Origin of the sequence: Flectobacillus sp. BAB-3569 (assembly GCF_002270355.1) — a bacterium.
Lineage (GTDB): Bacteria > Bacteroidota > Bacteroidia > Cytophagales > Spirosomataceae > Flectobacillus > Flectobacillus roseus.
Genome location: NZ_NJFZ01000003.1, coordinates 288,357 through 342,004, shown reverse-complemented (window position 1 = coordinate 342,004; position 53,648 = coordinate 288,357). Strand labels below are relative to the sequence as shown.

Below are 53,648 nucleotides of genomic sequence, written 5' to 3'. Positions count from 1 at the left end.
TTATTTACAAAGCCCCTGAGAAATTAGAACAAGATGGAGTCATTGACTCAGGTGTTTTACCCGATGAATATGACTTTATCTTAGCCACCTATTCACAAGTAGCTACAGGCAATAAGATTATCTGGAATGGGGGTAAAAAGAACGTTATCAAGGGTAAAAAGGCTAAATTCCTGTACGAACAGGCAAAAGGCAATATCTTGATTTTGGATGAATCTCACAATGCCTCAGGGGGAAGCTCGTCTACGGGTATCATCATGCGAGAGATTGTCCGTGAATCTAAAGGTACTATTTTCCTTTCTGCCACTTTTGCAAAACGGAGTGAAAACATGGCTCTGTATGGTTTGAAAACTGACCTTAGTGAAGCCAATATGTCCTCCGAGCAAATGGCTAATGCCGTAGAAATGGGTGGTGTCGCTTTGCAAGAAATCATCTCAGCCAACTTGGTAAGTGAAGGGCAGCTCATTCGACACGAAAGAGGTATGGCTAATACAGGCGCTATTGTGAACTGGATTGTGCTAGATAAATCCGCTACCAGTTTTGGCATGAAGGATTATTCTACCTTACATCGAAAGATATGTGACAACATCACCGACATCATGCAAATGATTGTTGCCTTTCAGCGAAACTATGTCAAGGGCACGGTAGAAAACATGAATCAAACCTTGCGTGATGAACAAGGTGAGGTAGCGCTGGCCACTGGTACCGCTGATTTAGGAGTGCGCAACGCTCCATACTTTTCTAAAGTCTTCCAAATTGTCTCACAAATGCTGTTGGCTATCAAAGCTGATGCTGTGGCAGATAGAGCCATTCAACGACTTAAAGAGGGCAAAAAGCCTGTCATAGCCTTTGCCAATACGATGGAGGCTTTTGTCAAGGAACTTGATATTGATTCGACTGGCAAGGTAAATACCGATTTCTCACAAGTATTAACTAGAGGTTTAGAAGGAGTCCTTAGAATCCAAATCAATGACGGTTGGGGCAAAAGACATTTTGAGAAAATCGAACTGGATACCTTAGGAAGTAATGCAGTTTTTGAATACAACTATATCTTGAGTAGAATCAAAACTATTCAAACGGGTGTGATGATTTCACCGATTGATTATGTCAAACAACGCATTGAGGCTGAGGGCTACAAAGTTGGAGAGGTGACTGGTCGCAATTTAGAGGTTATCTACGAAAGTTTACCCAAAGGTTTAGGGAGAATGAGTGCTGCTGTCACGACGGGTCGAGTTCAAACTAGGCGCAAAGAAAATGCGGCTGATACCTTCCAGAAGTTTCAGGACAATCAAATTGACTGCTTGATGATTAATCAAAGTGGTTCAACAGGAAAGTCCGCTCATGCCATTCCTACGAAGAAAGTACCAGCCAATGAGGTAAAGCAACGAGTCATGATTGTCTGGCAACCAGAGCTTGATATTAACACCGAGATTCAAAAACGTGGTCGTATCAACCGAACGGGTCAAATCTTGCCACCGATTTATGACTATCTCAGTTCTGATATTCCCGCAGAAAAGCGATTAGTAATGATGCTCAAATCAAAGCTAAAATCTTTGGATGCCAATACCACTTCGTCACAAAAGACCTCTAAAGACCTGATTCAATCTGAGGACTTTTTGAATAAGTATGGTGACATCGTCATGAAAACTCTGATTGAGGACGATAAGAATGAGGATTTAGAAAAGAGTTACTACACTCGCTTAGACCTTCAACGCTATTTCTATGATACTCAACATGGTGATGAAGATGCAGAACAGACGAATGCAAAGTCCGAAAAGTATATTGAAAATTTAGCCAAAAGCGTTTCTGGTCGAGTAGCCTTACTCAATACCAAGGAACAAGAAAAGTTCTATGCGGATATGGTCAAAAAGTATCAAGCCTTTGTAGAGCTTAAGATTGCCTTAGATGAATATGACCTTGAAGTCGAAACGATGGACTTAAAGGCAGCTAGTATCGAAGAGCCTAATATTGCAGTCCTTGGCAAAAGCTTTACAGATTCGCCATTTTCGGGACCTACCTACGTGGGCTTGTATGAAATTAACAACCTAAGAAAACCCTACACGGTCACAACGCTCCAAGAAGAGCTTAAAAAGCGTGAAAAGGTACAAAAGGATGGTATCAAAGAGGTTGTCTTGAATTTATTAGAGCAACAAACACAATCCAGAATCACCAGAGCACAAACGGACTATGAGAAAGACAAAGAAATGACGATTTCATGGTTTGAGGCGCTTAAAAATAAGACCGAGGAACAGCAGCAAAAGCTACAAACCAAGCTTCAAGAACTCATTGAAGAACGCGAGGAAGCCATTGCATATCATAGTTCAGGGAAAGAAGGGAACAAACGAGCCTATGCAGAACTACTTGACTTTTTCAAATTAGGAAGGCTTTTGTATGTTCCACAATCCGACAATAGTTATGTCACAGGGGTATGTTTGGGTGTAAAGCCATACGAAGATGGTCAAATACAATTAAACACCTTTGAGATTGACATAGCCGTCTCCAATGGCGTCAAAAAGCAAACCTTTGGCATCACAGGCAATGATTTTGGCAAGCTCTCAGGAATTATGAGCCAATCGAAGTTTTTGTCCAATGATAATGTGTTGGAACAATGGCAAAGAGCAATTACCTCACAATCCAAAGACCGTGTTTCAGCTTTGATTGTTACAGGAAATATCCTTCAAGCCTATACCAACGATAAGTTTGCCAAAGGTCGTTTGATTGATTTTACCATGCAAGATGGCAGCGTAAAGAAAGGCTTATTGCTCCCTAGTTCATATCTGAGGGAATCTAATTGGAAAAGCAATACTGCTAATGTCATTGCACCACTAACGGTAGCAGTACCCATCATTCGAAGTAAAGGTCAGGTATCGACTAGCATTGGAACAACTTTCTTTAGGCAAAGTGGCAAGTTTAGAATGATTACTGCTTTATCTAAAAGCAAGGGAGGCGATGTTTACACCGATGCAGAACTACTCAAATACGTAGATGGTGGCAACTTCAATTCGGTATCGAGTACGATGGTAGGTATTGTCGATGATTCAAACTTGGAGGCAGTCTGTAGAATTTTGACCGAGCGTTTTGGAGCGTCAGTTAACCTAAGTGCTACCGATTTTAAAATGATTCAAGATTCTGTGAATGCTCAGGTACAACAAAGTTCTAGCGAAGACTCAGACAAACAGAAGTCCATGCGCCTGATTAAAATCAAGCTTCAATTACTCAAACTCAAAGCACAAGCATTAAACTTAAACTAAACCTAATCAACCATGAAAATTACCGTTAGCAATTACGCTTCAAAGCGTTCAGAGCTTTTAGAAAACTCAAACAAGAAATTAGTCGAAATCGTAGAAGGACTTTCGACCGATACCGTAGAAGTATATGGTCTTGACCCTGAAATTGACGAGTCCATTGATGTGATTTTGGAACAAATCAATAAAGCGCTCGATGCTCAAGCCAAACCTAAGGAGGAACCCGAAAAGCCCAGTCCCAAAGAAGTAAAGAAAATATCAAAAGCAAAGTCCCTACTAGGTATCTCCAAAGACAATAAAGAGAAGGGAAAAGCCTTTGCCAAGTCAAAGCAAAAAAAAGTAGCTCCCAAACCTGCATCAACAAGTAGACCAGCCTCAATTAAAAAGCTCTTCAAAGGCACGCTAGATGAAGGCGATATCGTAAAGGATCAGGAGTTAGATAAAACACTCAAAGTTAAAAGCGTTAATGGGAACAAATTTGAAGGCGTACTTATAGTCGATGATACCAGAGAAGCCGTAGTGATAAAGCCCATACAAAAAGTAAAAGCCAAAGAGGTTCATCTTAAAAGTCCTTTTGAAGAAGGGCAATTGGTGAAAAGAGGTAAACTACTATTTCTCGTAACCAATGCAAAATCAAACACTGTTTCATTAGAGGAAATTGATGGAAAGATGCTCAAGAATCAATCCATTGAAGGCTTTAAAGCTGCCCCAATCGCTTTGCTGGACGAAAGAATTAGTAAAACCAAGGCCAGTATTCGTGAACTTGAAAAGAAGATAGAAACTGAATCAGAGGCTCTAAGAAAGCTTTATAAAATCAGCTCAACCACCTTGCAAGAAATCAGAGGGATGGGACGCTTAGGAACAGATGCAGAAACCAAGTTCAAGGAGGCTCAAGCACTCACGTATCAGAAAATGGTACTGACCTCCATTCACAAAAAGGATAGGCGAGCCTTGAAGCTTATCGCTAAAAAGTCCAATATCGAATGGGAGTCCTTAGGTAAAATGCCTAAACGCAAGAAGTTCTTAGGACTGTTTTAGGCTCAACTTGTGTGGTAGTAGGCACGAATACTCCTTACTACCACCATATTACCACCAAAGCCTTAAAAAGCCATAGTAACTTTGTAGCTGCAAACAAGGAAAAATCAACCTAGCAACAAAACCTATTTATCATGTCAAACATTATTGATTTAAACCCAAGTCAGGAAAGTACACCGCCGTCTAAGAGTGTGAAGTACAACCTCAAAAACGGTGACAAAGATGTCAAAGTCTGCCTTATGCCTGGTCTTCGCTTAGGCAATGTTTTGAATGGTCGCTACGTAACCGATGGGACGTTCAAAGCAGTCGATAACGATTCCGAAATCACGGCAACACCTGAAGAGGGTATTCTCTTAGACCACGTACAGGATTTTGATTACGTGTATCCGCCGACCATTGAAAGTATTCGTGTCAATGTAAAGTCTGAATTGAACCAGCTCGCTCAAATGAGCCAAAAATTAGAAGTAAACACTACTTCTCGAAAAGGTATAGCTACCTCACGTGTGATTGAAGCTAAACACGAAGGTGGTGATTACTTTATCTATCATGTCAACGAGCAGATCACTTTAGACAAGCATATCATCTTACCGCTTTTAGCTTCTATTTCGGTAGACATTGAAGTAAACTATGCTGAGTAAGAGTTAATCCTCTTTGTTTCGTTTCAGGTTCTCATATTATCTCTATTCAACATGAATTTCGCAAAACAGTATCAAAATGGTGATATTATCGCTAGTGTCAACTACAACGATGGTATCACCAGAAACATCAAAATCTTTCGGCATTTGGGTTTAACCTTTGCCTGTATTGAAGCCAGTAATGCGCCTGACAAGCTGATTCCAGTAGGAAAAGAGTACTTTGTTCATGCTACCATTGTCCCAAAATTGAGTATTCTCAATGGGTTTAACTCAGAACACACATCCTTGTTAGCTTCGGATGCAGACTTGGTGGCAGTGGGTCTTAAAACAGGTACAACACCCATGCAGTACACCCAACAAAACTTAGTGGATTTTCCAACGGAAGGTTATGTTGAGCCAGCACCAGTAACCATCGAAAATGAGTTAGTTATTAGATTGATGGCTTACTCGAAAAAGCTTCAGAACATTCTTGATGCTCGCAAAATCCCCTACGAGGGCTTTAATTAAACCCAATCAATTTCAATTTTCCTTTAAACTCCAAACCTCTTAACTCAAGAAAATGGCATCTATTATCAATATCCATGCACATGGTGCAATCAAACAAGGTGACGTAATTTTCGCATTCAAATTCGGCGAATCAGGTACGTGGACTTTAGCGCTTTGTGAAATCAACTCACAAAAAGTCCTTTTTGCCAAACATAGCAGCGGTGGCAACTTTGAACCAATGTACCTATCTAAGCTGGAAGGTTCGGGTTGGTTCAATGAAACTGGTATCGCAGAGTATGCCAAAGCCTTGAAACCTTTTGCCTTGCCAGAAACGCAAACCGTAGGAATGGCTTATGTGACAGCCGACAAGGAAATCGGTTTGTATGCAGATGGTAAAGGCGCCATTGCCAATACGCCGTTTGTCGCAAAAGACGCTACCGACGTCATCAAAGAAGTCTTGGGTGGTTCTACCGTAAGTGCATCTACCGAAGGTTCTCCAGAGGCCGCCACTCCATTTTATAAAAAGCCGCTTAACTATGTGTTGGCTGGTTTAGCCGCTTTGGCTGCCTACTTCGCTTGGAAGTCTTTTAGCAACGAGGACGAAGACTAATATAATCATCCTAGACAGCCTATGTTGATAGGCTGTCTGGTCTTAAATCAAACACAATGGCAATTGATATCAAAAATGTCCGTATAGGAATGTCCGTTAAGGCAACATCCCCTAAATACGGTTACGTCAAGTTGTATGATACTGCCGATTGGGATGAAGATAATCCAAGCAAGATTGACTTTGGTGGCGTAATTGGTAAGATGAACAATGGGCTTCAATTGGGAATTATCCAAGATGTCTATGAGGATACTAAACTAGCTTTAGTGCAGTTGTACAAACCTATTTTGTATATGCTGAAATATCGTACCAACGCCATTGTTCCTTTGTCTGACCTAACCACTATTTCAACACCAACCGTCGTTTCTGGAACGAAAAACTACTATTGCACAGGTGATAGTGTCAGAATCAGAACGGGAGCTTCCTTAACCTCAGCCATTAAATCAGCCGTTAATAAAGGTAATTTGATTGGTCAGTCCGATGGTAAAAGCGTCAATGGCTTTTTGAAGTTCAACTTGGCAATGGGTGGTGTGGGTTATGTAGCTGTCCAATATTGTTCGACCGTCAAACCAGTCGTCAATCAACCTGTGAAAAAGACTGTCACCAAAACAGATACCACCACTGGAAAAACCAAGGATGTTGTAGTGACCCAAGTAAACACAGGCGAAGGCTATACAGTCAAGGAAGTCATCATCAAAGGTGCAATCGGTGCAGTAGCAGGCTTTTTAGCGATTAAACTAATCGGAAAACTCTTTAAACTCAAAGGTGATTAATGAAAGCACTAAGCCTAGCATGGGGAACTTTCCTCAAGGTGGTCAACAAGCTCACCTCTTCGAGTGTATTTTGGTACGTGGTCTTTGGAGCAGCTGCATTTTATGCCTATAAGCGATTGACAACGCCCAAAGAGGAAACATTTTTGGAGCTGCCTCTCCCTAATTCTGGTTCAGGACTCCCCAAAGACTGGAATCCTAACCCATTGGTAGAAGAATTCCATGCCTACTTTGACTCATGGTTTGGCAATAGTGATGATTTGAGAGATGCCTATATCAAAGCTCTTTCATTGACTAATGACCAATTCCATCTCCTTGTTCAGACCTATAATGCCAAATACGGCAAAAAGGATGCGGCAACCCTTTGGACTAGAGTCACAAGCTGGAAGAAGATTCTCTTTTCATGGAATGGCGACCAGCAAGCTCGAATGGAACAGCGCATGATTGCCCTAAAACTTAACTACTAATGAACAACCAAAGTGGATTATTAGGCAATCTAGGTACAGCCAATATCAATGTACAATTTGATGTGCCTAGTTCCTTAAAACTTGGAGCTACTGCCCTAGGGGCTGGTACACTCCTGATTCTTATCTCAATCTTTTTGAAAAAGTGGATTAACAACTAATATATGCTACCCTTTGAATGGCTCACATACCGAAACCCTTACGGCTATATCTCCAAAGTTCGAGAAGTAGCTCAAAGACTTAAAATCAAGCCTGAATGGCTGATGATGGTCATTTGGGTGGAAAGTAAGCACAGCTCGCAAGCTGAAAATAAGCTCTCAGAAGCATTCGGCTTGATTCAATGCTTGCCAAGTACGCTAAGACGTTTGGGCTATTCATTAGGGCAAGTCAGGGGTAAGTTTGGAGAATGGCAATTAGAACACCTAGTGTATCCTTATCTAAAACCCTATATCGGGAAGATGAACTCAGCCTATGATGTGTATCTAGCTATTTTCCATCCCGCTGCCCTTGGTAAAGGTGATGGCTATGTTATTGCTTACGAGCGTGAAAAAGCCTACCAATACAATAAAGTACTAGATACGGTTTATGGTGATAGAGACGGCAAACTGGAAGTATTAGATGTAAAATTCTTCTTTAAAAAGTCTGTTCAGAATGCCGTAAAACTCCACAAGAAACTACCTGAATACAAAGACAAAATTCCGTTTGGTTATGAGCTTAGTTTATATTGAAAAAATACCCTCAAACCTTCGGACAGCCTTTGAGAATACGGTTAAGGCGATTTGTTCAGACCTAGGTATCAAAAATCCTGATTGGCTCATGATTGTCATGTGGGCAGAATCAAGGCTCAATCCACAGGCTCGAAACCCTAAAGGGACGGCTACGGGATTGATTCAGTTTTTGGAAAGTACTGCCAAAGACCTAGGGACAAGCACCGCAGCACTTTACAAGATGAACCACGTGCAGCAGCTACCTTATGTGAGAGAATACCTCAAACGAAGAATCAAGGAAAGAGGTGTGCCTAAAGACGCTTATCAGCTCTATTTTCTGGTACATTTTCCCATCGCATTCGGTAAAGCTGACAATACGGTGCTCTACCGAAGAGGTACAACAGCTTATGATAGCAACCCACTTGATTACAATGCAGATGGCGTGGTGACAGTGGCAGAAGTGAAACTATTCCTAAACAAAGCCTTGCCAGTCGGCTACGACAAAACAAATCTAACGACAGGGTCGATTAGTTCCCAAACTGGCAGGGCTTTGTTGTGGATCATAGGCATTTGCTTCTTTGTGGCAACAGGCTACTTTATTGTGCGTCCTGATTCATGGCAAGCAGTCAAAGCGCTCATCAAGGATTTTTTCAAACAAACCATCAAGGTTTTCAAATGAACTTAAACGTTTTTAGAAACATATACTATACCGATTCCGATATGCTCTTAGAAATACCAGTCATGGGCTTTATCATTCATGACTTTTCAGATTTGGCACAAGCAGGCTTCTTTCTTTTATCCGCCATTTATGTGTATTGGAAAATCAAGAATGAGAAGCTCAAGCATGAGAACATGAAATCTGGAAAGGTAGTAGAGGACAATGAGGACGATAACTAACAATCATTATGGCAAAGTATGAGGATGAAATATTAGCAGCACTACACCAAAACACCTTGGTGATGCAGCAAATGGTCGCTCAGCAGAATCCTACAAATGCTCAAAAGTCTGATGTGTCGGGCTTGAAAGCTTTTATCAAGGTGGCGGTAGATAATCCCAAAACTACGATTGCAGGTTTGGGTATTTTCGTTTGCGAAATTATCAAAGTGTTTATTCCTGAGATGCACGAAAAACTGGAAATGACCAAAGCAGGTCTTGAATCCTATCTAGGTTACAAAGCCGTGGATGCCAGTGCCAAGCCCAAACTACCACCTAAGGAAGAAGAGGTCGTTGCAGGATGAGAAAATTCATGATTGCTTTTAAGCACTATCAACACGAAAAGAACAACCTACAGAATCAGGTGATGAAGGCTCTTTTAAGAAGTGAATTTATTCATTGCGAGCTGGTTTTCTCAGATGGTAAGGTCGGTTCATCGAATCAGTTTACAGGTGTAAACATCTTTGAGGAAGACAAAACTCGAAACCCGTTTTATTGGGAGTTCTACGAAATTCCGTGGTACTACGAAGCCGAGACACGAAAATACGTAGCACGAAAGGTAGGTAAACCCTATAATTGGGGTGGGGTCTTGGGAAGTATGCTATATCCAATAGGGCTGAGTCAAGATGGTTTTTGTTGTGCTGACCTCTGCTATGTTGCACTTTGTAAATCAGGTGTGCCGCTACCCAATCATGACCCTGAGAGTGTTTCACCTAATGATTTGCGGTTAATGATTCAAAAACTCTATCCACGAATATACCCTTGAAACGATGTTTAACAAACTCTTAAAACTCGGAAGCTTCTTTGTTGGCTTATGTATCGCTGGTTTCTATGTGTCAGGTATGATGCTCAACTTTATCCAGCTTCGTAAGGAAAAAGAACTTCGAAAAATCAATAAATACGAATAACCGCTAAACCTATACGAAATGAAACAAGGTGATATCCTTTATGCCAAAAGCTTACGATTCACAGCCTTTGCAGGAAAGAAGGAAGAACGAAAATACAACCCTTGGGTAGACACCACGAGCAATCGAAACTTTCTGACCTACTTAATACCGGGCGTTGGGCAAGTCATCGGTCTGGTTGATTTTGCGACAGGCTATCAACAATATGACGACAGTCCCATTGGCAATGAATTAAAGTTCTTGGCAGAAAGTGACCCCGATACCGTTCCCATGCAATTATTCATTGGTGGCTCAACTCATCCACCACAACGCAAGCTCTTAGTGGAGTTTGAATTTGGGGATGTGGTGGGCGTGTTTGCTGGTAAGACCAAGTATTTAGGTGGCGTTGCCTACGTCCAAGTAGCCGTCGAGATTCGTGGTTACACAGGGTCTGGAGATGACTTCCCTGTTCCAGCTTTAGTCTGGGTACGACTGTCTGATGTATCCAATGACCAAGACGAACTAACCCAACTCGCTGAGCAAGGACAATCGGGCAATGTGGATACCAAAACCCTAAAAGAAAAGCTCTCTAAAGCGCCAACGAGTGTAACAGGAAGTGGATCTGGTTCAGATTCAAACAATGGAGGTTCCAAAACAGGCTTAATCCTTGGTATCATTGCTGGCGTGGTGTTGATTGGTGTCACGATTTGGGCAATTGTCACTCGTAAAAAAGAAGACTCATGAAAAAGACAGCAACGGACACTTCACAGGGTTTGGATACTTCCAAAACTCCTAGTTCAAACCAGACAAATACGGATAAAAACGGCAAAACCAAGGTCGGACAAGCTATATCCAATATTTGGGGTGGGATTAAAGGTATTTTTACAGGAAAAACACCAAATCCTGTTTCAGCCAATGGCACAACTTTGCAGGTAAAAGATAACCAAGGCAATGTCATAGCTCAGAAGGAAACCAATACCAATTGGGGCGGAGTGTTGGCAGGTGTAGGATTACTTTTTACCAGTATTTTCCAAATGCCATAAATCAAGATTCTAATCTCAACAACCAACAACCTGACCCCAATGTCCAGCAACAGCAATTGCAGCGAACGGGTCAAAACATTCTTTGGATAGTTGGTTTAGCGATTGTGGGCATAGGCACTACCATTTTTATCTATTTCAAAAAGAGGGATGATTAGACTTGGAGTAGTTTCGAAAGTAAAGGAAATAGACCCTGAGCAACTACGAAAAATCGTAGCAGCTATCAATAAGCAATTGTCGCTACATTTTGCGCCTTATTGGGCAATTGAAGCGCAAGCTACGGTTTTTAGTAGTTCTTCGATGATTCCTGTGGGCTATTTCCCTGTGACCATCGAATATGACATTGGCGAAGACCTTGGTGGTTTTCATGGCGTTGGCGACGATGGAATTCCATTTGGTAAGGTTAGATATTCTAGCAAAGTCAGTTATGTTCTTTCACATGAGATTCTGGAAATAGTTCATAATCCTTACCTCAAGAAGTTTCGAAAAACCACAGGGTTTAAGGAAAATGAAGATGACCCGCTCTATGTAGAGGAAGTCGCTGATGCCACTGACGGAAAAGGCTATCTGATTGATGGTATTGAGGTATCCAATTTCATTACTCCCGACTGGTTCAACAAGGTTCATGTCGAGAACATCAAATATGATTTTCTAGGCCTTTTGAAAAGACCTCGTGAATTGTACGAAGGTGGATACATTAGCTGGCTCAGCGTACAAGGAGAATACTGGCAAGCAGTCAAAACCAAAGGAAAGCTCCTGATACGAAAGCTCACAGGTTCAAGTGTGGCCAGTGAAACCAAGAATAACCCACTAGCTTGGATTATACCAAGTGCGGTAGTTTTATTGAGTATAGTTGCATACCTCTTTATTCGTAAAAAAACCTCTTAATAACCTATGAAAAAGACCCAAAAGAAGTCAGAGGAGAAGCCTAAAAGAAGCTTTTCTCCTGCACAAAAAGAAGCCCAAAAGAAAGTAAAACAAGTCAATCTGGAAGCTGTGAAAAGTATCTACGAAGCTGGCAAAGCAGGAAAGCCCATGCCCACATGGGGTAAATCGCTAAAAGTAGCTTCCAAGAAAGTCTACAACAAGTAACTACCTCTAAACCCAGAAAATAGCCTTGGTCGAATTTCGGTCAAGGCTTTCTTGAAGTTATGAAACAACAAAAATATCCTACTTGGGGCATTGCAGTGATTGTAGTAGCAGCATTATGGTTTTTCTGGGATAAGATAGGTTTGTTTTTCACTCAGAAAGCTCAAAAAGAGCTAGCTGCTTCAAATGCGAAAATAGACAAAGACACTGATTATTTACTTGATCTGCTGGCAAAGGAACGTCTTGCCATTCAAAACCTATCCGAAAAGATAAAGGATTTAGAAGAAAATACTACCAAAGAACCAAGTGGCGATGTCTCGAATCATTATAGTACCACGGTTTACAAGGGAGTGGATTTTCAAGAAGTCATTGCGGGCGAATATATCGTAAAAGGTCGCCTAATCACTGTTAAGAATGGTCTTGCCTATCACTTCAACCCAAGTCTGGAGGAAAACTACCTCAAAGCCACTGGTATAAGCCTCGACAATGCGCCAACTGGCGAAACACTTCATATTCAAGTCGAAGGAGTTGTTGAAATTGCCAATTGGGGACTAATGGTCAATACGAATTACTATGCTGGTCCCGCTGGACAACTGATTCCTAATGCTCCGAATGGCGCTCTCGAAGGTGGAGTAACCCAAAGTGTGGGTTTGTCGATCACCCATGAAAAGCTCAATATTGATTTCTCAGTTTCTATCATAAATCAAATAATCACCTAAACAAACATGGCTACAAAAAAGCAAGCTCTAATTAAAACCACTGACGGTAAGATGCAAGTCAGTGTGGCGACTGATACCAGCGACGGTACAGCCGCTAATGCAGGACGTTTCCTACTCTTAAATGATAATGGGATTGTCGATGAATCTGTGATTCCAGACTGGATGAAAGGATTCTTAGTAAAAGACAACTGTGTGGAAACAGGCGGTATTGCTGTTGGAAAAATCGTAGCGCTCACAGCTACTGGTTTTGTACTGGCAGACAATGGCTCTTTGGCAAAAGATGCCATTGGCATTGCCGTAACTGTCGGTGTTAACAACGCTCAAATGTCTGTGTTGACAGGTGGAAAGTTTACCATTGCAGGGGCAGCATTCACCAAAGGCTCTAATTACTTTTTGGGAACTGGTGGTGATGTGACAACCATTCCACCCGATAATGTTGCTAATAAGCTCTCTCAGAAAATCGGGAAGGCATTAGCACCCACTCAAATGGTATTAGAGATTTCAGAACCAATTATCACTAGCTCGTTAAATTAATGAAGAAAAAAGTCGTAATAAAGAACGCTAACGGCAGTCTTGCTGAATTGAATGTCAATCTTGTTCCAGAGGGAGGGTCAACTAATATGGCACTGCTAAAGGATGATGCTGGCTATTCATTCCGATTTCTTACGACTTCAGTTATCTCAGATGATTCCAATAAACGCTTTGTGACAGATACACAAATCAATTATTGGAATGCTAAAGTTGAACGTTCAGAACTCTCTGCCTATCTCCCCCTAACTGGTGGAAATATGGCGTATGGCGCACGAATTAGCTTTGACCCAAACTCATACATCGGGTATGGAAACGCAGACAATGCCACCACTACAGGCTATAATTTAGAAATTGCCAGTTGGTGGGGCATTGGCTTTAAAGCCACCGTAGATAATATTACTCGTATAGTTTTCGATACCCGTGCGGGGCGTATTCTCAGTAAAGCTCTTAAAGTTTCTGACTTTGCTGATGGTCTAAATTCTGTACCCGTTGTCTCTGATGCAAACGGAAACCTCGTTAAAACATCCTTTGGTGCTGATTGGGTCAATACTAACGCCAACAGACGATTTGTTACCGATAGTCAAGTTACAGCTTGGAATGCCAAGGTTGAGCGTTCGGAGTTAGGAGCTTATTTGCCTCTCGTTGGAGGGATAATCTCTGGAAAGCTTGATATTCTTGCTCAAGGTGGAACTCGTTTGGAGGAAGCCAAACTTTGTATTAATACCTCCAATGTTGCCAAGCCTCCAGCTCTCGCCTTTCATACACCCGGTGTATCAGCCGTACAACTGTATGAGAAGCAAGGACACCTATATGTCAGAAACGATAATAACACGGCCTATGATGACCAGCACTTCAAGGTATGGACACAAATGAACCACGGTATTGGTTCTGGATTGAATGCGGATTTACTTGATGGATATCATGCTAGTTTTTTTACCGATGTCAATAATTTGAATACTAATGCCAGCAGAAGATTTGTCTCTGATACACAAATAAGTTATTGGAATAGCAAAGTAGATAGAGCTGAATTAGGCGCCTATTTGCCTTTAACGGGGGGGTATTTAACAGGGAAACTTGAAATTCAAGGGCTTGGTGGTACGCATTGGTCTGATTCAAAGTTAGCCGTTGTCACAACAGACAATACCAAACACCCTTCAATCACCTTGCATTCACCGGGTAATTCTGCTGTTACGATTTATCAGAAAAACTTCGATTTATTCATTCGGTCAGATTATAGTGAAGCAGCTGCTACGACTCATAATCGTATTTGGACTCAGCTCAATCATGGCATAGGCTCAGGCATGAATGCTGATTTACTCGATGGTTTTCATGCAGCCTATTTTACGGACGTCAATAATTTGATTACGACCAGTGGCAAACGTTTTGTGTCAGATAGCCAGATTAGCCAATGGACTAATAAGGTAGAAAGAACAGAACTTGCTTCATATCTTCCATTGACAGGTGGGAATATGGCTTATGGTGCTAAAATTAGCTTTGGAACAAGCGAATACATTGGCTATGGTAATGCCGACAATGCTACAACTACAGGCTATAATTTAGAAATCGCTAGTTGGTGGGGTATAGGCTTTAAGGCTAGCATAGACAATATCGCTCGCATCGTATTCGACACTCGTGCTGGTCGTATCATCACCAAAACAGTTAGAATTACAGATTTTGCAGACGGTGTAAACGCTGTTCCAGTGGTGGCAGATGCCAGTGGCAACCTAGCGAAAACGGCCTTCAGTGCTGATTGGGTCAATACCAATGGGAATCGACGATTTGTCACAGATACACAAATTGCCACTTGGAATGACAAGGTTGAACGTTCTGAATTAGGCGCTTATTTGCCACTTTCAGGAGGTAGCCTAAGTGGACGACTAGAAATCAATGCAGGAGGTGGTACACATTGGTCAGAGTCAAAATTCAATATCATTACAGCTGATGCTACCAAAGCTCCTTCGATGAGCTTTCATCGAATTGGAACTTCAGTGGTGACTTTGTATGAAAAAGATGGAGGACTTCATGTAAGAAATGATTACTCTGAGACAGCCGCTAATGTTCACAAGAAAGTCTGGACAGAGATTAATCATGGAATTGGATCAGGAATGAATGCCGATTTACTCGACGGCTATCATGCTGCTTATTTCATAGATGTTAATAATCTCACCACGAATACCAATCGAAGATTTGTCACAGACAATCAAATAACCTATTGGAATGGTAAGGTTGATCGTATAGAACTAGGTGCCTATTTGCCCTTAACGGGTGGAAGAGTTACAGGACGTTTAGAAGTGTTTAGTGAAGGGGCTGATTTAACGAATGGTAATACCTCTATTGACCAAACCAAACTGGCAATAACAACTACAAATATCAATCGTCCACCTGCTATTGTTTTTCATACTCCTACCGTGTCTTCTGTGGTGTTGTATGAAAAAACTGGAAATTTATATATTCGTGACTTTGGCAGTACCAGTGATAATGTACTTTGGAGTCAGAAAAATCATGGCATTGGTTCAGGATTGAATGCGGATTTACTTGATGGATACCATGCCAGCTTTTTTACCGATGTCAATAATTTAAACACAAATGCCAACAGAAGACTTGTCTCTGACACCCAAGTAAATTACTGGAATGGAAAGGTTGACAGAACAGAGTTGTCCTCCTATCTGCCCTTGACAGGAGGAAATATGGCGTATGGCGCAAAAATTAGCTTTGACGCCAACTGTTATGTGGGGTACGGGAATGCTGACAATGCTACGACTACAGGCTATAATATAGAAATTGCGAGCTGGTGGGGTATTGGGTTCAAATCAACGAATGACAACACCACTCGTATCGTAATGGACACACGAGCTGGACGTATTTTGACTAAAGCGCTAAGAATCTCTGATTTTGCGGATGGTTTAAACTCAGTTCCAGTCGTGGCAGATGTCAATGGAAACTTAGTTAAAACCTCCTTTGGGGCTGATTGGGTCAATACCAATAGCAATCGACGATTTGTCACAGATACCCAAGTAAGCTATTGGAACGGAAAAGTAGATAGAGCTGAATTAGGTGCGTATTTGCCCTTAACGGGTGGATATTTGACAGGGAAGCTTGAAATCCAAGGACTTGGTGGTACACACTGGTCAGATTCTAAGTTAGTGGTGGTCACGACAGACAGTACAAAACACCCTTCACTAACTTTACATTCACCGGGTAATTCTGCTATTACGATTTATCAGAAAAACTTCGATTTATTCGTTCGGTCAGATTACAGTGAAGCTGGAGCTAATATTCATAATCGAATTTGGACTCAGCTCAATCATGGTAGTGGTTCAGGAATGAACGCTGACTTACTCGATGGTTTTCACGCAGCTTACTTTACAGATGTCAACAATTTGATTACGACGAGTAGCAAACGTTTTGTTTCTGATAGTCAAATTAGCCAATGGACAAATAAAGTAGAACGAACTGAGCTGGCCTCTTATCTTCCCTTAACAGGAGGTAATATGACTTATGGAGCAAAAATTAGCTTTGGGACAAGCGAATACATTGGCTATGGTACTGCGGATAATGCAACAACTACAGGCTATAACTTGGAGCTTGCAAGTTGGTGGGGCATTGGCTTAAAGTCTAGTTATGATAATACTGCTCGTATCGTATTCGATACCCGTGCGGGTCGTGTCATTACCAAAACCGTGAGAATTACGGACTTTGCAGATGGGCTAAATGCGGTTCCAGTCGTGGCGGATGCAAATGGAAACCTTGTCAAAACCTCTTTTAGTTCTGATTGGGTTAATACATACGCCAACAGAAGATTTGTTACTGATAGTCAAGTTACTGCTTGGAATGCCAAGGTTGAGCGTTCGGAGTTGGGCGCTTATTTGCCTTTAGTTGGAGGGATAATCTCTGGAAAGCTTGATATTCTTGCACAGGGTGGAACTCGTTTGGAGGAAGCTAAACTTTGTATTAATACCTCCAATGTTGCCAAGCCTCCAGCGCTTGCTTTTCATACGCCCGGTGTGTCAGCCGTACAACTATATGAGAAGCAAGGACATCTCTATGTCAGAAACGATAATAACACGGCTTATGATGACCAGCACTTCAAGGTATGGACACAAATGAATCACGGCAGTGGTTCTGGCATGAATGCGGATTTACTTGATGGATATCATGCCAGTTTTTTACCGATGTCAATAATTTGACTACTAATGCCAACAGAAGATTTGTCTCTGACACCCAAGTAAGTTATTGGAACGGCAAAGTGGATAGAGCTGAATTAGATTCTTATTTGCCGTTAACAGGTGGGAATATGGCGTATGGCGCAAAGATAAGTTTTGGTACAAGCGAATACATTGGCTATGGAACTGCGGACAATGCTACTACCACAGGATACAATTTGGAAATCGCTAGTTGGTGGGGTATTGGCTTTAAGGCTAGTATAGACAATACCGCTCGCATTGTATTCGATACCCGTGCTGGACGTATCCTAAGCAAAACAATCAGAATCACAGAATTTGCAGATGGTTTAAACTCTGTTCCTGTGGTGGCAGATGTGAATGGTAACTTGGTCAAGACTTCATTTGGAGCAGATTGGGTGAACCCAAATGCCAACAGAAGGTTTGTATCGGATAGTCAGATATCGTACTGGAACAGCAAAATATCAGGTATAAGCTTGGAGGAGAATGGATCTGTAAAATCTGGAAATAATGGTAATATTAACTTTTGTGATGGAGCTTTTATAGGAGCCTCTGTATCGGGCAATCAAGTACGCTTCAATGTAGATGTTGTTAATGATGACGCTCGATACAATAATACCACGATTTCGCCCATTTCAACCAGCTTTGTCAAAGGTAAAATCGACGGAAAGGCTGACTGGGGGCATTCACACCATTGGGATTCGATTTATGGTAAACCAAGTTTTTCAGTCCTTTTGCAAGAGAATGCCGCTGATAAGGGTATGTATAGCGTAATTAATTTCTCCTCTGGCGCTTACAATGTCATTCAGGTGGATGGGAACACTGTGCGATACCATGTGGATGTAGTCAACGACGATTCCAGATGGGCTAATTGGTGTACTAATCCAGCCTCCGTAGCCTTAGTGAAAAGTAAAATAGACGGAAAAGCAGACTGGGGTCATTCACACAGTTGGGAAAGCATCTATGGTAAACCTACCGAGTTTAACCCAAGTCCTCATAATCATAATTGGAATGATATTGCCGATAAACCCTTTGAATTCAATGGAAATGTAGTTTCTACGAACTATTGGTTCAATTCTAAACATGGATGTGTGATGGAAGGTATGAGCTATATTCATAACATTAGTTCCGAAGTTATCGGCTCTGATGCTATATCAACCAATAATCTTCGTCTTAACATGACACCTTCATATTCGAAGTCCAGTGCGCCAAGTGGTTACCTGACGCTTGAAGGTAACAGAGTCGTTTTTGTAAACTCATTTAATTAATTTATAACCTCTTAAAATCTATGTTTTTAGCAACACTTTCGCCTAATAAAAAAGGCGTTTCACAAATTGAAATTATTGCCGATAATATCTCGGAAACCAGACAAAATATCTCTATTTCATACAATGAAAAGATTGACTTGTCCAGAATTGCAGATGCCAAGAAGTACCCTGATGCCAATGGTATTTTCCAAACCAGCAAACAATATTCCTTCACAGAAGCTGAATTTAATGAATGGTACACGACTGAAAAGTTGGTAATGGAGATTCTTTTGACCGCTCTTGGACTTGAATATGAAAAGATTGAGAAGTATCAAAATGGGGAATTAGTAACCATAAAGACTAAAGTAACCGAATAGGTGTTTAGTCAACTCTATCTCCCCATCAAGCTCCCGCTCTGGAAGGTACGCCTTCTACAGGGCGGAGCTCTTTTGTTTGTATGCCTACTCATTGCAGTGGGATATTTTTATTATCAGAAAGACACCCAAGTAGCCAAAGCCGAAGGACAGAAAATAGAAATCAATGAGAGAATTGCCCATCGAGAGCAACAAAGGACCACACTCCAAAAGATTGCCTACGAAGCATTCAAAAACGGACTTTCTACCCAAGAACAAATCCAAGAAAAGCACCATGAAGACGAACGCAATATCAATGTGTATATCCTTGCTCTGCCTGATTCTACCATTGAAGCTCTATTCACAGACCAATACGGACAGCCTAAGCCAATCACGGTTTACAAATAAGTACTATCTGATAACGCCATTACAGCTACGAAATATCGTGGCCGACCGTATGCGATATGATTCTCTACTGGTTCGATACAATGCCCTCATTCGCAACAATCAAACAGTTATTGAACCAGCCATAGATGCTGCCACCCAATCATTCGAACTAGCTGACCAGAACGCTCGTGACTATTCGAAAATCATAAAGCTAGATACCAAAACCATCAAGAACCAAAAGTTTCAAATCATTTGGCTCAAAGTTAGAGCGCCACTGTTAGGTGCAGCTCTGTTCTATTTAGGAAACAAGTCTGTAACATGGGGATGGAAATTTTGATAGCAAAATTTAAAACCGGGAATTGCGATATCAGCGCTCGAGATGAAAAAATGATAGCAAAATTTCACCGGGTTTTTCAGGAGCAGAACCCCAACACTGAGTCGACATCATAAAATTGATAGCAAAATGGTATAGAGCTGCCAACTTCACACCAGAGAAATGGGTATATTTTGCTATCAAAATTTCTAAAGCACTAAACCTATAAATATGAATGACATAATTGGCACAGTCGGCAACCTTGTAGGAGGTCTGTTTGGTAGTCAGTCACAAGACAACACTACCGATTTATCCATACAGGGAACAAAATATGATGGGATTGCCTATCAAAAAGAAGTCGAACAAAACAAAAAGCTTACAACGTATCTCCTCATCGCTTTTGCCATAGGAATCACAGTTTTAAGCGTATCACTATTCAAAAGGAAATAATATGGCAAACATCGCAGATATTGGAAAGATCATAAATTCTGGCATATCATCGCTAGGCAATGCAGTAAAAAGTGTTTTCCAAGTCACCGAAACAGGTAAAACCAATAGAACTCAATTAGAAACAGATTCAGAAAAATATGGTAAAGATTCCGCTTACGCATCAAGTGTAACTGTCCAACAAGGGAAAACAATTCGAGTCTTACTTATCTCTATAAGTGCTATTTTTCTCGCCTTTCTAACATTCAAACTTGTTAGAACCAATCAATAATCTATGAAAAAGCTTATAATAATTGTCACCATAATAGCGGCAATAATAGTTGCTTATTTTCTAGGCAAAACGCCTAAGAATAGCTCTAGTTCAACAGCCAGCAACCAGCTAGATGATTCAGAAACCACCCAAAATTCAAGAGGTAGCATAACCAATAACAATACTGGTAACAGCTCCAACAATACAGGTTCTAGCAACACACAAAACAATGGTTCAGAAGCAAACCAAGATCTAGTAGATACAAGTAAGTTTTATGACTATTGGTCAGAGAGAGGGGAATACATTTACCTCAGAAAAGGAGGGAAAACAGCATTAGGAAACTATGCAGTGGGTTTCTTAAAGGATGGTAGAATAGTTTATACGCATTATCAAAATGAAGGGACTCCTGAGGAGATTATGAAGTATAGTTTATCACCAGAGTATTTGCTTGTTTATTGATTGAAACGGGAGTCTATGTGATGTAGGCTTCCGTTTTTTTTATTGTAATCCAACCTAGTATTCTATTCTTGATTGACTTTGGTTAATAAAATTCAAACATTCATTTATATTTTATAATGGTTTTATATACACCATGAAATTTAATTATATTGCGAAGAAAGACTAGTTAGCGGTAATATTAAAACCGAAGTGCTAACTTGAAACATTTATTAAGCAGAAAGCCCCCGACCATGCAAGACGAAAAAATAATAAGACAGGAAGCAAAACAGTTTTTTAACTGGCATATAGGTAGTGGACACCGTGAACCGATAAAACAATTTCATGAAATTAAAAACAGGCTTTACGACTTTTACTCTGACGAATTTAAAGCAGTTTTCTTAGACGAAATACAAATTTGTATCAATGATCAACTGTTAGACCATAGAAAAAAAGCTCATGGTGGACAACCAGATCCGAACTGTCAATATGAAATCGGTTCTGAAAAACTATTGTTTTACACCCGACAAGAATTAAGCACACTACCTATTGTTGCTCACCAGCTTTTCAAGACAAATCCAGCGCAAGTCAGAAATAAAGTTTTCGTAAGCTACAGTCATTTAGATAAAGAATTTTTAACGGATATTCAACGACACTTCAAACCATTTCTACGTCAAATTGATTTTTGGGATGATACTAAAATTCAACCTGGGCAAAAGTGGAAGGATGAAATTCGTAAGGCAATTAGTGAAACAAAGGTTGCTATACTTTTAGTAAGTACGGATTTTTTAGGATCAGACTTTATAGCATCGGACGAACTACCACCATTGCTAAAGGCAGCAGAAGAAAATGGTGCTGTAATTTTAATAGTAATTCTTAAACCATGTTTATTTGAGGCGTTTTCGGAGCTAAATCAATATCAAGCAATGAATCCACCTTCAAAACCATTGATAAAAATGGATTATACAGAAAAGGAAGACACTTTGGTTAATTTGGTTAGACAAACCAAAAGAATACTAAACGAAAATTAAACTTATTATAAGCGTCATTCTAATTTGATAACCCGAAATCACACTCAGAGATATAAAATGAATGAACTATTAGCCAATTCTTATTTTAAAGATTTTGCAATACCATTAATATCCGTTTTTCTGACTATTGCAGTCAAAGTTGTTAGTAGAAAAGATACTTTCATGGAAGCGACAAAGGACGACTTTGCTATAGGCTTTGACCTTACAGTGACAGCCCTGATACTTTTAGTTTCTTACGCTTCAAAAATAGCTGTTGACATACACTTAAATATTTCACCGCAGATTGAGGTTCACAAAAAAAAATTAGAATTTGTTCCTTGGTTACTATTCTTTTTTACCTTAGGACTTTGGGCATTATCAACACTCGTAAGAAAATATGGTTGGGTGCAAAATCAGAACAGGGAATTGACAATGGTTTGTGGAGTTATAGTTCCAGATATAATTGGTTTAGCGGCACTTTTGTTCATCGTAAATTATATTGACTAATGAAAAATGGAAAAATAGAAAATATCATATCATTTATTGCTTTGGCTGTTTCAATAATTGGGGTTTTCATTACAAATTCTAAAGCAGAGACTGATATTAAATATTCTCAAGTTGTCATTGGAGTTATAGGTAGTGGAGTCGGTATGGCTCTTTCTATTTTATTCGTAATACTTAGAAAGAAAAAGCCCAGTTCTACTGTTTTTATAGCGTACTCATACAATGATAAGGAGATTGCGGATAAGATTGCGAATTTACTGAATGACAAACATGTAAGGGTTATTAAAGAAGATGAAGAAATTGAAATTGGATTCGACATACAAAAGCAGATAAAAGAGATTATTAAAAATGTTGATATTGTCATTATCTTACTTTCAAAAGATTATTACAAAAGTAAAAACCTGAAAAAAGTAATTGAACTAAGTAAATCTTTACAGAAAAGAATTTTACCAATCACAACTGACAATTCGGAATTGCCATCAAACGTTGCTAATCTGAAATATTTTGACACATCAGAAGGAATAGAAAAGGTGACAAGGGAGATTGTTGATAATATAATACATATTGCGTAAAACTTCGCTAAACAAAAGGTTCTATAAAAGTTGAGCAGTGGTGCCAGCCAGACCATTTATACCGCTATTCTATCCCTCTCTAATTAGATATTTATACTAATGAGTCCAATATGGAATATACAGGATACCATTTTTACGTAAATCGAAAAAGGAGCCTAGCTCTTTATTAATAGTTTATGTAAGTCCAATAATATAAACCTCCAGATACGGTTACAGTGCTTTTCTAATAACCACTTCCATTATTTTTTTGCTTCTAAGGTATGTGTACCTTTTGTAAAACCTTCTTCGGTAACTGAGTTGGTACTGTAACATGAAGGACTATAGAAGTAATTACAATATAATATGTTGTTTCTTATGACAAACGATTCATGTATCTTATACAATGTCATCCTATAATCACTTAAAAAGTGATTCAAATTATATACATAATATTTTTATAGATTTGTAATATCTTACTTTTCTGTAAAAAACAAAAATATCCACAAAAATAGCCAAATTGCATTTTTATCTAGGATAGCCACCAAATAAATTGGGACGAGAAATATTATCAACGATGACACTCTTTGAATTAAAAATCTAACATTTAAATTTTCCATGATAAATAAAAAAGTTTTAGACAAAGGAATAGAAAGTGTTGAAACGATTGTTAAAAATGGTTCAAACAATGTTCTAGGTTTTGTTATATATATCACTTTACTACTTATTGGTGGCATAGTTGGAGTCGCTTATTTATCAAATATGCCTCAATGGCTAAATAGTACAATAATAATAGTGTTATTGTTACTACTTAGTGTACTCACGAGCTTTTCTTTATTTCATGCAATTAAGAATCCTCAAACAATGATATTTAATCAAAATGCGATTATTATTGCTCAACGAGAAAAACTTTTTGATAGCTCAAGTAAGTCACAATATTTCTCTAATGAGATATCGGAATCAAACACGAATGCCATTGTTGATGTAGAACAGAGTGATAATACAGTTCTTCTTCAACCTAAAAAGACAACAAAGAAATTATCCTCAAAAAAATGATTTTACTTATTTCTTATAACAAAGTGGATTATTCAATCCCTTTAGAAAATCTAACTAATGCAATAAGGGGTAATGCTTTTTCATATTGGCATCATCTTAACGACACTTGGATAGTTAGAACAGACAAAAGTGTTAGTGAGTTTTACAACTTATTAGCTCCAAATATTTCTACTTCAGATAGATTACTATTAGTTGAAATCAAACGAAATTATCAAGGTTGGTTAACAAAAGATGCTTGGAACTGGTTAAAAACAGAGTTTAAACATGATTCTTTTTGGGGAATCTAATTTTTAAAGATAAGAAGGATGAAACCCTCGTTTTATCTCTTCAATGGAACAATTTAATTAAATATGAGTATTTTAACTGTCACAAATATAAAAAATTAAATTAACATTGTATCTGAAGAGAATCTACCTCAACAAGGTTACTGAAATAAATCACTTAAAATTTCAGATTTAAGTGATTTATTTATCTTCTAAAGCTTACTTCAAAAACTGCTTCTTAATCGTAGAGTCTTTTACTTTGGCATACCTTGATAATTGCTTGGTATCTTTCCATCCGACCATTGCCGAAATAGTCGTTGCTGGTATCGCTAATTCGTTCAAAGTATAATCAACAAAGCTCTTTCGTGAGGTATGAAAAGTTATATGCTTTTTGATATTAGCCATCTTTGCTATTTCTTTGATTTGGAGGTTAAGTTTATTGTTGCTCAACCTAGGAAGTGATGCTGCACCTCCGTATTTAGAAAAAATTTCAAGAGCTTTATCATTAAGGGGAATTCTTTGGGTAATATCTGTCTTTTCCCGATTTAGTTTAATCCAGATAGTTTTATCTTTATCTATCTCAACGCGTTCGTCTGAAAGAGAATTATAGTCTGTATAACTCAAAGAGGTCTCTGCACAGAAGCGATAAATATCTAAAGTAAGTCGTTGTACAGGGGAAAGCTCTAGTGCTTCCATTTTATCCATTTCTTCTTTTGTTAATGACACTGGCTCTTTGGCTTTGGCTTTCTCAATTTTGTAGTCATCCAAGACACTTTCCTTACTGTATCCTTTGGAAACTCCATATGTAGATACCTCCTTAATTAAAACTAAGTACTTTTCAATAGTACTGTCTTGGTACTTTGACGTCTGTAGATAAAATTTGAACTCGTCTAAAAAGGAGGTGTTGACATCTTTAATTGGAATTGAGATAATCTTTTTCTTGCCCAAATATTCCCTAATAATAGCATATTTTGACTCTTTCCCTTTAACTGTCAGTTCGCTAAGTTTTTCAGCCTGTAGTAATTTGTTCTGATCAGCCAGAAACTCTTTGAAGACGTCCATAAACTCAATTTCCTTTTCCTTGGTCTTTCGCTCGCCAACGTGAGCAAATCTGTGTCTTTCCAGTATTTCGGATGGTCTAATTGGTTCACTCGGTTTCTCATAGGATATTTGAGTGTAGATTTGGGTGAATCTTAATTCATAGAAATCTAACATTTTCTGATGTTTGGCAGATTCTTTACCATTGAAGCACTGCTCCTTAGAATTCCAATGTTTTCGGTGAAGTTTAATTTTAGTAGAGAATGGAACGGACTTTTCACCATCAACTCTTATTTCACAATAGATAACGCCGTGGTCTTTAATAGAACCTTCACGAAACCAATAATAAAATGACATCATGTTGATAGGGGTGATACTTACATTTCTAGGTGGGTAGTTGTTTGAATTTTTAACATTTGGTAAAACTTAAAATTTAACAAGAAATTATAAAAGTTTACTCTATGTCAAAAAGTATTCCAAAATCCCAAAAATAAAAATGTAAGTAAAATTGTTAGTAAATTGTAAAATATGCATTGGTTGCACGTATTGAAGCTTTTTTTGAGGGATTCAGCAGGAATAGGGAATATGCTAAAAACAAGAAAAGCGAGCTAAAAAGCTCGCTTGCAAGTCATTGAGAAATTCTGTGTAGTCCGTACGGGAATACACAGAACTACACCTAAATATCTGATTTTCAACCATATAGCACTATCATAAAGTACTATGGAGAATAGCCGCAGTTCTTAAGCTGTTACTACTAACGCTTCAAATAAGGGCGTAAACAAAATTATTTTGCCTACATTTTCCTCATTTTCTGAACTGATGGTATCGACTATTCTCAAATTAAAATTTGTTCGACCCAACTGAGCCATCACTAAAGCATTGTTAGTCTGTGCAAGTTGTTGATTAGTTCTCAAAAGTTCATTTATCTGCTCATTCTTTTTTGAGATTTCCTGATTAAACATTACTTCAAGTTTTTCCAAATACTCTTGTAAATACTTGTCATTGTTAGGACCTTTCTCTGTAAAGTTCTCAACATCCATCAATCCCTCTAATTCTTGTTTATCCACGCCTAAAGCGGACGCCCATCTTGCAAGTTCATGTTCATCCATATGTTTTCTATTAAAACTCTGATAAACTGACTGACGAGACATACCTAAAGTTGTTGCTACATTAGCTACTGATAAATTTTTTCTGGCTATTAAATCCTTGATTATTAAGCCTATAGGTACTTTAGACATAAAATATATAAAAAATTGTAAGATAATTATTTGACATTATTAAATTAATAAACTTACTTTGAAATGAATTTCAACACTAAGTAAACGAAAAGTGTACATTTTTTGCATACAAAGTAATCATTTTTTTATTAAATCAGTAAATATTCTAACCAGCGCAAGTTTATGAAAACTCTAGACTTTAGAAATTGGAAGAAGGTTTACGGTCTCTTCCAAGGGAATATTCCGAAAACAGCTCTGAAACGATACTGCCTAGAACATAAGTCGTTTAAAGGGATGAAAAAAGGAACTTGGGGTAATCATTGTATGTATGACAATTTTACTCCAGTCCAAAAAAAGGTAATTTGGGAGTATCTAAAAATGTACCATCCCGATGAAATGGAACAAGCCTTGACATTGCAAAATCTCAAATCCTTACCAGAAGTTGCATAAATGATAATCTACTACTTTTATGGATTTTTGAATGGTTCGTCCATAGGTAGTAAAGAAGCCACTGGCACAGCAGGGAGTTCCGTTCCCTACTGATGTCTTTGGTAGATTGAACTTACGAATTTAGTCTATTCATTTCATAAACAACACCGCAAAGTAGAGCAGATGGTAGCTCGTGAGGCTCATATCCTCAAGGTCGCAGGTTCGAGTCCTGCCTTTGCTTCTAAACCTTAACATCTTACAGTATGATACCATTACTTCTAGTTCCTGTGTTACTATTTTTCGGAATTCTTGAGTTTTTGTTGTGTACTGTAGACTGGCTTAAGGAACAATTGTCAAAATAGTTTTATCATTCTCACTTTTATCCTTTTACAAACATGAGTACTGTTGAAGTTGAAAACCTCGTTGATTTCTTTGTTAGCGCTATGGCTATGGGCTTTGCCTTTTTTTGTGCCCACTTTGCCTACAGCTTTATTGCTGGAACAAGTTTGGAGGACAAATTAAAAGACTTCGTAGGAGGCGATTTAGAGGATGATAATTAGTATTTTATCGCATTGGAGTGCAGTTTTTTTGAAAGTATTCGTGCCATCATTTATCGTTTTCTTTGCGGTGAGGCACTTTATCGAGAAAAACAAAAGAGACGGGTTTAAATAAGAAAGAGGCTTCATAAATCCATTTGTTTGGATTTATGAATTGAGTGATTAGCTAGACTCCCACAGAATGATGTGGGAGGTTCTTTCTCTAAAGACAATAGGTGTAGATTTAGATTTTAAAGACTACCACACCTTGTGTGGTAGCTTCTTTCCTCACTATGAAAATTATTTTGATTATAGTCATTGCGCTTGTGGTCATTCTACCATTCAGGAGAAAAGACCGAAACGTATAGTTAAATAAGTTATGCCCCTTCATGGTGTCAGAATACCCATTTGGTGCGTTCTGGAGGGTTCGAACCCCTCATTGGCAACAAAAGCAAATTGAAGTATCTGCTACAGAAAGTAGTGTGACGACCAAACCTGTGGCGATACTTTGCCCATTTCTCAGAATATGAATCTATTTTCACCTAAATCGGCGATTGACACAGACTTCGTAAGGATGCCTAAGACGCTTGAGCAGACAAGCTCAAACGTCTACAAGCGATACCATGCGCTTGCACAGGAGTTTAATGCCCTACAATATCTAGGTTTGTCAGCGAAGCTTCGCACTCCACACCAAAAGGTTATGGAGGCAATTCTCTATAAGTATTTGCCCATGTTCCGCAAGCTGGTCAATTCATCCACATGGGTTGATAGTCAGAGTATTCCATCCATTAATATTACCCGTAGAGAGCTGGCTAGACTCATTTCATGCGAGACTAGAAACATCTACAATATCCTTGCTAGGCTGTCAAATGCCCGTTTTATTGACATTATAGACAACAATTCGACAGGGGGATACACAATCATTCCAAACCTTTATATCGCCTTTGGTGATGTCAATTTGAAGCCTCAGTTGAAGGCATTGAGTGCCCTACCCAAGGACATCCTAATTACTAAGACGTGGCAAACTTTTCCGATATTAAAAGACAGGATAAATTTAAACAATTCATATATAGCAGTAGATGTTGAATCTACCCAAGAAAATTACGGGGAAAGACACAGGGAAATTGACAGGGAAAAAAAGCAAATTGAGCCCTTTGAACTTTCTTTCCAAAAAAATAACCTTGAAAGTTCCACAAATGACAAGGAAAATGAAACCAGTGGCGCCGCCGACACCGATGATGTGGACAACTACTCTGGCGGTAGAGCAGAATACTTCCGCAATCGCCACTTAGGAGGTCACAGGTCACCAATGCCTAACAAAACCACCAAACCAGTTCAAGAAAAGCCGATTCAGCCACACGAAAAGGCGCAATTAATCACAGAATTCTGGAACTATGCCAAAAAGAACCTCTATCCTAAACAGAAGTTTAACGGTGAAACTGAGGTGAAAATCAAGCGATTGATTGGTAGTGATGTCTTTGGGCACTTCAATGGCACAGAGAGCTATATCCACTGGAAAACGTTCTGTATGACCAAGATAGCTGAGGTAGATTTAGTGAAAAAGCACAACGAAAAGTACGACCGTGAGGCATACTGGCCACTTAACTACTTCTCGAAGAAGTATCGTGATAGAGGTGGGTTCCTAATCGCCCATGTGTGGCTCAAACGTGAGCAAAAGAAATTCATAGAAGTAAGATTTGAGGACGAATTAGAAAAAGCGAAGAATTCATTAGCATTTGGTATCATACCACGTGGGCAAAAAGGTAAAATCCTTTCGATTAGCGAGTTATCTCTTTACTGGGCAAAGAGAATATCAAAAAGAACTAGCCCAGAAACACTAGAAAAATATTACTCATTCATATCCAATACAAACTTATCATCACAATGGACGAATTAATCAGAACCGCAGAATGGCATATCAAGTACAGAATGCCATCAGGCACAAACATTGCGCTCACCAGCAAAGGAACGCCGATACAAGTCTATCAGAATAAGTACCTCAACAAGCGCATCGAAAGCGCTGAGAATATGATAAAAAAGTTTCGTGGCTTTGACCTTGCGATTATCTACGCTAAAGAGCCTAAAACGGGTAAAGATTTGGGAGAAATTGCACGATTCGACAACGAAACAAAAAGATTAGTCTTTTCAACACCACTCTAAAAAACGGGTCACAACACTTAATATCGGGTCACATGAAGGCTTTTGAAAATCCTACAACAATTCCACTCCAGATTAAGAGAAAATACAAAGAAATGCCTCTTTCTGAGCGAAGAAAGCTCTACAGCATCATCAGAGAGGAGCTTGGATACGGAGAGAATACAGATAATTCGAATATCCGAAAAATGCTTAGGGGACAAAGGAATGTCACTCCGCAAATTGTCAAACGGCTATCAGATTATCTTGGTCTTTCCAGACAACAGTTTCAGGGTAACATCCAAATGGACATCATGGATATCGTAGGAACAATTAAACCAAATGTACCCCAATCTACACATGAACTACATCATCATCACAAAAGCTAGAGGAATCACTTTTATCAGGTTAAAAGACCGTTGGGAGCAACAAGCTAATGTCGATTTCTCAAACCAAAGTAACATTATCAGTTTTTCAAGCAGACTGAGTGCCCAAAATTACTCAAGCTTTCTCAAGGACTCAGAAAGTGACTGCAAGAACAAAATCATTCAGCCAGCATCTTTAACTCTTCAACATGGACAATGGATAATTTCAGTCATTTGACGAATAGCCAAGTTATCAAACTACGTGAGGATATTATCTACACTTACGGTAAGTACCTTGGATGTATAAACAATACAGAGAAATCTAAATATTCTATTCGGCTACAGTTTCTTTGCTTGGATTTAGGTGTTGACTTTTTCTACCTAATTGACAATGGCATCGTAAAATATCTGGCAGAGGAAGAACAAGAGGACATTGACGAAGGAGATAACTCAATCGACTTAGAATCAAATCTTACACCAATAGGACAATGTCACTTCTGCGGTGAAAACTTAAAAGACAAACGAAAAGGAAGCCTCTTTTGCAACTCAAAACATCGTGCTTCCTATCATAATAACCAGAAAAAAACCGTCCGCTAGTTGCTACCAATTTAAACCAGGAAAACAAGCATTTTTTTCTTCTGTAGATCTTATTTGGTAGCAAAAGTATTGTAACATCACTCAACAGCAATTCATAAATCAAATATTGGTAGCAATATGGAACTCAAAATCATTAACCTTCGAGATTTGAACAGTCGAGAAAATCAGGATATCGTTGAAATCATCAATGAGGTCATGAGCCAAAAGTTTAACCACTCAGCAAATAAAGCAGTTCAGCATATCATTCGAACCTACAAAAGGCAAGAAATCGAAAACAACAAGCTAAGAGCAGAGCTTCAGAAGCTCAAAAAGGAGAGCGAACAAAGTCAAAAAGAGCAGTCAGATACAATCAAAGAGCTTCTTTCAGCCATTGAAGGATTCAACAAGTTCCTGATAGTTGCAAATAAAGTAACACCAAAGAAGTAGTAGTAACCAATCACATTCAAATCAAAAATATCATGGACGCAGTAAGATTTAGAGTACTTGCCATTGAAGGCAAAAGAAGTACCAATTCAGATATCCAAGTAGGTGAAACTTATGTAGGCGAAGCAAACGACCTACGAAATAGAGTGTATTACACCGATGAGGCAGGTGACGATTGGATATTCTATGTTGATGACACTTGCGAAATAATTGACCTATGAACCGAGTAGGCATATTGATAAACTTTCATGAGTATAATGCCCTCAGGGCTTATACTCATCGTGAAAATAGAATGATAGAGGCTTATTATAAAAAGCAGAATTCAACATCATTTTGGATACTTGACCCAAGCCTGATTGTAGCTTCGCTCTTTCATTCTCATTTTGAGTACGAATATAAAGAATCTGACTATGGCGACAGTATAATGAAATTTCAAATCCATGAAGCGATGGCGCTCTCAAATGCACTATCTACGCTAGGTGAACCCATATTCGAAAACTTACACACTAGATTAAGCCAAGAAATAGCCAAATGGAAACCCTCATTTAGCGCTTTGACTTTTGAGAATTGGTACAATAACCATAGGCATGGCTATAAACACGAATTTGGAGAGTTTGACCAACTAGATGAAATATACTTGGATGTTTTCCAACAATCATTTATCGAAGAAAATTTTAAGGACGATTTATAATCTAAACACCCTGTAGAATTCAGCCACTCTACAAGGCTGACCAATGGTTGATAATAAAAATGGCAATACACAGAAAAGAAGAAACAAAGGATTATTCAAAAGGCTTTGCAGAGGGAAGCTACGAATGGATAATGGAGTTAAAAATTAAGCGACTCCGTCTGGAGAAAGAAAAACTGGAAAAGAGAATAAATGAAATTTATCACGAACTCACAGAAATACTATTTCCAGAATGTACTGGAGCAGATAAGGGAGAAACACAAGCAAAACAAAATGAAAAATAATCAAGAAGCAGTTGAAAGATTTGACCAAGCTCGTGGAGCTAAAATTAACAGACTTTTTTGGATTGCTGGTTCATTAGAAAATAGTGATTTAAAGGATTTGTTGAACGATGATATGGAAGAGTATGATTTTGAGATATGCTTTCCAGAAGTGTTCAATTCAGAGTATTTTAATGATTACAAGGATAATGATGAACTCATACAAGCCTTAGTGGATTTCAGAAAGTTTGGACTGCTTGCAGAGATTTTCGTTCCTGAAGCTGACTGTTTTAGATACGAAAATAACAAACCTGTTTCTTGGTCTACTCATCAAGGAATTTACAGAGTTAAGTATGTGTATGAAGAAACGCTTGATAAGCTAATGCTTAAAATTGAAAAAACCGCCGCAATGGTTTTTAGAGAATATATTGAGGCAGACAAGAAAAAAACACAAGCGAAATAGAATGACAAATAAGCAATCGTACCAAAGTACAGGCAAGTTGTTGCTCAGGGTAATATTATCTCCATTCATTTTTCTGTATGGTTGTATTTGGGTAATAGCCTTTACTTTTTTTCCATTACCATTGGTACTTATTTATAGTATAGCAGGTTTAGTATTTGAACCAATTATCTGGTTATTATGCAAGTCTGGTGTTGAAATAGAAAGCTTAGAGCCATTTTTTGACGATCCAAATAACAGTAAATCTACTGGTCATCTTATAGGAATAACTTTTTTTATTTGGTATCCATTCTTTCTAGCATTCTGGTTTGTAAAATATGCTGTCATCTACAATGCCAATATTCCACACAACAAGAATTTACGATAGCAATAGTACCAACCAAGTACATACTTTAGTCGATTTTACTTCATTCTTGCTACCAATTTCAAACGGATCAGCTCTGCGGCCACAACGTAGAGCTCTGAAAATTGGTAGCAATTTAATTTATCTGAAGATGGCGAAACTTAATAAGCTGGAGAAGCAAATGTTTTTAGAAATCTATGAAAAATGTACCTATCAGATTGAATATGGGCTTGAGGATACAATAGCTGGTTCTGATGATGTCCCAGAGGAACAACCTTATATCAAAGCAGATTTGGAAAAGCTCTCACATATTAAAATGCTTAATAACTGGATTCTAACGTATTGCAAATAAATATAAGTCTAATGAAATATCTATTCATTTTAATTCGTAAAATTCTCCTTTTTACTCGAGATACAATTTGGCTCTTATTAGAAAGAGTTTATAAGTGCACATACAAAACTATTTATTTCATCTGGCATCTGAAACTAGATGTTTCTAAGCCACTCAAAATATACGATGGCCCATTTTATTCTTATAGAAGTCTTTCAGACTTCTATTCAGATATTCCTATGATGTTTAAGTTAGAATGTAAAATATGTTCAAAGGACTGCGGAGAAACAACGTCCTTCAAATGTTCAGAGATTTATACTTGTAGAGAGTGTTCCAAAAGCTTAAAACAGAAATAAATGGAAGTAGAATCGACCCAAGCCTAATTGTAGCATCGCTCTTCCATTCACATTTGCAGCATTGGTTTGACCAACATGACTATGGAATTTCAAATTCATAAAGCTATGGAAACCCTCTCTAAATGCTTTAATATAGTAGTATCCCAAATCTGGTTATCAACGGATATTTAGAGAATGAACTACTGGTCGAAATGCTACAACAACCCCTTAAGGAAGATTTTTAGCAAGTACACCCTGTAGAATTCAGCCACTCTACAGGGTTCACCAATGGTTGATAATAATAAAATGGCAATTTTAGTTTACTTAATGACTTTTGTAGGGATATTCCTATCAATTTTAATATTCTTCATTTTAACTTTCTTTGTTCAAACCGATGTGTCAGTGTTTTATTCATCTATTTTTCTTATATCATTCAATGTTTTAGAATTTAAGTATTATAGCAAAAATCAACCACTCTCAAATAATAACCAATGAAAATCATATCACCAAAAAACAAACAACCCTTTCAGCGTGACAATACTGATAATGCGACTATAGCCTTAAATGGTATTATAGAAAATGGAAATAAAACCTTGAAAATCATCGCTACGCCTATCAATGGTGGGGTTGCTTATGAGAAAAAGGTCACTTCCACAACAAATGAATTTCTTACTTACATTAGGCTTGAAAAAGGTCTCTACGAAATTAAGATTAGTAATAACAAAGAAAATGCCTCCATTATCATAGCAGTAGGAGATATTTATACAATTATTGGACATAGCTTCACTGTTGGATGGGGAGCTAACTATTGTAAAGATGAACGTGTCATTATCCCTGCATCAAGTTTTAAGGATATGACAAATCAATATTATTACACTGATACTGCATTTATATCTCTAAAAGATTTTAGCGAATCTACGGCGACTGACTACTTAAATATAAAGGATGATATTGAGTTCTGGCAAAAAAGAGGGATATGGGGAAAATTAGGGGATTTATTAGCTTCAAAAAACAATTGTCCTGTAGCATTTATCAATGCTGGTTTCGGTGGCTCTACACTCAAGCAGTGGGAGCTTTCAGCGCTCAAACAGCCCTTTGCACATTCATTTGTTGATTCATCTCGAAGGATGCCTATCATCAAGTTGCTAAACGTCTTAAAGTACATCATCCCTCAAACAGGCATTAAGAGAATACTCTGCATACATGGTGATAACGATATGGCTCTTACCAATTCTGCTGACGAAATAGCGCAACACTATAAAACGATTATTGATACCGCACGACTAGAAAGCAACTTGCCTAATTTACCATTTATGCTAGCAACATCCGCTACCGACGTCGATAATCACAAAGGCATTGTCGATGGTACATTGATGGCTATTGAGCAAAACCAAAATGTAGTGAAAGGACCAGACATCTATAAATATGGAAATGAGTATAGACTAGAGGATAAACTACATCTAAATCTGGAGGGAGAGACTAAGGCAGCAGAGGATTTTGCAGAGTTGTTAGTACACAGTACTAATGAGCCATTTTCTTTAAATAGAGATATTAAAATGCCTATCGTGAAAGAAAAGAGCTTATTGAATATGTTCTTACTATTTCTCCTTGCACCAATTATTTTTATAGTCCTTTTATTGATTGGCACTAAGCAAGTGGAAACCAGTGATTAGTTATAGCTAGTATAATTAACTTACAAAAGCCTCTTAAATTCGTTTAGAGGCTTTTGTAAATTGGCATTGGATTTCGTAACTAATTTACACATAGCCTTACCTGAAACACCCTCTCCAAAAGCGCTATTTCCTCCCCATAAAAAGTGTTACGTTCATAAAAAAATGATGGAAGCTTTGTGCGGAGTCCCCCTTTGTTAATGTGGCGATTAAATGTAGCTCTACTTTCGCAATTAAGTATAGTCCTAATTTCTTTTTTGTAATACCTCTCATTGGTCTAAAGTTAGAATTGTTTCAAAAGCGTTTCATTAGTGTTTCAAAAGCGTATCAGGGCTTGCGTACGAAGTGTAGCCATCACACCTTTACAAAAAAAGGCAGATGCTAACTAAAGAGAGGATGAGTGAGGTTTTTGTAGTATCTCTGGAAAAGACTATCAAAAATACACTTTTTCTCTCTTCTAAACAACTACGAACATGACTGATATTGTAGTAAATGTACAAGATGAAGCAATCAGAAATCAGAAGTCTGAACAATTAAGACAACACCTCTCTGCTATCAATACACTCTCTAAGGAACTTAATGATTTAGGTCTTGCTGTCAATATTTTTGACACTGAAGATGAAGACAATAATGTCATTTCAAATCCTGTAACACTCATTGCGGAAATTTCAAAACCTTACTAATCATGGAGGATATCGCACGTGTCGGTATTGGGGCAAGAGTACCTGAACAGACTAAACGAAATCTTGAAGTTGAAGCTAGTGTTTTCGGATTTGAAGGGCTATCATCCTTGCTAAACTACCTGATTTTAAACCGAACTTTCCTCTACATCAACAGGCTTGATTATGATTCCCATAAAGTTCATATCTGTCTGTCAGAACCTGAACTTTCTGAGCTATATGAGGTAGTTCAAAACCGAGAAAAAGGACAAAATGAAAGCCAAAAACTGGATTTTCAGGACTTTTTAAAGGAGGTTTTTTTACAGGTTTAGCCAAAATGGCGTTAACGCCCCCACACCCTCTCACTCAAAGCGCTGAAAATAGTGTAAACGCTGTTAACCAGCCGTTTACACGTGTTAACGCTAGCGTTAACGAAGTAAAACATGGCGTTAACGCCGTTAACGACAATCAATATGATGGGGAACAACCAGATAAAAAACCAGAAATTCAGACGCAAAGCTCGTTCGCTATTAAGCTTCGTCTTGAAGAACTCGAAACACAGCTTCAGCAAGCACAACAGGAAGCAATTTATTATCGCAGTCAGTACGAAAAACTATCGCTTGTACAAGCTTCTCAACAGGAGAACACGGCAAGCTATCAGGCATTGTCCATAAAGTTTGATGAACTACTTAAGGGCTTGGAATATGTCTTTGGAATAGCGGCAGAACTTGCTAATGAACCTCATTTTAGGGAGAGAGATTATACTCCTGAATACTTTGCCGAACTCTTAGAAAAACATGAAAGTACTAGCGGTAATTGACATAGATGATGCCACTCATGCACCCTTGGAGGTATGCAAAATCTACGATGAAGGAGACACAGCTTTTTGGGATGCCTTCTTTCAGGAGGCACTTAATAACCTCCAATATCGTAATCAGATTTCTAAGACAGAGGAGTTCAATCAAGTCCATTTGAAGGCGCTTTTCGAGATGCTTATCAAGCAAGGGGTTTTGACTACTCAAGGGCTTCAATTAGAACCATTGATTATGCACTCAGTGGAAAAGCATTATGCTCAAACAAAATTTCGATGGAGTTGGAGAAAGAAGAAAACCAAGCAACTGGAGGAAAAATACTTGCAAGCATCCTCAGCTTTTCAATCACGTGTTAAAGAGAACATCTGGACAGCTACCATGCTTTGGGGAAAGAAGTTTTTTAAGAGTACGCGAATCGGAAAAGCTATTATAGACGCATTCGAAAGACTAGACAAAAAATAAAACATCATGTTTGAGAATCTAAAAAATACTTTCAATAAGGGCAAAAGCGCAATTGAATCCACACAGCAGTTTGCCCAAAATATCAATGCCATTGCACAAGGTCCTGGACTATTTGGTTTGGCGGGTACTCCACAACAAACGAGCGAAATTTCTCAGGAAAGTTATCCGTATCAACAACAACCTTCTGTCAATTATCCTCAGGCAACCATTGCTCCAGTACAGGCTACATTCGCAGCACCCATCGAGCAGGTGGAAAAGAACCTTCGACAAGAAGCAAAGATTAACGCTCGAAGAATCTGTTCCGTGCTACGCCAAAAGGGTGTGACCATGCGTGTACTGTTCACCATGGTGGTTAAGGATTTGGATGAAGAGAAAAAGCTTGAGGACTACGAAAAGGAAAACGACATTGATGAAATCGATGAAATCACTGATTTGCCTGACGAGATTAGAGTCGCTTTGCAAAACAAGATTAAACTTAAAGAGTTCACCAAGCTCACTACGAACATTGAAGAAGATTTACTGGAGTTGCTTGAAGATACTCTCTTCCAAAAGTACCGACTTGAGTACATGGCTGGTAAACACCAGATGATCTCGGAAATGGATATTATCAGTATGTACACAACTATTATGACCACGCCGATTTACGAGCTTGGTGCTGATATGTTGGTGGATAAGGCGCTCAAATACAAAAAGCCCGCTCTGGAATATGGTAAGCAACTCTTAGAAAAATTCACTAACAAGAAAACCTAACATGGAGAAGCTTGGACAATTCATTGAACTCATTTTAACACATATTATCTAAAACTATGTTTGGATTAAACCCAATAGCACTTCAAGAAAAGACAAAAGCCATTCAGGAGCATTGTATCAATATGGAAGTTTCTCATGAGCACTCCAATGGTGTTTGTGTCACAGTATCAGCCAACAGAATCAAGGATTTAGCTTATGATGCTGAAAAACATTCACATGAGCAAGTAAAAGACGCCATCAATCAATGTTTCGAAAAATGGTCAAGCGAAACCAAAGAATACTTCGAAACCAATATTGATACTATTTTGGAGTCAGTACCAAAAGTATTCCGACAAGAACTCAAAAACCAGCTACTTGGTAGCTAAGACAATTATGGACTATCACTTGTACAAACGAATACAAGAAGCCCTGTCCAATAGTCCTCCTAATGCTGAACAACAAGCCTTCAACTGGCTTGTTGTCGGTGCTCAAAAAACCGCTAAGACCACAACAGTGCTTCAGCTTGCCTATATCATCCAAGCAATGGCAATGCAGATGAAACTTATCAAAAAGGTGCTGATATATGATCCTATGTTTCATGAGTCTTTTGAGCCAGCAGGTATTAGGAAAGCCATAGGTTTCATCAACCCCAATTTTGTGCTACCGAACTACAAAGTCATTACAGTCGATGAAATTCAAAGCTTTGGGGCAAGTAAGGAGGATTATTACTGTTGGGCAGTCGTAAGAGATAGAGGCAGAAGGGTTCAGGACTTTTGTCAGGAGGCACTTACGTTGAAGAATGCCATCACCATACTCGATGATGTGGGCTCTCGTATAACTGGGAACGTAAGAAATTTTCCACAGTATATTGACCTCTTGGCGTACAATAGAATTAATTGTAACGATGTATTTCTTATCTATCATCAATACAAATATGTACCGCCCTCATTTTGGCAGTATTTCCAAAGAGCCATTGTCAAGCAGTCCAATGAACAGAAATTCTCAGATGATATATATCCACGTGATTTGTATATCCAAGCACAAAAAGAGGTCACTTTGGAAAACAAAGAAAGGATATTTCCCAACAAAATGAATTTGGCTTACAGGATACTTCTACCGAACGAAAATCTAAGTTTCAAAGAGGACAATGGCTACTTTATCGCCACCGACGAAAGTGGGAACGAATATCTTCTGTTACAAGACCAAATAATTGACTTATGAAAAAATTTGGATTCTACTTTTTTACCTTTTGTATCCTAGTGATTGCTATTGGTTTAGGTTCGTTGTTGGGTGTCTATGTCTTTTTGAAGCTTATCAGCAAGAATGTCACGAAAAAAGACCTTGAGGATAGAGAAAATCAAATCATTCAAGAAGCTCAAAAAAAAAGAACAATCAGACCTCGAACAAAGCCCTTGGAGATTGTTCCCCTACATCCACCACAACTAAGCTAGTCGAGGTTTCGGAGGTTGCCCGCAAAATCAAAAACAAGGAATATGACCAAATTGGAATGCAAAGAGCCATTCTTAGGGAATTCAGAACACCCTGTAATAGACGATTTAGAATCAATTATTTGGGCTATTTCTGGATTCCCCCTGAATACAACGACGACTGGCAGGATGTTGATATTGTAGAACAATCCGATTTCAACATTCATCAATTTATTAGGAACCTATACAAATAATCGTGTCACGCAAAGACCTAGTTTATCTTTCAACATTAGCTAAGGAACATAATCTGCATTTAAGGTCCTACATGGATTTAATGGCGGTTTATGCAGACTATCTATTGCATGAATATCAACTAGACTTGAACGATTATAAAGGAAAGTGTCTCCCTGCATGGGTTGTACATCTCTGTAGAGAACTCAACCCCTCAGACTTCGAAATCAACTCTATGAAGGACGAAGGTAAGTTCTATGAATGGCTTGAATGGATTAGTACTATCAAAAACCGAAGGTACTAGAGCTAATATCAACGCACTACAGCCAATTACACCGTATTCGAGCGTATTCCAGCGTATTTGAGCGAAAACTAGCGTCAGGATTTATGCGACTCCTACAACCTTTGTAACCTAAAGCAACCACGAATTCACTCTCATTTTAAATTAATACATAGCAAAATGGCTTTAACATTCAACAAAAAGCACCCTTCGACAGACATTAAAGAAGGTGAGCTAATCTTCACAGCAACCGATGCAAATGATGCTGCGATAAATTATCAAGTCGCTGCCTTAAAGGTAGCAAACATTACGGATCCTGTTGCCATCGTATTCGACCCACGACCAAGCTTGAACCCCTCTAAAAAGTGGTTTTTCAAGACTAAGGAGTATCTCGTACAATTAGGAGCATCAGCAGAGATTGCAGGTAAGTTTGCGGACGCATCAGAAGTTGGTGCGCTTGACAACACAGTAGTTGCCAATATCTTTGGTGCATCTTCTGTACTTTTCACAGGTGAAAGCGCAACCGCATTAGGCGAGACGAACATCACTTCAGTAACGAAAATTACTGATACTTCAGGTTCAAGCGATTCTGGTTCGGGTAATGGCTCTGGCTCTGGTTCAGGCTCTAGCAATAATCCTGGCACTGCTAACGCTTCAACTGATTCAACCACAATAAAAATCCTTGGTATGGCTTGGTATTGGGCAGCAGGTATTGGTGCTGTGATTATCGTTGGTGGTGTATATGTCGCTAAAAAAATCTTTGGCGGAAAGAAAAAGAAGCCCATTGACAAGTAAAAAATTCTAGTAGAAAAATTTAAAATCAGGAGAGTCAGCAAAGTACTCTCCTGATTTTCTAAGACTTTGCTCTCTCACCCTTAAATCTTCTCATGATGACTAAAGATGAAGTAAGGGAAACACTCAAGGAAGAAGCTAAGGAAAAAGCTTACACGTTCATTGACTTCGTAATTGGCGCAATTTTCATGGCGCTCTTTGTAACCATCGTAGTTTTTGGTGTAAGAGGATTTTCTAAGCTTTTTTCAAAACTTTTCCCCAAACTAAAAAAGGATGAATAGTATGAACTTTCTCGATTATCTCACCACCCTGACCACTGCCGACACGAGGCAGGCTCAAGGAAGGCTTGTGAAAGTCTCTGCTACAACCGCTTACGGATTGACATTCATCTTTTCAGATGCCAAACCAAGCGTGATTACGTATCCCAAAGGCGCTTTGCTAGGTAGGATTAGACAAACCACTACGGTAGTAGATAAAACCACGAAGAAAACAGTTGCCTATACCGCAGTTGATTTGGATGAGCCATTGTTGGTTGATGCTGTCAATCAAAAGTACCTAACCTACTTATGGTTCAAGCCAAGCGAACTTGAATTTGCAGATAATGGTGAACAACCTAAAAAAGCAGATGAAAAGACTGAGCTAGTTCCTTTGTATTGCAATACTACCTCAGGTGTGAAACTTCGACCAGAAGCTAATACACTCAAGAAGGAATTGAAAATCGTTAGCTATGGTAACATTGTAGGATACACCGACAAAAGCACCAAGAAATACCTTACCATTACCTTTTTGAAGGTATTTGATGCCAAAGGGAAGGCAATCGGGTGGGTCGCTAGTGATTATGTATCTTATAGCAAGCCACAGTCAAAAGCCCTTCCAAAAGTCGATTCCTCTGGAGAGTCAAGCTCTGTAATTGTTAGCCAAGATGATGACCCTCAATCTGGAATCTCCGATTCAACTGGAGCTGGGATTTTGAAAGTGGTTTTGTATGGCTTTTTCTTTTTGCTTTTTAGTCTGTTCTTCTATTCTAGTTATCGTGCTTATAAAGACAAAAAAAATGAAAGAAAAGCTAAACTGGTATAAGACCTTATTGGTCACAAAGCCCATCACAGCCATCCTTTTGTTTCTTGTGCCCATTGGACTTATCGGATACTTTATTTTCAATCTCGGTAAAGACAAAGGCTTAAACACTCCTCCAAGTGATGCACCAAGCCCTGAATACCAGCCTCCAACGGCTCAGGAAAAGTCAGTCTTCGAGGAATGGACAAAGACCACAGGAAAAGTAATTGTAGAACAGGCTCACAACTATTTTACGGCATGGTATAGTAAGGTATGGTATGGTGAAATGCGTGATTTGTGCCATACTCTAAAGGAACTAACTGACAAGGAGTTGATTTGGATAGCTAATGACTACAACCGAAAATACTTCAAAGACGGGACGTTCTTAACGGAGTTTATTGACCATAAGCTCTACGCAACTGCAGCCTACGATAGTGTACTTACTAGGCTCACAAAACTCAAGGCAAAGTAATGGCAAACATCTTAGATACCCTTGCCAACATCCTTTCTACCGACGAAATCAAGGATTTCATTACGGGCAAGAAAAAGCCTGAAATCGACGTAAATACCAACGTAGAAATGGAAACTGAAACAATCAAGAATGTCGCATTCTATCTGTTTCTGGCACTCGGAGGATTCGCTATCATTTTAGCATTCCTCATGTTTTGGGCAATGAAGTTTGCCCTATCATCCTTCAAAAATTAAATCCTCAATGGCAATGGGAAAGAATTTGGATAAAAATATCAATATCGAAGAACTCAAGGCACAAGCTGAAAAGAGAAAGCAAGATGCTGAGCTAGAATTGCAACGAGTCGAACAACTGCAACAAGAACAAAAAGAAGCTGAGAAACAGCAAAAAATAGATGAAAGGCAGGCTCTTCTCGACAACGTTGCAACCTTCATGGCTCAGTCAAGGCATGAAGCCTTAGCAGGAAATCTCACAAAGGCGGAAACACTCAAGGGATTTGCTGAGGACGCCAAAAAACTGGCAAATGAAATCCAGATTGATGGTGAAGAATTAGAGGAAGACGTAGTTGAACTACCCTCTGAGCCATTCTTTGGCAAAGGGTACTCGGTAGCAAGACGATGGATTCTTACCACACTATTCACTTTGGCACTCTTTGCTATTTCAAGCTATCTCAATCACTTGGTGAAACTTGAGGGGACAGACATCTCAATGGCAGTACGTTCGGCTTGGATTGACTTCATTATCAAGCTCAACCACTGGTCGATTATGTGGCTCATTGTAGACGTCTCCTTGCTTATCAACTGGAGCGTTGTGTACCGATTCAGAAACAATCACGAAGCACCCGAACATAACTTAATATCGAAATGGTTTCTCAATTGCTCAGACGAATTTCAGGTAAAGCAAGCCTTGTATTTGGTATATGCCAAAGCTTTCTCATTTGCCATCATGTACTTAGCCAGTCCAATCACCAATTCCTGATTAGGCAAGCGGTGGTAGACACGATGAAAAGCCTCTATCATAATCTGGAAAGACCTAATAATAGAGGCTTTCTTATCGACAAAATCAACAAAACGGCAGGTGTGCCAAAAGGCTCAGCCTATTGCTCAAGTGGAATCATTTACATTGGTAAGTGTAACAGGCTTCCAGTCATGGCCACCCCACGAGCGCTGTCATGGCTCAAAGCTTCGGCAGTTAAGCGAAGACATGGTAAAGCTATCACCACTGAGCCAGTGGTCAAAGGTGATATTGCTCTTTTCAATTGGTCAAAAAACCAATGGCACGTTGAGGTCGTAACCCAATGGAATATCGCAGGAGACAAAACAAGGTTTCGTACTGGAGGCTTTAATACAGGCTCTCCCTACGACCCAACACGAAGGAAACAAGGTATTTTCCCACATCTAAGACGAAAACAAGATGCAATCATCCTCAACTACCAAGAGTTCTGGAAGCTCAACAGCAAAGAAGTCAAAGCTCTTAATCATTGGCTCATTAATCGGCATTAGTTTACTCTCCTGTTCTGATGCCCAATATCAAGTAGTGGACAATCTATTAGGCATTGAAACACCAGAGAAAAAGGATACAGTCGATATTGACAAGGCTGACTTGAAGCTATCCGAACTAGATACAGTCCCTGAATTCGGAACACTGGACTATTTTGATGCGACGGATACGGCATTCGCTAGATTGGAAGAAAAAATACCCAAAACACAGAATCCATCTACGCCATCAAGAAAACCATACCGAAGACCCAGAGACCGATTGTCCATGCGCTCAAATAGCGAAATAGAAAAAGCCTTTGAAGAGGCAAAAAGAAAGATAGCTCAAATGTACGATTCTACTAACCACTAATATGTTACTACAAGTTAATTATGAGCAAATTTTCACACCGATTGTTGTATCTGGAATAGTTGCTCTGGTGGTGTGGATTTTTAGAACAAAAACTGAAGAGACGAAGGAAAGAATTGACGCAAGACAGGAAGAAATCAAAGACATTCAAGAGAGGCAAAACAAGCACGGTGAACGTATTGCGGTACTAGAGAAAGATTCTCTTAACCAGCAAAATGGTATCAACGAACTTAAACAGGCTCTCAAGGAACAAAAGGCTGACTTCACGGCTCAATTCAACCATCTCTCAAGTCAAAATAACGAAATTCTAAAGCAGTTAAAATAGCATGAAAAAAATCATCTTTTGCTTACTATTCGGATTCATTCCGATGCTAGGTTTTTCACAAACCCTCAGTCAAGATACCTTATCACCTCCTAGTGTGGTGGTTGTCATCCAGCAAAATTACGTATGTGACTCAGCCGATTTTCAACCACAAGCACCACAAAATGCGAAGAAGCCAAAGCCTCAAAAAGCTCCAGTAAAAAAGAAGAAATTCATGAAACGAGGAGATTTTTGGTCTAATGTACTCGACCTTACTAAGATTATTGTCCCTGCATTAGTAACCGTTTTAGCCGCTACTTCAGCCAAATAATATGGAAGAAAAAGAGCTTGTGTCAGAAAAGTTACAATACGCTTCTATCATCGTTTCAATGACTTCAGGTCTGATTTCGATTGTATGGGTTTCCTATCAAGCAGGTGTTTTTTTCGGATTATGGGGAAAACCTAAACGTAAAACTTTTTAAGCAAGCTTTTACAATTTGACCCCAAAAACATCGAAATAAGCGTATTAACGCAACATTTTAAAAATTACAATTGTAAAATGTCCCTAATCTGTCTAAACAAACTAGGTTGGAATGTCGATAAAGTCGCATTCGAAAAAGAGGTTAGGGATATTTGTTCCGATCCGCTAATTCGTATCAAAAACCCTAACTGGTTAACGCTTGTCTTCAATGCTGAGTCAAGCATGAAGTTTCCAAACGTCAATGCTATCGGTGCTGTTGGATATATACAGATTACTAAAGCTACGGCAAAGGATTTGCAAACCACAGTCGAGCACTTGAAAACGCTAAGTCCAATTGAATATCTGTACTATGTTCGCAAATACTTACGAATGCGAGTGAAACAATATGGAGCACCCGATTCAGCCTACGAGCTTTATGCGCTGGTGCATTATCCAGTCGCATTCAAAAAGGCTGAGAACTATGTACTCTATAGAAAAGGCTCAGATGCTTACTCAGGTAATAGCGCTTTAGATTACAATGCAGATGGTGCCGTTACAGTCAAAGAAATGAATCAATTCTTTGATAAGCGCTTACCACTCTTGTATGACAAAGAGTTGCTCTTCACTCCTGAGGATCCTACAAGATTTTACGTAGCCGATATAGAACTCAAGTATATCCTTGCAGGTCTGTTTTTTGGATTAGCGATGCTGGTTGGATTAATATTTTACTTTAGAAAGAATCAAATCACTAAATACCTTAAAAATCATGTTCTCTTTAGGAAAAAAGAAAAAAGGCTTCCGATTTGACATCGATGAACAAGTAGAGTACATCGGTGAGCTAAAATCAAAGAAAGGTACATATACTATCGTCTCACGTAAACATGAAGATGATAAAGAAGTGTACAAATGCAAAAAAGGCGCTAAAACGGAGCTGTTCACGCTCTCGGTCTTAAAAAAAGCCAAAGGGCTAGGTGCTGTTGACAAGCCTATCTCTATTTCAGATGTAGATGAGCGAGCCAAAGAGCTTCAACGTCGCTCTGGAGTAAAAGAGGTCAAAAAGGTCACTACGTATAACCTATCTCGTAAGGAGGCAAAAAGGATTGCTTTCCAAGAAGCTAGAAACAAGTAATTATCCGATACCTAACCATTCTAAAATATCATTGGTAGCAAAACCAACATTCCCTAGTTTAAAATTGTCCGTCAATCTTGGATTTTTGCTACCAATTCATTCCTGGCATTTAGCATTTAAGCAAGCCCGGTTATTCTTTTTTGGTAGCAAAACCAAGTTTTTATAAAATGAACAAATTCGCAAAAATTCTTCTTGTTGTTCTTACCGTTTTTCTTTTAGCCATCGGTGGATACTATTTCTTGAATCGAAAGAAAACGGAGGCTGAAGCATTAGCCAAAACAGATGATGCTTTCTATCTGCAGTATGCTGACAATGCTGATACCGTACATACTTTCAACATCAATCGTGCTGTAGAAAACAGTCTAGCCATCGGTTTTTCTGGATTTGCCAATCCAACTGTTGCAGGTACATTTCCGCTTGTTGACGATTCAGATGCCTCAAAGTTTAACGCTGCCTCACGTCAGAAATGGGCGAATTTCATCAAAGATACCCTAATGCCAAAATTTGGCTCTTACGTGGCACACGCCTCGGAGCTAACCAAAGTACCTACGTGGATGATTTGGGGTGTTATGGTGACAGAAATCGACCCAGAAAAGCTTGAGTTTTCAAAGTCATCAAGTGGTGCAAGAGGTGCCATGCAATTGATGCCAATCACCGCAACGGATACCATCGTAGTAGCAAAGAAGTATAAGAACTATGTTCCTGATGCTCATGAGGCTATTTTAAAGAAAAACCTTGGCGAAACTCGTGCTGAAAAAATCATTGATGCAGTCGATAAATTCGATAGAAGTCTAGTAGAAATCTCTAAGAAATCAAGCCTAAACGACCTCTACAATGCAGAACTGAATATTCACATTGGAGCACTAAAACTAGCAAACCTTTTGGATATCTACGGCGCTGATGATTTAGCTTCTGTGGTAGTTTCTTACAACAAAGGCGATGCAACGGCAAAAACGAAGTACGGTATTGCTGGTAAGAGTTTGAAATATGCACTTGCAAATACTACTGGAGAGGCTCACGATTACATCCTTCGCACGCTAGGTAAACACGGTGGTTTTGATATTGTCACAAACGATTTAGGAATTCTAGTCTAATGTATCTACTGTTCGAAAGCTTCCGCAACCAAGATTCATACCTATGGCAACGAATGATGGCAGTGGGAGGCAAAGGAGAATGGGTTCATTGCGAAATCCTTTTCGATGAAAGAGCGTGGAGACGAGGTTCTGCATGGCTCAGTCAAGGAGTTGGGTTTAGAAACTTTGAACCCATTGACCCGAAAAGATATGAGGTCTATCAAATCGGGTCACAGCATTGGGAAAAAGCCTATCAGTATTTTGTAGAAAACGAAGGCAAGAAATATGATGCCATCGGAGTGGTAGGAATGGTGTATAGAACTGCCGTGCTGGACAACCCTGAGCATAAGTTTTGCTCAGAAGTGTGTTATGAAGCACTTACTCAAGCACAATTTCCTTTACCTAAAGTCGATGCCCGATTGATTAGCCCTTTGCAATTAAGAAGGTTGATTAGAGGGCTAGGATACAAACCACTTGTTTATCAAAATTCATAGGGCTACAACTTTTTTTAAAAGAACACAAAAAGAAAAGCGCTGTTTTACAACTACTTAACTAGTAACATTTGTAGGACTACAACTTAAAGTTGTAGCCCCATTTAATCACCACAAAAATGGCAAAATACTTATATGTAAAGGAGGATGTCGCTTATGCAGAATACTTCATCGCTCCCGATATTTCATCCCTTGCGTATGCTGCCTATTATGGTGCGTACCTTGGTGAGCTCACTGGTCGAACCGTTCAAGGAATTTCTGGAGACAAAAACACTTTCTTAGAATTCAAAGCAAAAGATGGAGAAACCTACTATGTCGTTAGTACGCTTTCATACTGGGAGAGCTTAGATAGTTTAAAAGACGACAAACCACCTGTATCTGGAGGGACAAATACGAATACCAACTCTTCAGGGAACACTTTTGGGAAAATCTTAGATGTAGCAAAAGGGCTATTTGGAATCCTTGGTGGGGGAAATAGCAAAACGGTAGCTACAGACACAAAAGATTCAGAAGCCGACTCTAGTAGTGATTCAGCGGGCACTCCACCAGAAGAGCAAGAAAACAAGTATCTAGCTTTTCTCAAGAAAAACATCATCTGGTTTCTGCCAACGGTTATCCTAGTTCCTATCCTGCTATTCTGGCTAATTAGATGGGCGATTCGAAAGATGAAGAAACCTCCAATAACACCACCAGCAACCAATGGAGTATAGAAAGATTGCACTCTTAGACAAAACAGGGAAAATCTCGTATGAATTACTCCAGCAAATTGCTAAGGCTATTCAAATTCAACTCCAGAGAGATGTTTCACCCAAATGGGATGTATCGGGTGAGGTAAGAGCTTTTCGGACGTTTGGAGAAATACCAGCAGGTTTTTGGACAGTATCAATCCTTGAGGAAACAGAAAACAAGTTCAACGGAACACATTGGTATGATTCTACAACAAATATTCCCTACGCTCAGGCAAGATTGACAGATTGGGTTACACAAGAATACACACAAAACCACCTTACAAAGGTTCTTTCTGAGGAAATCATCGAAATGTGTATCGACCCATACGGACAAAGAATCGTGAGAGGAAAGGATTTTGAGGATAATACCCAAGAGGTTGAATTCCTAGTTGAGCTAGCTGACCCCATTGCGAATCCATCAATCGGATACTATATCAACGACATCTTTGTGACCAACTTTATCTATCCATCGTATTTCAACGTGACCCATGTAGCTGGTACAAAATACGATCATTTGGGACTGCTCAAGAAGCCTCTTGATTTGTTTGATAGAAGCTATCAAATCTTTAGAAGAGCTGGGCAATGGTTCAAAGCTTTTATGGTACAGGGTAAAATAGTGGTGAGGAAAAGTTCAGAAGGTGTACCACTGGAAGCTTTTGAGTCCAAAAAGCTCCTACAATTCTTGGCTTTCATTTTGTCATTATTCCTCGTGGTCTTCTTGATATTTCGATTCTTGGGAGGAAAGTTGAATAGCAAAAAGTAAACACTAAGAAAAGCTTCAGTAACAAAGAACAAACATCTGCTACCCCAAAAATCAATCCTATGAAAGATAAGGACAAAAGCAAAGAAAAGAATAAACTCATTCAGCTTATTGCTTTCATTCTGGTAGCAGTCGTGATGTTGGTTATTCTTTTTCGGAAAAATATCATCTCTCTACTTTCTAAAATTCCCGATAAGAACTCTGCCATCAATGATTTTTCAAAAACACTCGAAGAAAGTAATAGTCAGTTCCAGAAAAGTATGATGGGTTTGGTGGAAAACATTCAAAATAAATTGGACAACTCTACCAAACAGGTCATCAACCAGAATGGAAGTACCATAGTTCTGAAAGGCATCGGTTGGAAACGTACCATTGCTCAAGAGGAAATCACCAGAGGATATGTCGTAAGAGTTCACGAGAATGATGGTATAGACCGTAGCTATAGATATGACTCACATAATATTGAAAACTATGGGCTAGCGACAGGTATTGCACTCCATTCGGCTACCGCAGGACAAGAGTGTTTTATACAGGTCGAAGGTACGGCTGAAATACCTAATTGGGGACTACCATCCAACACACTTATGTTTATCGGTCCTATGGGAGTACTAACCCCTACAGCTCCCAACCAAGGACTTTCACAAACGGCAGGTAACTCTATTTCACCAGACGAAATCAATATTAACTTTTCACAACCAATAATCCTAAATAACGATTAACAATGCCAAAGGATTTAATTTCTAGGGACTCTGTCACAGGTAGACAAAAAGTCGTCAAATCGGTTACCGTATCCACAGGCGCTGGAGACGCAAGTAAAATAGTAGAGCTGGATGGTGCAGGTAAAATCGACAAATCTGCTTTACCTACTACTGTTGCTGGAGGTACTGCAGCTCAATCAGGCAAAGTGCCAGAACTCAATGGCGCTGGTAAGATTGACCTTTCGCTTTTGCCTGATAACGTAGGTCCTGAATCTATGATTGTGGTTGCAGGTGAGGCACTTTCTGCAAACAACATCGTTGCAATCGATGGTACTGGCAAAGCTGTGAAAGCGGTTAGTACAAACATTGCCAAAATGGCGGTTGGTTATGTAAAAACAGCCGTAGCCAATGGTGCCAATGCAGAAGTGTTTTTCGGAAACATCAATGCAGGCTATGCAGGTCTAACGCCTGGGCAACCAGTCTACCTCTCTCAAAATGCTGGCGATCCAAAATCTACCGTACCCGTAGCTGGTACAGACACTTTTGCTCAAATCGTAGGCACTGCTGTGTCTGCCAATGCAATCTTATTTGAGGTTGCAGGTATTATTGAACTTTAATCTCACATTTTATGCCTGTAGAAAAGCTCATAACATGGAGTAACGGGAGACAAAAGGTAAAAAGCCTAGCAGTTCTTCCCTCAGCAGGAAGCTTTGACCAAGTTCTGGTCAAGGCTTCCTCTGCTGAGGGTGATGCTATCTGGAAGCCACTCTCTCAAGCAATGGTTATTGGAGCACTGTCGGTTGGTAGTATTAATCCAAGTTTCATTGCTCAAGACCCCAACAACCGATTTATCACTGATGCTCAGGCAAGCTACTGGAATGGCAAAGTAGATAGAAGCGAGCTTTCGGCATACTTACCTCTCACAGGGGGGAATATGGCGTATGGCGCAAAGATTTCTTTCGACCCTAACTCTTACATTGGTTATGGCAATGGTGATAATGCTACAACAAGTACATATAACTTTGAAATAGCCTCTTGGTGGGGTATTGGATTCAAATCAACTGTAGATAATACGACTCGAATTGTATTTGACACGCGTGCTGGTAGAATCCTTTCTAAAGCTGTTCGTGTCTCTGATTTTGCAGATGGTACTAACGCAGTACCTGTTATTTCAGATGCCAATGGGAATTTGGTAAAATCAGCTTTTTCAGCCGATTGGATTAATACAAATGGATACAAACGATTTGTCACTGACACTCTAATTAGCTATTGGAATGGTAAAGTTGACCGTACTGAACTTGGTGCATATCTACCACTCTCTGGTGGTAAAGTAACTGGCAGACTTGAAATATATGCTTCGGGAACCGACCTAACAAATGGTGATACTTTTCTAGGGCAAACTAAGCTACTGGTAACAACAACAGATATCAGTAAGCCTCCTGCTATTGCATTCCACACGCCAAGTATCTCCGCAGTAGTATTATATGAAAAACTTGGTAATCTGTATATTAGAGACTATGCAAGCACCTCCGACAATGTATTGTGGAGTCAAAAGAATCATGGTATTGGTTCTGGGCTAAATGCTGACTTATTGGATGGATACCATGCTTCCTATTTTACAGATGCAAACAACCTAGTTACAAATGCCAATAAGAGGCTAGTAACAGATACACAAATCTCATACTGGAATGATAAGGTTGAGAGAAATGAACTTTCTGCTTACCTTCCTCTTTCAGGCGGAACAATGACAGGGGTTATTAGGTTTAGTGGCGGTGGTGTAAATACAATAGGCAACGGTACTGGTGATGGAGCAACGACCTCAACCTATAACCTTCAAATTGGCTCTTGGTATGGAATTGGATTTAAAGATACTTGCTACGGAAATACGTACATAGTCTTTGACCTTCGGGAAGGAAGAATTCAATCAAAAGCTATACGTATTTCAGATTTCGCAGATGGACAGAATGCCGTCCCTGTTGTATCGGATGGAAGTGGCAATTTAGTCAAATCTGCCTTCTCTGCAGACTGGATTAATACAAGTGCTACTAAACGTTTTGTCTCAGATACGCAGATTAATTACTGGAATGGCAAGGTGGACAGAACTGAATTAGGAGCGTATTTACCTCTTTCAGGTGGCTATTTGACAGGTAAAGTTGAAATTCAAGCGGTTGGTGGTACGCATTGGTCTGATTCTAAGCTGGCAGTCATCACAACGGATAATACCAAGCATCCATCGATTACATTACATTCACCAGGAAGTTCTGCGGTAACTATTTACCAGAGAAACTTTGACTTATACATCAGAACCGATTATACTGACGCTGGAGCTTTGGTTCACAAAAGAATCTGGTCAGAAAATAACCACGGTATTGGCTCTGGTTTAAACGCTGACTTATTAGATGGATTCCATGCTTCTTATTTTACAGATGTAAATAATCTTATTACCACAACAGGTAAAAGATTGGTGTCAGATACTCAGGTATCTTACTGGAACGGTAAAGTAGATAGAAGTGAGCTTGGTGCGTATCTGCCACTCGCAGGTGGTACGATGACAGGTAGAGTTATGTTTGACCCGAACTGTTACTTTGCCTATGGTACTGGAGATGGTGCAACTCCAACAACTTATAACCTTGAAATCGCTTCTTGGTATGGGATTGGGTTCAAATCAACAATAGACAATATTACAAGAATTGTTCTTGATACTCGTGCTGGTAGAATCCTTACGAAGGCTATCCGTATCTCTGATTTTGCAGATGGAACCAATGCTGTCCCTGTAATTTCGGATGCAAATGGTAATCTTGTCAAATCAGCCTTTTCGGCAGATTGGATTAATACAAGCCCAAGCAAACGATTTGTATCTGACATACAGATTAATTACTGGAATGACAAAGTTGATAGAACTGAATTAGGCGCTTACCTTCCGCTTACAGGTGGCTATTTGACAGGTAAAGTTGAAATACAAGCTGTTGGGGGTACTCACTGGTCGGAATCGAAATTAGCGGTAGTAAATACGGATAATACTAAAAACGCTTCTATTTGCCTACATACACTAAACAAATCAGTAATCACAATCTATGAAAAAGATGCTGATTTGTTCATTAGAAGTGATATGTCGCAAGCTGGAGCAAATGTTCATAATAAAATTTGGACTCAGCTCAATCATGGAGTTGGCTCTGGATTGAATGCTGACCTTTTGGATGGATACCATGCCACATACTTTACAAATGCAGATAACATTATTTCCAATGCTAATAAGCGATTTGTGTCTGACACACAAATCTCGTACTGGAATGCAAAAGTTGATAGAACTGAACTTGGTGCATATCTACCACTCACTGGTGGTAAAGTAACTGGTAGACTTGAAATATATGCTTCGGGGACTGACCTAACAAATGGGGATACTTTTTTAGGACAAACTAAGCTACTGGTAACAACAACAGATACTAGTAAGCCTCCTGCTATTGCTTTTCACACGCCAAGTATCTCCGCAGTAGTACTATATGAAAAACTTGGTAATCTGTATATAAGAGACTATGCAAGTACCTCCGACAATGTATTGTGGAGTCAAAAGAATCATGGTATTGGTTCTGGGCTGAATGCTGACTTACTGGATGGGTTTCATGCAGCATATTTTATGGATGCCAATAACATCGTGACTAATGCAAACAAGAGGTTCATTACAGATACTCAAGTATCTTACTGGAACGGTAAAGTAGATAGAAGTGAGCTTGGTGCTTATCTGCCTCTAGCGGGTGGTACAATGACAGGAAGAGTCATGTTTGATACAAACTGTTACGTTGGTTATGGTACTGGGGATGGAGCAACACCAACCACTTACAACCTTGAGATTGCCTCATGGTATGGAATCGGATTCAAGGATACTAATGGGAACAAAACGAAAATCATTTTTGACACACGTGCTGGTAGAATCCTTGCAAGCTCTGTTCGCATCTCAGATTTTTCTGATGGTCAGAATGCCGTCCCTGTTGTATCGGATGGAAGTGGCAATTTAGTCAAATCAGCCTTTTCGGCAGATTGGATCAATACAAGTGCTACCAAACGATTTGTGTCTGACACACAGATTAATTACTGGAATGGTAAAGTTGATAGAACTGAATTAGGCGCTTACCTTCCGCTTACAGGTGGCTATTTGACAGGTAAAGTTGAAATACAAGCTGTTGGTGGTACTCACTGGTCGGAATCGAAATTAGCAGTAGTAAATACGGATAATACTAAAAACGCTTCTATTTGCCTACATACACTAAACAAATCAGTAATCACAATC

At 39.1% G+C, this 53,648-nt stretch carries 78 protein-coding genes and 1 tRNA gene (2 of these 79 cut by a window edge); 77 read left to right on the top strand and 2 right to left on the bottom strand.

The genetic code is table 11. The features are described from left to right. From BWI92_RS02370 to BWI92_RS02220, 33 genes are all read left to right on the top strand, one after another. Positions 1–3,248 carry the 3' portion of a strawberry notch C-terminal domain-containing protein gene (locus BWI92_RS02370; protein WP_095160520.1) on the top strand. It extends 730 nt beyond the left edge of the window, so 3,248 of the gene's 3,978 nt are visible here — the last part of the coding sequence; its start codon lies beyond the left edge, outside the window; its stop codon occupies positions 3,246–3,248. Between the two features lie 12 nt (positions 3,249–3,260). After that, positions 3,261–4,280 carry a hypothetical protein gene (locus BWI92_RS02365; protein ID WP_095160519.1) on the top strand — a complete coding sequence of 340 codons (1,020 nt, stop codon included), beginning with the start codon at positions 3,261–3,263 and terminating at the stop codon, positions 4,278–4,280. A gap of 131 nt (positions 4,281–4,411) precedes the next feature. Further along, positions 4,412–4,915 carry a hypothetical protein gene (locus BWI92_RS02360; protein WP_095160518.1) on the top strand — a complete coding sequence of 168 codons (504 nt, stop codon included), beginning with the start codon at positions 4,412–4,414 and terminating at the stop codon, positions 4,913–4,915. A 51-nt stretch (positions 4,916–4,966) separates the two neighbouring features. Continuing rightward, positions 4,967–5,419, top strand: a complete 453-nt coding sequence (locus BWI92_RS02355) for a hypothetical protein (RefSeq protein WP_095160517.1) — start codon at positions 4,967–4,969, stop codon at positions 5,417–5,419. Positions 5,420–5,471: 52 nt separating this feature from the next. Further along, entirely contained in the window at positions 5,472–6,008 is a 537-nt protein-coding gene (locus BWI92_RS02350; RefSeq protein WP_095160516.1) for a hypothetical protein, read from the top strand. A gap of 56 nt (positions 6,009–6,064) precedes the next feature. Further along, a complete protein-coding gene (locus BWI92_RS02345; RefSeq protein WP_095160515.1) occupies positions 6,065–6,778 on the top strand; it encodes a hypothetical protein in 714 nt (237 codons plus the stop codon). Then, complete coding sequence (locus BWI92_RS02340; RefSeq protein WP_095160514.1) at positions 6,778–7,242, top strand: hypothetical protein; 465 nt, start codon at positions 6,778–6,780, stop codon at positions 7,240–7,242. The genes BWI92_RS02345 and BWI92_RS02340 overlap by 1 nt, the downstream gene beginning before the upstream one ends. Then, complete coding sequence (locus tag BWI92_RS27180; RefSeq protein WP_176464337.1) at positions 7,242–7,400, top strand: hypothetical protein; 159 nt, start codon at positions 7,242–7,244, stop codon at positions 7,398–7,400. The genes BWI92_RS02340 and BWI92_RS27180 overlap by 1 nt, the downstream gene beginning before the upstream one ends. A 3-nt stretch (positions 7,401–7,403) precedes the next feature. Continuing rightward, complete coding sequence (locus tag BWI92_RS02335) at positions 7,404–7,967, top strand: transglycosylase SLT domain-containing protein (protein ID WP_095160513.1); 564 nt, start codon at positions 7,404–7,406, stop codon at positions 7,965–7,967. Further along, positions 7,948–8,625, top strand: a complete 678-nt coding sequence (locus BWI92_RS02330; RefSeq protein ID WP_095160512.1) for a transglycosylase SLT domain-containing protein — start codon at positions 7,948–7,950, stop codon at positions 8,623–8,625. Before BWI92_RS02335 ends, BWI92_RS02330 begins: the two co-directional genes overlap by 20 nt. Further along, a complete protein-coding gene (locus tag BWI92_RS02325) occupies positions 8,622–8,843 on the top strand; it encodes a hypothetical protein (protein WP_095160511.1) in 222 nt (73 codons plus the stop codon). The genes BWI92_RS02330 and BWI92_RS02325 overlap by 4 nt, the downstream gene beginning before the upstream one ends. An 8-nt stretch (positions 8,844–8,851) precedes the next feature. Further along, positions 8,852–9,184, top strand: coding sequence for a hypothetical protein (locus tag BWI92_RS02320; protein ID WP_095160510.1), 333 nt, complete (start codon positions 8,852–8,854; stop codon positions 9,182–9,184). Continuing rightward, positions 9,181–9,645, top strand: a complete 465-nt coding sequence (locus BWI92_RS02315) for a hypothetical protein (protein WP_095160509.1) — start codon at positions 9,181–9,183, stop codon at positions 9,643–9,645. Before BWI92_RS02320 ends, BWI92_RS02315 begins: the two co-directional genes overlap by 4 nt. A gap of 4 nt (positions 9,646–9,649) precedes the next feature. Continuing rightward, a complete protein-coding gene (locus BWI92_RS27175; RefSeq protein WP_166554030.1) occupies positions 9,650–9,787 on the top strand; it encodes a hypothetical protein in 138 nt (45 codons plus the stop codon). 18 nt (positions 9,788–9,805) lie between these two features. Next, on the top strand, positions 9,806–10,507 hold the full coding sequence (locus BWI92_RS02310) for a hypothetical protein (RefSeq protein ID WP_095160508.1): 702 nt from the start codon (positions 9,806–9,808) through the stop codon (positions 10,505–10,507). Continuing rightward, positions 10,504–10,806, top strand: coding sequence for a hypothetical protein (locus tag BWI92_RS02305; protein ID WP_095160507.1), 303 nt, complete (start codon positions 10,504–10,506; stop codon positions 10,804–10,806). The genes BWI92_RS02310 and BWI92_RS02305 overlap by 4 nt, the downstream gene beginning before the upstream one ends. Positions 10,807–10,953: 147 nt before the next feature. Next, complete coding sequence (locus tag BWI92_RS02300; protein ID WP_095160506.1) at positions 10,954–11,691, top strand: hypothetical protein; 738 nt, start codon at positions 10,954–10,956, stop codon at positions 11,689–11,691. Between the two features lie 6 nt (positions 11,692–11,697). Continuing rightward, complete coding sequence (locus BWI92_RS02295; RefSeq protein WP_095160505.1) at positions 11,698–11,895, top strand: hypothetical protein; 198 nt, start codon at positions 11,698–11,700, stop codon at positions 11,893–11,895. 59 nt (positions 11,896–11,954) lie between these two features. After that, positions 11,955–12,611, top strand: a complete 657-nt coding sequence (locus BWI92_RS02290; protein WP_095160504.1) for a hypothetical protein — start codon at positions 11,955–11,957, stop codon at positions 12,609–12,611. A 6-nt stretch (positions 12,612–12,617) separates the two neighbouring features. Next, positions 12,618–13,145: a hypothetical protein gene (locus BWI92_RS02285; RefSeq protein WP_095160503.1), complete on the top strand. Its 528-nt coding sequence runs from the start codon at positions 12,618–12,620 to the stop codon at positions 13,143–13,145. Continuing rightward, entirely contained in the window at positions 13,145–17,329 is a 4,185-nt protein-coding gene (locus BWI92_RS02280) for a tail fiber protein (protein WP_095160502.1), read from the top strand. The genes BWI92_RS02285 and BWI92_RS02280 overlap by 1 nt, the downstream gene beginning before the upstream one ends. Further along, entirely contained in the window at positions 17,326–18,591 is a 1,266-nt protein-coding gene (locus BWI92_RS02275) for a tail fiber protein (RefSeq protein WP_095160501.1), read from the top strand. The genes BWI92_RS02280 and BWI92_RS02275 overlap by 4 nt, the downstream gene beginning before the upstream one ends. Positions 18,592–18,611: 20 nt before the next feature. After that, positions 18,612–18,947: a hypothetical protein gene (locus tag BWI92_RS02270; RefSeq protein WP_095160500.1), complete on the top strand. Its 336-nt coding sequence runs from the start codon at positions 18,612–18,614 to the stop codon at positions 18,945–18,947. Continuing rightward, a complete protein-coding gene (locus BWI92_RS02265; RefSeq protein ID WP_095160499.1) occupies positions 18,948–19,331 on the top strand; it encodes a hypothetical protein in 384 nt (127 codons plus the stop codon). Positions 19,332–19,380: 49 nt separating this feature from the next. Further along, positions 19,381–19,647: a hypothetical protein gene (locus BWI92_RS02260; protein ID WP_095160498.1), complete on the top strand. Its 267-nt coding sequence runs from the start codon at positions 19,381–19,383 to the stop codon at positions 19,645–19,647. Positions 19,648–19,854: 207 nt separating this feature from the next. Beyond that, positions 19,855–20,073, top strand: a complete 219-nt coding sequence (locus tag BWI92_RS02255; protein ID WP_095160497.1) for a hypothetical protein — start codon at positions 19,855–19,857, stop codon at positions 20,071–20,073. 1 nt (position 20,074) lies between these two features. Next, positions 20,075–20,341 (top strand): hypothetical protein, encoded by a 267-nt coding sequence (locus BWI92_RS02250; RefSeq protein WP_095160496.1) that lies wholly within the window; start codon positions 20,075–20,077, stop codon positions 20,339–20,341. 3 nt (positions 20,342–20,344) lie between these two features. Next, positions 20,345–20,779, top strand: a complete 435-nt coding sequence (locus BWI92_RS02245; protein WP_095160495.1) for a hypothetical protein — start codon at positions 20,345–20,347, stop codon at positions 20,777–20,779. 230 nt (positions 20,780–21,009) lie between these two features. Continuing rightward, positions 21,010–21,786 carry a toll/interleukin-1 receptor domain-containing protein gene (locus tag BWI92_RS02240; protein WP_095160494.1) on the top strand — a complete coding sequence of 259 codons (777 nt, stop codon included), beginning with the start codon at positions 21,010–21,012 and terminating at the stop codon, positions 21,784–21,786. Positions 21,787–21,843: 57 nt separating this feature from the next. Then, positions 21,844–22,272 carry a hypothetical protein gene (locus BWI92_RS02235; RefSeq protein ID WP_095160493.1) on the top strand — a complete coding sequence of 143 codons (429 nt, stop codon included), beginning with the start codon at positions 21,844–21,846 and terminating at the stop codon, positions 22,270–22,272. Next, positions 22,272–22,841, top strand: coding sequence for a toll/interleukin-1 receptor domain-containing protein (locus BWI92_RS02230; RefSeq protein ID WP_095160492.1), 570 nt, complete (start codon positions 22,272–22,274; stop codon positions 22,839–22,841). Before BWI92_RS02235 ends, BWI92_RS02230 begins: the two co-directional genes overlap by 1 nt. A gap of 594 nt (positions 22,842–23,435) precedes the next feature. Then, positions 23,436–23,873, top strand: a complete 438-nt coding sequence (locus BWI92_RS02225) for a hypothetical protein (RefSeq protein WP_095160491.1) — start codon at positions 23,436–23,438, stop codon at positions 23,871–23,873. Further along, positions 23,870–24,160 carry a hypothetical protein gene (locus tag BWI92_RS02220; protein ID WP_095160490.1) on the top strand — a complete coding sequence of 97 codons (291 nt, stop codon included), beginning with the start codon at positions 23,870–23,872 and terminating at the stop codon, positions 24,158–24,160. The genes BWI92_RS02225 and BWI92_RS02220 overlap by 4 nt, the downstream gene beginning before the upstream one ends. Before the next feature lie 195 nt (positions 24,161–24,355). Here BWI92_RS02220 and BWI92_RS02215 read toward each other — a convergent pair whose 3' ends face one another. Continuing rightward, the gene (locus tag BWI92_RS02215; protein ID WP_095160489.1) at positions 24,356–25,534 is read right to left on the bottom strand and encodes a phage integrase SAM-like domain-containing protein; all 1,179 of its coding nucleotides are present in this window, start codon (positions 25,532–25,534) and stop codon (positions 24,356–24,358) included. 380 nt (positions 25,535–25,914) lie between these two features. Then, positions 25,915–26,412 carry a helix-turn-helix transcriptional regulator gene (locus tag BWI92_RS02210; protein WP_095160488.1) on the bottom strand — a complete coding sequence of 166 codons (498 nt, stop codon included), beginning with the start codon at positions 26,410–26,412 and terminating at the stop codon, positions 25,915–25,917. Positions 26,413–26,574: 162 nt separating this feature from the next. On the opposite strand from BWI92_RS02210, the gene BWI92_RS02205 reads away from it, so the two are divergent. The 44 genes from BWI92_RS02205 to BWI92_RS01995 all read left to right on the top strand — a co-directional run. Next, positions 26,575–26,841 (top strand): hypothetical protein, encoded by a 267-nt coding sequence (locus BWI92_RS02205; RefSeq protein ID WP_095160487.1) that lies wholly within the window; start codon positions 26,575–26,577, stop codon positions 26,839–26,841. A gap of 147 nt (positions 26,842–26,988) precedes the next feature. Next, positions 26,989–27,061, top strand: a tRNA-Met gene (locus tag BWI92_RS02200). A gap of 154 nt (positions 27,062–27,215) precedes the next feature. Next, positions 27,216–27,380 carry a hypothetical protein gene (locus BWI92_RS27170; RefSeq protein ID WP_176464336.1) on the top strand — a complete coding sequence of 55 codons (165 nt, stop codon included), beginning with the start codon at positions 27,216–27,218 and terminating at the stop codon, positions 27,378–27,380. 502 nt (positions 27,381–27,882) lie between these two features. Continuing rightward, on the top strand, positions 27,883–29,253 hold the full coding sequence (locus tag BWI92_RS02195; RefSeq protein WP_095160486.1) for a hypothetical protein: 1,371 nt from the start codon (positions 27,883–27,885) through the stop codon (positions 29,251–29,253). After that, the gene (locus BWI92_RS02190) at positions 29,241–29,516 is read left to right on the top strand and encodes a hypothetical protein (protein ID WP_095160485.1); all 276 of its coding nucleotides are present in this window, start codon (positions 29,241–29,243) and stop codon (positions 29,514–29,516) included. The genes BWI92_RS02195 and BWI92_RS02190 overlap by 13 nt, the downstream gene beginning before the upstream one ends. A gap of 32 nt (positions 29,517–29,548) precedes the next feature. Then, positions 29,549–29,878 carry a helix-turn-helix transcriptional regulator gene (locus BWI92_RS02185; RefSeq protein ID WP_095160484.1) on the top strand — a complete coding sequence of 110 codons (330 nt, stop codon included), beginning with the start codon at positions 29,549–29,551 and terminating at the stop codon, positions 29,876–29,878. 192 nt (positions 29,879–30,070) lie between these two features. Then, positions 30,071–30,451 (top strand): hypothetical protein, encoded by a 381-nt coding sequence (locus tag BWI92_RS02175; protein ID WP_095160482.1) that lies wholly within the window; start codon positions 30,071–30,073, stop codon positions 30,449–30,451. A 117-nt stretch (positions 30,452–30,568) separates the two neighbouring features. Next, positions 30,569–30,877: a hypothetical protein gene (locus BWI92_RS02170; RefSeq protein WP_095160481.1), complete on the top strand. Its 309-nt coding sequence runs from the start codon at positions 30,569–30,571 to the stop codon at positions 30,875–30,877. A 32-nt stretch (positions 30,878–30,909) separates the two neighbouring features. Next, entirely contained in the window at positions 30,910–31,095 is a 186-nt protein-coding gene (locus BWI92_RS02165; RefSeq protein ID WP_095160480.1) for a hypothetical protein, read from the top strand. Further along, the gene (locus tag BWI92_RS02160) at positions 31,092–31,565 is read left to right on the top strand and encodes a hypothetical protein (protein ID WP_095160479.1); all 474 of its coding nucleotides are present in this window, start codon (positions 31,092–31,094) and stop codon (positions 31,563–31,565) included. Before BWI92_RS02165 ends, BWI92_RS02160 begins: the two co-directional genes overlap by 4 nt. Before the next feature lie 59 nt (positions 31,566–31,624). Continuing rightward, entirely contained in the window at positions 31,625–31,846 is a 222-nt protein-coding gene (locus tag BWI92_RS02155; protein WP_095160478.1) for a hypothetical protein, read from the top strand. Continuing rightward, positions 31,836–32,285 (top strand): hypothetical protein, encoded by a 450-nt coding sequence (locus tag BWI92_RS02150; RefSeq protein ID WP_095160477.1) that lies wholly within the window; start codon positions 31,836–31,838, stop codon positions 32,283–32,285. The genes BWI92_RS02155 and BWI92_RS02150 overlap by 11 nt, the downstream gene beginning before the upstream one ends. A 1-nt stretch (position 32,286) precedes the next feature. Then, complete coding sequence (locus tag BWI92_RS02145) at positions 32,287–32,649, top strand: hypothetical protein (protein ID WP_095160476.1); 363 nt, start codon at positions 32,287–32,289, stop codon at positions 32,647–32,649. Positions 32,650–32,806: 157 nt separating this feature from the next. Beyond that, the gene (locus BWI92_RS27165) at positions 32,807–32,977 is read left to right on the top strand and encodes a hypothetical protein (protein ID WP_176464335.1); all 171 of its coding nucleotides are present in this window, start codon (positions 32,807–32,809) and stop codon (positions 32,975–32,977) included. 805 nt (positions 32,978–33,782) lie between these two features. Next, positions 33,783–34,964 (top strand): sialate O-acetylesterase, encoded by a 1,182-nt coding sequence (locus tag BWI92_RS02135; RefSeq protein ID WP_095160474.1) that lies wholly within the window; start codon positions 33,783–33,785, stop codon positions 34,962–34,964. A 470-nt stretch (positions 34,965–35,434) separates the two neighbouring features. Beyond that, positions 35,435–35,644, top strand: coding sequence for a hypothetical protein (locus BWI92_RS02130; RefSeq protein WP_095160473.1), 210 nt, complete (start codon positions 35,435–35,437; stop codon positions 35,642–35,644). Positions 35,645–35,646: 2 nt separating this feature from the next. Then, a complete protein-coding gene (locus BWI92_RS02125) occupies positions 35,647–35,952 on the top strand; it encodes a hypothetical protein (protein ID WP_095160472.1) in 306 nt (101 codons plus the stop codon). Between the two features lie 5 nt (positions 35,953–35,957). Beyond that, positions 35,958–36,440, top strand: a complete 483-nt coding sequence (locus BWI92_RS02120; RefSeq protein WP_095160471.1) for a hypothetical protein — start codon at positions 35,958–35,960, stop codon at positions 36,438–36,440. Beyond that, positions 36,418–36,894 (top strand): hypothetical protein, encoded by a 477-nt coding sequence (locus BWI92_RS02115; RefSeq protein WP_095160470.1) that lies wholly within the window; start codon positions 36,418–36,420, stop codon positions 36,892–36,894. Before BWI92_RS02120 ends, BWI92_RS02115 begins: the two co-directional genes overlap by 23 nt. A gap of 6 nt (positions 36,895–36,900) precedes the next feature. Next, the gene (locus BWI92_RS02110) at positions 36,901–37,644 is read left to right on the top strand and encodes a hypothetical protein (protein ID WP_095160469.1); all 744 of its coding nucleotides are present in this window, start codon (positions 36,901–36,903) and stop codon (positions 37,642–37,644) included. A gap of 56 nt (positions 37,645–37,700) precedes the next feature. Then, complete coding sequence (locus BWI92_RS02105) at positions 37,701–38,009, top strand: hypothetical protein (RefSeq protein WP_095160468.1); 309 nt, start codon at positions 37,701–37,703, stop codon at positions 38,007–38,009. 7 nt (positions 38,010–38,016) lie between these two features. Further along, positions 38,017–38,844 carry a hypothetical protein gene (locus BWI92_RS02100; RefSeq protein ID WP_141234675.1) on the top strand — a complete coding sequence of 276 codons (828 nt, stop codon included), beginning with the start codon at positions 38,017–38,019 and terminating at the stop codon, positions 38,842–38,844. Continuing rightward, on the top strand, positions 38,841–39,074 hold the full coding sequence (locus BWI92_RS02095) for a hypothetical protein (protein WP_095160466.1): 234 nt from the start codon (positions 38,841–38,843) through the stop codon (positions 39,072–39,074). Before BWI92_RS02100 ends, BWI92_RS02095 begins: the two co-directional genes overlap by 4 nt. Positions 39,075–39,306: 232 nt before the next feature. Then, entirely contained in the window at positions 39,307–39,585 is a 279-nt protein-coding gene (locus BWI92_RS02090) for a hypothetical protein (protein ID WP_095160465.1), read from the top strand. A gap of 156 nt (positions 39,586–39,741) precedes the next feature. Then, positions 39,742–40,356: a hypothetical protein gene (locus BWI92_RS02085; RefSeq protein WP_095160464.1), complete on the top strand. Its 615-nt coding sequence runs from the start codon at positions 39,742–39,744 to the stop codon at positions 40,354–40,356. A 92-nt stretch (positions 40,357–40,448) separates the two neighbouring features. Continuing rightward, entirely contained in the window at positions 40,449–40,634 is a 186-nt protein-coding gene (locus BWI92_RS02080; RefSeq protein WP_141234674.1) for a hypothetical protein, read from the top strand. Between the two features lies 1 nt (position 40,635). Continuing rightward, entirely contained in the window at positions 40,636–41,433 is a 798-nt protein-coding gene (locus BWI92_RS02075) for a hypothetical protein (RefSeq protein ID WP_141234673.1), read from the top strand. Beyond that, a complete protein-coding gene (locus tag BWI92_RS02070) occupies positions 41,408–41,881 on the top strand; it encodes a hypothetical protein (RefSeq protein ID WP_095160461.1) in 474 nt (157 codons plus the stop codon). Before BWI92_RS02075 ends, BWI92_RS02070 begins: the two co-directional genes overlap by 26 nt. Next, positions 41,881–42,114: a hypothetical protein gene (locus BWI92_RS02065; RefSeq protein WP_095160460.1), complete on the top strand. Its 234-nt coding sequence runs from the start codon at positions 41,881–41,883 to the stop codon at positions 42,112–42,114. The genes BWI92_RS02070 and BWI92_RS02065 overlap by 1 nt, the downstream gene beginning before the upstream one ends. Before the next feature lie 13 nt (positions 42,115–42,127). Next, positions 42,128–42,856 carry a hypothetical protein gene (locus BWI92_RS02060; RefSeq protein WP_141234672.1) on the top strand — a complete coding sequence of 243 codons (729 nt, stop codon included), beginning with the start codon at positions 42,128–42,130 and terminating at the stop codon, positions 42,854–42,856. 23 nt (positions 42,857–42,879) lie between these two features. Further along, complete coding sequence (locus BWI92_RS02055; RefSeq protein ID WP_095160458.1) at positions 42,880–43,380, top strand: hypothetical protein; 501 nt, start codon at positions 42,880–42,882, stop codon at positions 43,378–43,380. Beyond that, positions 43,292–43,726 carry a hypothetical protein gene (locus BWI92_RS02050; protein ID WP_141234671.1) on the top strand — a complete coding sequence of 145 codons (435 nt, stop codon included), beginning with the start codon at positions 43,292–43,294 and terminating at the stop codon, positions 43,724–43,726. Before BWI92_RS02055 ends, BWI92_RS02050 begins: the two co-directional genes overlap by 89 nt. 1 nt (position 43,727) lies before the next feature. Beyond that, positions 43,728–44,048, top strand: coding sequence for a hypothetical protein (locus BWI92_RS02045; RefSeq protein ID WP_095160456.1), 321 nt, complete (start codon positions 43,728–43,730; stop codon positions 44,046–44,048). Between the two features lies 1 nt (position 44,049). Continuing rightward, positions 44,050–44,355 carry a hypothetical protein gene (locus BWI92_RS02040; protein WP_095160455.1) on the top strand — a complete coding sequence of 102 codons (306 nt, stop codon included), beginning with the start codon at positions 44,050–44,052 and terminating at the stop codon, positions 44,353–44,355. Position 44,356: 1 nt separating this feature from the next. Continuing rightward, the gene (locus BWI92_RS27160; protein WP_166579890.1) at positions 44,357–44,506 is read left to right on the top strand and encodes a hypothetical protein; all 150 of its coding nucleotides are present in this window, start codon (positions 44,357–44,359) and stop codon (positions 44,504–44,506) included. Between the two features lie 77 nt (positions 44,507–44,583). Beyond that, positions 44,584–45,291: a transglycosylase SLT domain-containing protein gene (locus BWI92_RS02035; protein ID WP_095160454.1), complete on the top strand. Its 708-nt coding sequence runs from the start codon at positions 44,584–44,586 to the stop codon at positions 45,289–45,291. Further along, positions 45,251–45,613, top strand: coding sequence for a hypothetical protein (locus BWI92_RS02030; protein ID WP_095160453.1), 363 nt, complete (start codon positions 45,251–45,253; stop codon positions 45,611–45,613). The genes BWI92_RS02035 and BWI92_RS02030 overlap by 41 nt, the downstream gene beginning before the upstream one ends. Positions 45,614–45,780: 167 nt before the next feature. After that, positions 45,781–46,707, top strand: coding sequence for a transglycosylase SLT domain-containing protein (locus tag BWI92_RS02025; RefSeq protein WP_095160452.1), 927 nt, complete (start codon positions 45,781–45,783; stop codon positions 46,705–46,707). Next, complete coding sequence (locus BWI92_RS02020) at positions 46,707–47,180, top strand: hypothetical protein (protein WP_095160451.1); 474 nt, start codon at positions 46,707–46,709, stop codon at positions 47,178–47,180. The genes BWI92_RS02025 and BWI92_RS02020 overlap by 1 nt, the downstream gene beginning before the upstream one ends. Before the next feature lie 116 nt (positions 47,181–47,296). Beyond that, a complete protein-coding gene (locus BWI92_RS02015; RefSeq protein WP_095160450.1) occupies positions 47,297–47,887 on the top strand; it encodes a hypothetical protein in 591 nt (196 codons plus the stop codon). Beyond that, positions 47,877–48,668 carry a hypothetical protein gene (locus BWI92_RS02010; protein WP_095160449.1) on the top strand — a complete coding sequence of 264 codons (792 nt, stop codon included), beginning with the start codon at positions 47,877–47,879 and terminating at the stop codon, positions 48,666–48,668. The genes BWI92_RS02015 and BWI92_RS02010 overlap by 11 nt, the downstream gene beginning before the upstream one ends. A gap of 59 nt (positions 48,669–48,727) precedes the next feature. After that, a complete protein-coding gene (locus BWI92_RS02005) occupies positions 48,728–49,384 on the top strand; it encodes a hypothetical protein (RefSeq protein WP_095160448.1) in 657 nt (218 codons plus the stop codon). A 2-nt stretch (positions 49,385–49,386) separates the two neighbouring features. Beyond that, entirely contained in the window at positions 49,387–49,980 is a 594-nt protein-coding gene (locus BWI92_RS02000) for a hypothetical protein (RefSeq protein WP_095160447.1), read from the top strand. An 11-nt stretch (positions 49,981–49,991) separates the two neighbouring features. Further along, a protein-coding gene (locus BWI92_RS01995) for a tail fiber protein (RefSeq protein WP_095160446.1) crosses the window boundary here: on the top strand, positions 49,992–53,648 show its 5' portion. It continues 2,991 nt past the right edge of the window; 3,657 of the gene's 6,648 nt are visible here — the first part of the coding sequence; it begins with the start codon at positions 49,992–49,994; its stop codon lies off the right edge, out of view.

Excerpts from the sequence above, each read along its gene's own strand:
- BWI92_RS02350 (WP_095160516.1), top strand. The coding sequence starts at position 5,472 with ATGGCATCTATTATCAATATCCATGCACATGGTGCAATCAAACAAGGT.
- BWI92_RS02165 (WP_095160480.1), top strand. The coding sequence starts at position 30,910 with ATGGACGCAGTAAGATTTAGAGTACTTGCCATTGAAGGCAAAAGAAGT.
- BWI92_RS02290 (WP_095160504.1), top strand. The coding sequence starts at position 11,955 with ATGAAACAACAAAAATATCCTACTTGGGGCATTGCAGTGATTGTAGTA.
- BWI92_RS02105 (WP_095160468.1), top strand. The coding sequence starts at position 37,701 with ATGTTTGGATTAAACCCAATAGCACTTCAAGAAAAGACAAAAGCCATT.
- BWI92_RS02240 (WP_095160494.1), top strand. The coding sequence starts at position 21,010 with ATGCAAGACGAAAAAATAATAAGACAGGAAGCAAAACAGTTTTTTAAC.
- BWI92_RS02320 (WP_095160510.1), top strand. The coding sequence starts at position 8,852 with ATGGCAAAGTATGAGGATGAAATATTAGCAGCACTACACCAAAACACC.
- BWI92_RS02075 (WP_141234673.1), top strand. The coding sequence starts at position 40,636 with ATGAACTTTCTCGATTATCTCACCACCCTGACCACTGCCGACACGAGG.
- BWI92_RS02250 (WP_095160496.1), top strand. The coding sequence starts at position 20,075 with ATGGCAAACATCGCAGATATTGGAAAGATCATAAATTCTGGCATATCA.
- BWI92_RS02220 (WP_095160490.1), top strand. The coding sequence starts at position 23,870 with ATGATTTTACTTATTTCTTATAACAAAGTGGATTATTCAATCCCTTTA.
- BWI92_RS02035 (WP_095160454.1), top strand. The coding sequence starts at position 44,584 with ATGTCCCTAATCTGTCTAAACAAACTAGGTTGGAATGTCGATAAAGTC.
- BWI92_RS02110 (WP_095160469.1), top strand. The coding sequence starts at position 36,901 with ATGTTTGAGAATCTAAAAAATACTTTCAATAAGGGCAAAAGCGCAATT.
- BWI92_RS02245 (WP_095160495.1), top strand. The coding sequence starts at position 20,345 with ATGAAAAAGCTTATAATAATTGTCACCATAATAGCGGCAATAATAGTT.
- BWI92_RS27170 (WP_176464336.1), top strand. The coding sequence starts at position 27,216 with ATGAGTACTGTTGAAGTTGAAAACCTCGTTGATTTCTTTGTTAGCGCT.
- BWI92_RS02040 (WP_095160455.1), top strand. The coding sequence starts at position 44,050 with ATGAAAAAAATCATCTTTTGCTTACTATTCGGATTCATTCCGATGCTA.
- BWI92_RS02100 (WP_141234675.1), top strand. The coding sequence starts at position 38,017 with ATGGACTATCACTTGTACAAACGAATACAAGAAGCCCTGTCCAATAGT.
- BWI92_RS02205 (WP_095160487.1), top strand. The coding sequence starts at position 26,575 with ATGAAAACTCTAGACTTTAGAAATTGGAAGAAGGTTTACGGTCTCTTC.
- BWI92_RS27175 (WP_166554030.1), top strand. The coding sequence starts at position 9,650 with ATGTTTAACAAACTCTTAAAACTCGGAAGCTTCTTTGTTGGCTTATGT.
- BWI92_RS02005 (WP_095160448.1), top strand. The coding sequence starts at position 48,728 with ATGAAAGATAAGGACAAAAGCAAAGAAAAGAATAAACTCATTCAGCTT.
- BWI92_RS02080 (WP_141234674.1), top strand. The coding sequence starts at position 40,449 with ATGATGACTAAAGATGAAGTAAGGGAAACACTCAAGGAAGAAGCTAAG.
- BWI92_RS02280 (WP_095160502.1), top strand. The coding sequence starts at position 13,145 with ATGAAGAAAAAAGTCGTAATAAAGAACGCTAACGGCAGTCTTGCTGAA.
- BWI92_RS02365 (WP_095160519.1), top strand. The coding sequence starts at position 3,261 with ATGAAAATTACCGTTAGCAATTACGCTTCAAAGCGTTCAGAGCTTTTA.
- BWI92_RS02295 (WP_095160505.1), top strand. The coding sequence starts at position 11,698 with ATGAAAAAGACCCAAAAGAAGTCAGAGGAGAAGCCTAAAAGAAGCTTT.
- BWI92_RS02255 (WP_095160497.1), top strand. The coding sequence starts at position 19,855 with ATGAATGACATAATTGGCACAGTCGGCAACCTTGTAGGAGGTCTGTTT.
- BWI92_RS02230 (WP_095160492.1), top strand. The coding sequence starts at position 22,272 with ATGAAAAATGGAAAAATAGAAAATATCATATCATTTATTGCTTTGGCT.
- BWI92_RS02185 (WP_095160484.1), top strand. The coding sequence starts at position 29,549 with ATGAAGGCTTTTGAAAATCCTACAACAATTCCACTCCAGATTAAGAGA.
- BWI92_RS02305 (WP_095160507.1), top strand. The coding sequence starts at position 10,504 with ATGAAAAAGACAGCAACGGACACTTCACAGGGTTTGGATACTTCCAAA.
- BWI92_RS02360 (WP_095160518.1), top strand. The coding sequence starts at position 4,412 with ATGTCAAACATTATTGATTTAAACCCAAGTCAGGAAAGTACACCGCCG.
- BWI92_RS02095 (WP_095160466.1), top strand. The coding sequence starts at position 38,841 with ATGAAAAAATTTGGATTCTACTTTTTTACCTTTTGTATCCTAGTGATT.
- BWI92_RS02135 (WP_095160474.1), top strand. The coding sequence starts at position 33,783 with ATGAAAATCATATCACCAAAAAACAAACAACCCTTTCAGCGTGACAAT.
- BWI92_RS27160 (WP_166579890.1), top strand. The coding sequence starts at position 44,357 with ATGGAAGAAAAAGAGCTTGTGTCAGAAAAGTTACAATACGCTTCTATC.
- BWI92_RS02300 (WP_095160506.1), top strand. The coding sequence starts at position 10,954 with ATGATTAGACTTGGAGTAGTTTCGAAAGTAAAGGAAATAGACCCTGAG.
- BWI92_RS02310 (WP_095160508.1), top strand. The coding sequence starts at position 9,806 with ATGAAACAAGGTGATATCCTTTATGCCAAAAGCTTACGATTCACAGCC.
- BWI92_RS02150 (WP_095160477.1), top strand. The coding sequence starts at position 31,836 with ATGAAAAATAATCAAGAAGCAGTTGAAAGATTTGACCAAGCTCGTGGA.
- BWI92_RS02345 (WP_095160515.1), top strand. The coding sequence starts at position 6,065 with ATGGCAATTGATATCAAAAATGTCCGTATAGGAATGTCCGTTAAGGCA.
- BWI92_RS02045 (WP_095160456.1), top strand. The coding sequence starts at position 43,728 with ATGTTACTACAAGTTAATTATGAGCAAATTTTCACACCGATTGTTGTA.
- BWI92_RS02025 (WP_095160452.1), top strand. The coding sequence starts at position 45,781 with ATGAACAAATTCGCAAAAATTCTTCTTGTTGTTCTTACCGTTTTTCTT.
- BWI92_RS02335 (WP_095160513.1), top strand. The coding sequence starts at position 7,404 with ATGCTACCCTTTGAATGGCTCACATACCGAAACCCTTACGGCTATATC.
- BWI92_RS02000 (WP_095160447.1), top strand. The coding sequence starts at position 49,387 with ATGCCAAAGGATTTAATTTCTAGGGACTCTGTCACAGGTAGACAAAAA.
- BWI92_RS02060 (WP_141234672.1), top strand. The coding sequence starts at position 42,128 with ATGGGAAAGAATTTGGATAAAAATATCAATATCGAAGAACTCAAGGCA.
- BWI92_RS02015 (WP_095160450.1), top strand. The coding sequence starts at position 47,297 with ATGGCAAAATACTTATATGTAAAGGAGGATGTCGCTTATGCAGAATAC.
- BWI92_RS02030 (WP_095160453.1), top strand. The coding sequence starts at position 45,251 with ATGTTCTCTTTAGGAAAAAAGAAAAAAGGCTTCCGATTTGACATCGAT.
- BWI92_RS02355 (WP_095160517.1), top strand. The coding sequence starts at position 4,967 with ATGAATTTCGCAAAACAGTATCAAAATGGTGATATTATCGCTAGTGTC.
- BWI92_RS02070 (WP_095160461.1), top strand. The coding sequence starts at position 41,408 with ATGAAAGAAAAGCTAAACTGGTATAAGACCTTATTGGTCACAAAGCCC.
- BWI92_RS02190 (WP_095160485.1), top strand. The coding sequence starts at position 29,241 with ATGGACGAATTAATCAGAACCGCAGAATGGCATATCAAGTACAGAATG.
- BWI92_RS02145 (WP_095160476.1), top strand. The coding sequence starts at position 32,287 with ATGACAAATAAGCAATCGTACCAAAGTACAGGCAAGTTGTTGCTCAGG.
- BWI92_RS02325 (WP_095160511.1), top strand. The coding sequence starts at position 8,622 with ATGAACTTAAACGTTTTTAGAAACATATACTATACCGATTCCGATATG.
- BWI92_RS02270 (WP_095160500.1), top strand. The coding sequence starts at position 18,612 with ATGTTTTTAGCAACACTTTCGCCTAATAAAAAAGGCGTTTCACAAATT.
- BWI92_RS02340 (WP_095160514.1), top strand. The coding sequence starts at position 6,778 with ATGAAAGCACTAAGCCTAGCATGGGGAACTTTCCTCAAGGTGGTCAAC.
- BWI92_RS02225 (WP_095160491.1), top strand. The coding sequence starts at position 23,436 with ATGATAAATAAAAAAGTTTTAGACAAAGGAATAGAAAGTGTTGAAACG.
- BWI92_RS02215 (WP_095160489.1), bottom strand. The coding sequence starts at position 25,534 with ATGATGTCATTTTATTATTGGTTTCGTGAAGGTTCTATTAAAGACCAC.
- BWI92_RS02315 (WP_095160509.1), top strand. The coding sequence starts at position 9,181 with ATGAGAAAATTCATGATTGCTTTTAAGCACTATCAACACGAAAAGAAC.
- BWI92_RS02065 (WP_095160460.1), top strand. The coding sequence starts at position 41,881 with ATGGCAAACATCTTAGATACCCTTGCCAACATCCTTTCTACCGACGAA.
- BWI92_RS02210 (WP_095160488.1), bottom strand. The coding sequence starts at position 26,412 with ATGTCTAAAGTACCTATAGGCTTAATAATCAAGGATTTAATAGCCAGA.
- BWI92_RS02155 (WP_095160478.1), top strand. The coding sequence starts at position 31,625 with ATGGCAATACACAGAAAAGAAGAAACAAAGGATTATTCAAAAGGCTTT.
- BWI92_RS02195 (WP_095160486.1), top strand. The coding sequence starts at position 27,883 with ATGAATCTATTTTCACCTAAATCGGCGATTGACACAGACTTCGTAAGG.
- BWI92_RS02285 (WP_095160503.1), top strand. The coding sequence starts at position 12,618 with ATGGCTACAAAAAAGCAAGCTCTAATTAAAACCACTGACGGTAAGATG.
- BWI92_RS02055 (WP_095160458.1), top strand. The coding sequence starts at position 42,880 with ATGAAAAGCCTCTATCATAATCTGGAAAGACCTAATAATAGAGGCTTT.
- BWI92_RS02020 (WP_095160451.1), top strand. The coding sequence starts at position 46,707 with ATGTATCTACTGTTCGAAAGCTTCCGCAACCAAGATTCATACCTATGG.
- BWI92_RS02175 (WP_095160482.1), top strand. The coding sequence starts at position 30,071 with ATGGATAATTTCAGTCATTTGACGAATAGCCAAGTTATCAAACTACGT.
- BWI92_RS02120 (WP_095160471.1), top strand. The coding sequence starts at position 35,958 with ATGGCGTTAACGCCCCCACACCCTCTCACTCAAAGCGCTGAAAATAGT.
- BWI92_RS02050 (WP_141234671.1), top strand. The coding sequence starts at position 43,292 with ATGCAATCATCCTCAACTACCAAGAGTTCTGGAAGCTCAACAGCAAAG.
- BWI92_RS02130 (WP_095160473.1), top strand. The coding sequence starts at position 35,435 with ATGACTGATATTGTAGTAAATGTACAAGATGAAGCAATCAGAAATCAG.
- BWI92_RS02235 (WP_095160493.1), top strand. The coding sequence starts at position 21,844 with ATGAATGAACTATTAGCCAATTCTTATTTTAAAGATTTTGCAATACCA.
- BWI92_RS02125 (WP_095160472.1), top strand. The coding sequence starts at position 35,647 with ATGGAGGATATCGCACGTGTCGGTATTGGGGCAAGAGTACCTGAACAG.
- BWI92_RS02160 (WP_095160479.1), top strand. The coding sequence starts at position 31,092 with ATGAACCGAGTAGGCATATTGATAAACTTTCATGAGTATAATGCCCTC.
- BWI92_RS02085 (WP_095160464.1), top strand. The coding sequence starts at position 39,742 with ATGGCTTTAACATTCAACAAAAAGCACCCTTCGACAGACATTAAAGAA.
- BWI92_RS02330 (WP_095160512.1), top strand. The coding sequence starts at position 7,948 with ATGAGCTTAGTTTATATTGAAAAAATACCCTCAAACCTTCGGACAGCC.
- BWI92_RS02170 (WP_095160481.1), top strand. The coding sequence starts at position 30,569 with ATGGAACTCAAAATCATTAACCTTCGAGATTTGAACAGTCGAGAAAAT.
- BWI92_RS27165 (WP_176464335.1), top strand. The coding sequence starts at position 32,807 with ATGTTTTTAGAAATCTATGAAAAATGTACCTATCAGATTGAATATGGG.
- BWI92_RS02260 (WP_095160498.1), top strand. The coding sequence starts at position 19,381 with ATGCGATATGATTCTCTACTGGTTCGATACAATGCCCTCATTCGCAAC.
- BWI92_RS02115 (WP_095160470.1), top strand. The coding sequence starts at position 36,418 with ATGAAAGTACTAGCGGTAATTGACATAGATGATGCCACTCATGCACCC.
- BWI92_RS27180 (WP_176464337.1), top strand. The coding sequence starts at position 7,242 with ATGAACAACCAAAGTGGATTATTAGGCAATCTAGGTACAGCCAATATC.
- BWI92_RS02010 (WP_095160449.1), top strand. The coding sequence starts at position 47,877 with ATGGAGTATAGAAAGATTGCACTCTTAGACAAAACAGGGAAAATCTCG.